Source organism: Mariniflexile ostreae, from assembly GCF_042427585.1.
In the GTDB taxonomy this organism is placed as follows: Bacteria; Bacteroidota; Bacteroidia; order Flavobacteriales; family Flavobacteriaceae; genus Pseudalgibacter; species Pseudalgibacter ostreae.
The window spans coordinates 1-57,054 of sequence record NZ_JBHMFC010000066.1; the positions used below are offsets into that span (position 1 = coordinate 1).

At 36.1% G+C, this 57,054-nt stretch carries 43 protein-coding genes and 1 tRNA gene; 25 read left to right on the forward strand and 19 right to left on the reverse strand.

Annotated elements, in window-relative coordinates; translation table 11 throughout:
• The 9 genes from ACFFU9_RS10815 to ACFFU9_RS10855 all read left to right on the forward strand — a co-directional run.
• On the forward strand, positions 1 to 963 hold a 963-nt coding region (locus ACFFU9_RS10815; RefSeq protein ID WP_379861453.1), incomplete at its 5' end, for a phage baseplate assembly protein V.
• A gap of 386 nt (positions 964 to 1,349) precedes the next feature.
• On the forward strand, positions 1,350 to 2,837 hold the full coding sequence (locus ACFFU9_RS10820; RefSeq protein WP_379861454.1) for a DUF2931 family protein: 1,488 nt from the start codon (positions 1,350 to 1,352) through the stop codon (positions 2,835 to 2,837).
• 3 nt (positions 2,838 to 2,840) lie between these two features.
• The gene (locus ACFFU9_RS10825; RefSeq protein ID WP_379861455.1) at positions 2,841 to 4,925 is read left to right on the forward strand and encodes a phospholipase effector Tle1 domain-containing protein; all 2,085 of its coding nucleotides are present in this window, start codon (positions 2,841 to 2,843) and stop codon (positions 4,923 to 4,925) included.
• A 19-nt stretch (positions 4,926 to 4,944) separates the two neighbouring features.
• Positions 4,945 to 5,679 carry a hypothetical protein gene (locus ACFFU9_RS10830; RefSeq protein WP_379861456.1) on the forward strand — a complete coding sequence of 245 codons (735 nt, stop codon included), beginning with the start codon at positions 4,945 to 4,947 and terminating at the stop codon, positions 5,677 to 5,679.
• Between the two features lie 91 nt (positions 5,680 to 5,770).
• The gene (locus ACFFU9_RS10835; RefSeq protein WP_379861457.1) at positions 5,771 to 6,991 is read left to right on the forward strand and encodes a DUF4280 domain-containing protein; all 1,221 of its coding nucleotides are present in this window, start codon (positions 5,771 to 5,773) and stop codon (positions 6,989 to 6,991) included.
• A 97-nt stretch (positions 6,992 to 7,088) separates the two neighbouring features.
• Complete coding sequence (locus ACFFU9_RS10840; RefSeq protein ID WP_379861458.1) at positions 7,089 to 7,292, forward strand: hypothetical protein; 204 nt, start codon at positions 7,089 to 7,091, stop codon at positions 7,290 to 7,292.
• Positions 7,270 to 8,205 carry a hypothetical protein gene (locus ACFFU9_RS10845; RefSeq protein WP_379861459.1) on the forward strand — a complete coding sequence of 312 codons (936 nt, stop codon included), beginning with the start codon at positions 7,270 to 7,272 and terminating at the stop codon, positions 8,203 to 8,205. The genes ACFFU9_RS10840 and ACFFU9_RS10845 overlap by 23 nt, the downstream gene beginning before the upstream one ends.
• 425 nt (positions 8,206 to 8,630) lie before the next feature.
• Positions 8,631 to 10,286 carry an alkaline phosphatase PafA gene (pafA, locus tag ACFFU9_RS10850; RefSeq protein ID WP_379861460.1) on the forward strand — a complete coding sequence of 552 codons (1,656 nt, stop codon included), beginning with the start codon at positions 8,631 to 8,633 and terminating at the stop codon, positions 10,284 to 10,286.
• On the forward strand, positions 10,286 to 11,095 hold the full coding sequence (locus ACFFU9_RS10855) for a DNA/RNA non-specific endonuclease (protein WP_379861461.1): 810 nt from the start codon (positions 10,286 to 10,288) through the stop codon (positions 11,093 to 11,095). Before pafA ends, ACFFU9_RS10855 begins: the two co-directional genes overlap by 1 nt.
• 30 nt (positions 11,096 to 11,125) lie before the next feature.
• Here ACFFU9_RS10855 and ACFFU9_RS10860 read toward each other — a convergent pair whose 3' ends face one another.
• Positions 11,126 to 11,983 carry a glycosyltransferase family 2 protein gene (locus ACFFU9_RS10860; protein ID WP_379861462.1) on the reverse strand — a complete coding sequence of 286 codons (858 nt, stop codon included), beginning with the start codon at positions 11,981 to 11,983 and terminating at the stop codon, positions 11,126 to 11,128.
• 55 nt (positions 11,984 to 12,038) lie between these two features.
• Here ACFFU9_RS10860 and ACFFU9_RS10865 point away from each other — a divergent pair, with 55 nt between their 5' ends.
• Both ACFFU9_RS10865 and ACFFU9_RS10870 read left to right on the forward strand, forming a co-directional pair.
• On the forward strand, positions 12,039 to 12,911 hold the full coding sequence (locus tag ACFFU9_RS10865) for a glycosyltransferase family 2 protein (protein WP_379861463.1): 873 nt from the start codon (positions 12,039 to 12,041) through the stop codon (positions 12,909 to 12,911).
• Complete coding sequence (locus ACFFU9_RS10870) at positions 12,911 to 14,371, forward strand: lipopolysaccharide biosynthesis protein (RefSeq protein ID WP_379861464.1); 1,461 nt, start codon at positions 12,911 to 12,913, stop codon at positions 14,369 to 14,371. Before ACFFU9_RS10865 ends, ACFFU9_RS10870 begins: the two co-directional genes overlap by 1 nt.
• Before the next feature lie 7 nt (positions 14,372 to 14,378).
• Here ACFFU9_RS10870 and ACFFU9_RS10875 read toward each other — a convergent pair whose 3' ends face one another.
• Both ACFFU9_RS10875 and gcvP read right to left on the reverse strand, forming a co-directional pair.
• The gene (locus tag ACFFU9_RS10875; RefSeq protein ID WP_379861465.1) at positions 14,379 to 15,437 is read right to left on the reverse strand and encodes a 3-oxoacyl-ACP synthase III family protein; all 1,059 of its coding nucleotides are present in this window, start codon (positions 15,435 to 15,437) and stop codon (positions 14,379 to 14,381) included.
• Between the two features lie 103 nt (positions 15,438 to 15,540).
• A complete protein-coding gene (gene gcvP, locus ACFFU9_RS10880) occupies positions 15,541 to 18,390 on the reverse strand; it encodes an aminomethyl-transferring glycine dehydrogenase (protein ID WP_379861466.1) in 2,850 nt (949 codons plus the stop codon).
• A 119-nt stretch (positions 18,391 to 18,509) separates the two neighbouring features.
• Between gcvP and ACFFU9_RS10885 the strand changes: the two genes are divergently transcribed.
• On the forward strand, positions 18,510 to 19,343 hold the full coding sequence (locus ACFFU9_RS10885; protein ID WP_379861467.1) for a UbiA prenyltransferase family protein: 834 nt from the start codon (positions 18,510 to 18,512) through the stop codon (positions 19,341 to 19,343).
• On the opposite strand, the gene ACFFU9_RS10890 is transcribed toward ACFFU9_RS10885, so the two are convergent.
• The 5 genes from ACFFU9_RS10890 to ACFFU9_RS10910 all read right to left on the reverse strand — a co-directional run bounded on the left by ACFFU9_RS10890 (position 19,340) and on the right by ACFFU9_RS10910 (position 24,140).
• On the reverse strand, positions 19,340 to 19,603 hold the full coding sequence (locus ACFFU9_RS10890) for a hypothetical protein (RefSeq protein ID WP_379861468.1): 264 nt from the start codon (positions 19,601 to 19,603) through the stop codon (positions 19,340 to 19,342). The two genes, ACFFU9_RS10885 and ACFFU9_RS10890, sit on opposite strands and share 4 nt — an antisense overlap.
• A 2-nt stretch (positions 19,604 to 19,605) precedes the next feature.
• A complete protein-coding gene (locus tag ACFFU9_RS10895; protein ID WP_379861469.1) occupies positions 19,606 to 20,160 on the reverse strand; it encodes a sigma-70 family RNA polymerase sigma factor in 555 nt (184 codons plus the stop codon).
• Positions 20,161 to 20,253: 93 nt separating this feature from the next.
• Complete coding sequence (locus ACFFU9_RS10900; RefSeq protein WP_379861470.1) at positions 20,254 to 22,302, reverse strand: M3 family metallopeptidase; 2,049 nt, start codon at positions 22,300 to 22,302, stop codon at positions 20,254 to 20,256.
• Between the two features lie 109 nt (positions 22,303 to 22,411).
• Positions 22,412 to 22,894 carry a 5-(carboxyamino)imidazole ribonucleotide mutase gene (purE, locus tag ACFFU9_RS10905; RefSeq protein ID WP_379861471.1) on the reverse strand — a complete coding sequence of 161 codons (483 nt, stop codon included), beginning with the start codon at positions 22,892 to 22,894 and terminating at the stop codon, positions 22,412 to 22,414.
• Positions 22,895 to 22,985: 91 nt separating this feature from the next.
• On the reverse strand, positions 22,986 to 24,140 hold the full coding sequence (locus tag ACFFU9_RS10910; RefSeq protein WP_379861496.1) for a 5-(carboxyamino)imidazole ribonucleotide synthase: 1,155 nt from the start codon (positions 24,138 to 24,140) through the stop codon (positions 22,986 to 22,988).
• A gap of 140 nt (positions 24,141 to 24,280) precedes the next feature.
• Between ACFFU9_RS10910 and ACFFU9_RS10915 the strand changes: the two genes are divergently transcribed.
• The 5 genes from ACFFU9_RS10915 to ACFFU9_RS10935 all read left to right on the forward strand — a co-directional run bounded on the left by ACFFU9_RS10915 (position 24,281) and on the right by ACFFU9_RS10935 (position 28,792).
• Entirely contained in the window at positions 24,281 to 25,390 is a 1,110-nt protein-coding gene (locus ACFFU9_RS10915) for an adenylate kinase (RefSeq protein WP_379861472.1), read from the forward strand.
• Between the two features lie 185 nt (positions 25,391 to 25,575).
• Positions 25,576 to 26,574, forward strand: coding sequence for a GTPase ObgE (obgE, locus tag ACFFU9_RS10920; protein WP_379861474.1), 999 nt, complete (start codon positions 25,576 to 25,578; stop codon positions 26,572 to 26,574).
• A gap of 65 nt (positions 26,575 to 26,639) precedes the next feature.
• Entirely contained in the window at positions 26,640 to 27,356 is a 717-nt protein-coding gene (locus ACFFU9_RS10925) for an ion transporter (RefSeq protein ID WP_379861475.1), read from the forward strand.
• A gap of 104 nt (positions 27,357 to 27,460) precedes the next feature.
• Complete coding sequence (locus ACFFU9_RS10930) at positions 27,461 to 27,982, forward strand: DUF4136 domain-containing protein (protein ID WP_379861476.1); 522 nt, start codon at positions 27,461 to 27,463, stop codon at positions 27,980 to 27,982.
• A gap of 84 nt (positions 27,983 to 28,066) precedes the next feature.
• The gene (locus tag ACFFU9_RS10935) at positions 28,067 to 28,792 is read left to right on the forward strand and encodes an SDR family oxidoreductase (RefSeq protein ID WP_379861477.1); all 726 of its coding nucleotides are present in this window, start codon (positions 28,067 to 28,069) and stop codon (positions 28,790 to 28,792) included.
• A 6-nt stretch (positions 28,793 to 28,798) separates the two neighbouring features.
• Here ACFFU9_RS10935 and ACFFU9_RS10940 read toward each other — a convergent pair whose 3' ends face one another.
• The 3 genes from ACFFU9_RS10940 to ACFFU9_RS10950 form a co-directional block, all read right to left on the reverse strand.
• Positions 28,799 to 30,232 carry a T9SS type A sorting domain-containing protein gene (locus ACFFU9_RS10940; RefSeq protein WP_379861478.1) on the reverse strand — a complete coding sequence of 478 codons (1,434 nt, stop codon included), beginning with the start codon at positions 30,230 to 30,232 and terminating at the stop codon, positions 28,799 to 28,801.
• Complete coding sequence (locus ACFFU9_RS10945) at positions 30,233 to 30,763, reverse strand: hypothetical protein (RefSeq protein WP_379861479.1); 531 nt, start codon at positions 30,761 to 30,763, stop codon at positions 30,233 to 30,235.
• A gap of 105 nt (positions 30,764 to 30,868) precedes the next feature.
• Positions 30,869 to 36,964 carry an alpha-2-macroglobulin family protein gene (locus ACFFU9_RS10950; protein WP_379861480.1) on the reverse strand — a complete coding sequence of 2,032 codons (6,096 nt, stop codon included), beginning with the start codon at positions 36,962 to 36,964 and terminating at the stop codon, positions 30,869 to 30,871.
• A gap of 240 nt (positions 36,965 to 37,204) precedes the next feature.
• On the opposite strand from ACFFU9_RS10950, the gene ACFFU9_RS10955 reads away from it, so the two are divergent.
• Positions 37,205 to 38,161 (forward strand): tetratricopeptide repeat protein, encoded by a 957-nt coding sequence (locus tag ACFFU9_RS10955; RefSeq protein WP_379861481.1) that lies wholly within the window; start codon positions 37,205 to 37,207, stop codon positions 38,159 to 38,161.
• 267 nt (positions 38,162 to 38,428) lie between these two features.
• Entirely contained in the window at positions 38,429 to 39,784 is a 1,356-nt protein-coding gene (locus ACFFU9_RS10960) for a UDP-N-acetylmuramate--L-alanine ligase (protein ID WP_379861482.1), read from the forward strand.
• Positions 39,785 to 40,117: 333 nt separating this feature from the next.
• Here the strand turns inward: ACFFU9_RS10960 and ACFFU9_RS10965 are convergent, their stop codons facing one another.
• From ACFFU9_RS10965 to argE, 4 genes are all read right to left on the reverse strand, one after another.
• On the reverse strand, positions 40,118 to 40,600 hold the full coding sequence (locus tag ACFFU9_RS10965) for a CIA30 family protein (RefSeq protein WP_379861483.1): 483 nt from the start codon (positions 40,598 to 40,600) through the stop codon (positions 40,118 to 40,120).
• Positions 40,601 to 40,633: 33 nt separating this feature from the next.
• On the reverse strand, positions 40,634 to 41,443 hold the full coding sequence (locus ACFFU9_RS10970) for an amidohydrolase family protein (RefSeq protein WP_379861484.1): 810 nt from the start codon (positions 41,441 to 41,443) through the stop codon (positions 40,634 to 40,636).
• 69 nt (positions 41,444 to 41,512) lie between these two features.
• A complete protein-coding gene (locus tag ACFFU9_RS10975) occupies positions 41,513 to 42,685 on the reverse strand; it encodes an LETM1-related biofilm-associated protein (protein ID WP_379861485.1) in 1,173 nt (390 codons plus the stop codon).
• A gap of 39 nt (positions 42,686 to 42,724) precedes the next feature.
• Positions 42,725 to 43,900: an acetylornithine deacetylase gene (argE, locus tag ACFFU9_RS10980; RefSeq protein ID WP_379861486.1), complete on the reverse strand. Its 1,176-nt coding sequence runs from the start codon at positions 43,898 to 43,900 to the stop codon at positions 42,725 to 42,727.
• A 490-nt stretch (positions 43,901 to 44,390) separates the two neighbouring features.
• On the opposite strand from argE, the gene ACFFU9_RS10985 reads away from it, so the two are divergent.
• From ACFFU9_RS10985 to ACFFU9_RS10995, 3 genes are all read left to right on the forward strand, one after another.
• Positions 44,391 to 45,128, forward strand: a complete 738-nt coding sequence (locus tag ACFFU9_RS10985; protein ID WP_379861487.1) for an energy transducer TonB — start codon at positions 44,391 to 44,393, stop codon at positions 45,126 to 45,128.
• Between the two features lie 490 nt (positions 45,129 to 45,618).
• Positions 45,619 to 47,601, forward strand: coding sequence for a protein-disulfide reductase DsbD family protein (locus tag ACFFU9_RS10990; RefSeq protein ID WP_379861488.1), 1,983 nt, complete (start codon positions 45,619 to 45,621; stop codon positions 47,599 to 47,601).
• A 14-nt stretch (positions 47,602 to 47,615) separates the two neighbouring features.
• On the forward strand, positions 47,616 to 48,620 hold the full coding sequence (locus ACFFU9_RS10995; protein ID WP_379861489.1) for a TlpA family protein disulfide reductase: 1,005 nt from the start codon (positions 47,616 to 47,618) through the stop codon (positions 48,618 to 48,620).
• A gap of 539 nt (positions 48,621 to 49,159) precedes the next feature.
• On the opposite strand, the gene cysS is transcribed toward ACFFU9_RS10995, so the two are convergent.
• The 4 genes from cysS to ACFFU9_RS11015 all read right to left on the reverse strand — a co-directional run bounded on the left by cysS (position 49,160) and on the right by ACFFU9_RS11015 (position 54,515).
• Entirely contained in the window at positions 49,160 to 50,641 is a 1,482-nt protein-coding gene (gene cysS / locus ACFFU9_RS11000) for a cysteine--tRNA ligase (protein ID WP_379861490.1), read from the reverse strand.
• A gap of 238 nt (positions 50,642 to 50,879) precedes the next feature.
• A complete protein-coding gene (gene folE, locus ACFFU9_RS11005) occupies positions 50,880 to 51,551 on the reverse strand; it encodes a GTP cyclohydrolase I FolE (protein WP_379861491.1) in 672 nt (223 codons plus the stop codon).
• A 279-nt stretch (positions 51,552 to 51,830) separates the two neighbouring features.
• Positions 51,831 to 53,336: an OmpP1/FadL family transporter gene (locus ACFFU9_RS11010; RefSeq protein WP_379861492.1), complete on the reverse strand. Its 1,506-nt coding sequence runs from the start codon at positions 53,334 to 53,336 to the stop codon at positions 51,831 to 51,833.
• Positions 53,337 to 53,363: 27 nt separating this feature from the next.
• A complete protein-coding gene (locus ACFFU9_RS11015) occupies positions 53,364 to 54,515 on the reverse strand; it encodes a hypothetical protein (RefSeq protein WP_379861493.1) in 1,152 nt (383 codons plus the stop codon).
• Positions 54,516 to 54,588: 73 nt separating this feature from the next.
• On the opposite strand from ACFFU9_RS11015, the gene proS reads away from it, so the two are divergent.
• The 3 genes from proS (at position 54,589) to rpsT (ending at position 56,730) form a co-directional block, all read left to right on the forward strand.
• Entirely contained in the window at positions 54,589 to 56,067 is a 1,479-nt protein-coding gene (proS, locus tag ACFFU9_RS11020; RefSeq protein ID WP_379861494.1) for a proline--tRNA ligase, read from the forward strand.
• A gap of 309 nt (positions 56,068 to 56,376) precedes the next feature.
• Positions 56,377 to 56,448, forward strand: a tRNA-Glu gene (locus tag ACFFU9_RS11025).
• 27 nt (positions 56,449 to 56,475) lie between these two features.
• Positions 56,476 to 56,730 carry a 30S ribosomal protein S20 gene (rpsT, locus tag ACFFU9_RS11030; RefSeq protein WP_379861495.1) on the forward strand — a complete coding sequence of 85 codons (255 nt, stop codon included), beginning with the start codon at positions 56,476 to 56,478 and terminating at the stop codon, positions 56,728 to 56,730.
• The last annotated feature ends 324 nt before the right edge of the window (positions 56,731 to 57,054 follow it).

Sequence of the window (57,054 nt, forward strand, 5' to 3'; positions counted from 1 at the left end):
AGAGGCCTGTCCGTAGGCAGCGTTATCGATATAGAGACCGCCGTACTGGACGGCATGGCCCGTTTTGCCACCAAAAAGCATGGCAAATATATAATTACCGAGATTACGCATTATGCCAAAGAGGCCCATTATTACACCAACAGCTTTGTGGCCTTACCTGCAGACATTGGATCCTTGCCAGAGCCCGAGGTTGCACTGCCCATCGCCCATACCCAAATGGCAAGGGTGCTGAGCAACGAAGACCCCCAACAAAAAGGCCGCGTGCAGGTACAGATGAACTGGCAATCGGGCGAGATGAAAACCGCATGGATCCGTGTGCTAACACCCGATGGCGGAAGTAGCGACCAAATAAGCACCAACAGGGGCTTTGTGTTTATTCCCGAAAAGGACGACCAGGTACTGCTGGGCTTTAGGTTTAACGACCCTAACAGGCCCTTTGTGCTGGGAAGCTTATTTAATGGGCAGACGGGAGCTGGTGGCAATATAAATAACAATATAAAAAGTATTTATACACGAACTGGTAGTACCATAACGTTTGATGAAGGCGCGTCGAGCATTCTCGTAAAAGATCCCTCTGGTAATACTTGGTTTATGGATGGGAAAGGAAACATTCAAGTTACAGCCCCAAAAAATATGACGATGAATGTTGGAGAAGACTTGGAGATTAGCGTTGGAAAAAACATGAATATTAATGTTGGCAAGAACATGATAACAAGAATTGATAATAATAATGAAATTGCAGTTGGTTCTAACAATACGATGAAAATAGAAAACCTTCATAAACTAACAACAAAAAATTACAAACAAACAGTTACTGAAGACAAAACAGTTGCTATTACAGGCGATCTTAAAGAAAATACAGGAACTACAACACATAAAGCTGAACAAGGGGATATTTTATTTAAAAGTGCAGGTGTTGCAAAAGTTATTGGTGCTATCGATGCTAAAGTAAATAAAGGATAGCTAATGAAAAGTGCTTTGATTACAACCATACTTACTGTCGCTTTAACTATTATGCTGCTCGATACAAGTGGTATTAATGGATTATATTTTTTAATTTTTATCCTTCCGTTAGTAGCTGTACACGTATTTGTAAAGTTATTCGTTTGGGGGATTTTGTTAAATAAATTAGTGTCAGAAATTAATTTGATGAAAAAGCTGTTTTCGGTTATATCACTTTTTGTGACAGCTGTTTGTTATAGAACTAGCTTTTGGTTGGATAGAAGATTTAAGTTAAAGGTATAGTATTTCGATATGGAATATAAAAGTTATGATGTTTACAACACGGGGGCTGCACAAGACGATGAGCCAATAGATATACTAGACTTTAATAAAGACCATATAAACCTATGACACGAGCAAGACATTTACTGGCCCTTTTATTTTTGATTGCACAGTTGATTTCGTGCCAGCAAAATAAGCGGGTAGAAACCCTAACAGCAAACAACACAGCACACATGAAAACAGTTTTTAAATGGCAGGAAGGTATCAACGCCCCATTGGGATACCCTGTCGAAGTCTATAGGGGCGGCCTTGAGGCAGCCGACGGCTATACCAGTCTGTCCATTGGCGTTACCAGTGGGGCATGGGGGGCCGAAGGCTCTGGTATGAGCAATAGTGTAAAGTCCATACCCAAGCGCATACACTGCATATGGGTGGCCTATGCCGAAGACTGTATGTATGAGGTGGACAGTGATATCGACTACGATAAAATGCTGCATTTTTTTAACGAAGGCTTCCCCGTGCTGCGCCGTAGTGGCATTGAAAAGGACACGTACAGCATGATCGTTACGGGCTTTGCCCCTGGCGGCGTGGTGGTTATTTGGCTATATGGCGGCGGCAAGCAGGTTGAAGTGGGCAGGTACCAAGGTAAAAAGACGACGGTACCGGTCAGCGAGATCGACAGGCTGGATAACCATGAGCGATTGCTGTTCGATCCTGTAAATCGTAAACTTATGATGGAAAACGACCGGTTAATACCCGTGGAGGTACAGGCGGCCAATAAAAACAGACCGATTCCCTTTGGCCTGTGGGACAGCTACCGTAAAAAATACTGTTGGCGGCCTACTTTTATAATGCCCGAAGGGGGGAAAGTTAGAGATGCTACAGGTTTTCATATGTACAATGGAGAAAGTGAAACAATGATTGGCGATGTCTTTACAGAAAACAATTATAAAGAAAGAGCGATACCAGATGCCATTAGTATAGGTTGGTGGGACAAATATGGACAAGGCTATGGCGGTGGTGTGAAATTTGATGAACAGGAAATTTTCGCTGCCTTTGCAGAGGTTTTTAAAGACAGTCCTCAAGGCACTGCCGAGATAGAGATTAGAGTAAACCAGGCCAATACCTTGCTCATGGTTACCTTAAAGGGAAATGGCAAGTCAATACCCTTATCTAAAATTAAAATAAAAGCAATAGAATCACGCTCGCTTACAGAAGAGTATAAGTACAATTGGCGCCCTGTTTTTATATTTCCAGAGGGTGGAGAAATACCAGATGAGATTAATTTTAAAACAGAAACTTGGGGAAAGCTTCTTACGAACATTGAATTTATAAAGATGCCTTTTCAACAAAATGCAACAGCACATCGTATAAGTTTTTATTTCTATTTAAATAGCAGTAAAACGCTACGAAAAGGTACTGGTTTAAAATTTGAACAAAAGGAGATAGCCCAAACGTTTCAAAGTATAGAACAGCTCAGTCCTGGCAGCCCGATAGAAATGGAAATAAAAATAGGCAAGGGCTACCATACTTTTACCGTGACCCTTAAAGGCAATGGCAAGGAACTCCCCGTAAAATTTAAAACTTTCGACTTCGACGATACAAAACAATAAACTATGGGAAAATCATTTGTTTACAACACCGGGGCTGCACAAGACGATGAGCCAATAGATAGAATAGACTTAGTATATGGCGTGTTTATAGATGGGACACTTAATAATAAAGACAATACCGATTTACGTAATAAATATGGTCCTGGTTCAGTAGAACCTACCACGGAAACAGAAATAGAAGAAAAAAGAAAATATTTAGAAGCCAGCAAACGCAGCTTTATAGACCGGCAAGGTACAGACAATAGCTATAGTAACGACTATACTAATGTAGCAAGAATGTGGGAGCACACCAATGATGACTACAGTATTTATGTGGAAGGCATGGGGACCCAGAAATCGGAAAGAGATCGTCAGGACGGTTTTGCCTTTGGCTCAGGACAAACCGGCGTTAGAAGCAGAGTACGCAGTGCTTGTGAATTAGTGGCTGAAAAAGCAAAGGGAGAAATAAATGCTATTGACGAGAATGAGATTGGTAAAAAAACCATTAACATCACTCTCGATGTTTTTGGATTTAGCCGTGGGGCAGCCGCAGCGCGTAATTTTGTGTATGAGGTAAAAAAAGCGGAAGGGTATGCCACTGCACGGCAAATTACTAACATGCCCAATGGCCGCTACATGCCAGAACCTGTTCCTTATGGGGGGTACCCAGTTCCCGTTCAACGCTATAGAGAAGCATGGGTAGATGTCGATAATTATGAAATTAACAGAGAATTATTATTAGAAGATAACAGTTTACCCGCCATGGGGCATTTAGGCTATAGTTTATTAGAAAAAACAAATTTAGAGTTCGAAGATTTAGAGCATGTATCCATAAAAGTACGTTTTGTTGGTATTTACGACACCGTATCGTCTTATTACGAAAAAGGGGGTGTTTCAGATCATTATGACGTAGAGGGCAAAGAAAAAGATGAAGGTACCGTAGCTAAGCTTGCAAGTCAAGCCGCTCGTCAAAAATTAAACAAATCCCATTTTAAAAATAATGTAGCCGACCTACAACTTAATAGTATAATTTGCGAAAAATTGGTACACTTTACCGCCAAAGACGAGCACCGACGCAATTTCGCCTTAACCCGTATTATACAAAAACCTGGTAAGGCGATAGAAAAAAACTTTCCTGGTGTGCATTGCGATATTGGTGGTGCTTATTTAACAGATGTAGAAGTGGTAGATGAAATTGAGACCGAGTTTCTTGCAAAAAATTTACTAAAAAGAATGGCCAATATTTCATTGCCGTTATACTTAGAAACAAGTCCGTTAAATAAATTTAAAAAACAGCTAATAAGTGAGTATTGGTATAAAGAAAATGAACTAAAAATTAATTTAGAGGAAATATCTGCAGCTTTCATAGTACGTTACTTAAAGTTAACAGGTACACGCCATGTTAAAAAAGAATACAGTTATATTTTCTTGCATTTTATGGAAGAGTTTGCACGAACTACCGGCATGGATGCTTATTTTAAGAACAAATTAGAGCAACAATACCCTTTAATAAGCACGACACAAGAACCAGATTGGAATAGAATGCTTACAGAACGTCCTCCAAAACGGGATACTTTAGAAAAAATCACGTCATTGCCAACCATTACCGTAACCAACGATTTTCTGGCTAAAGTAAAAGACTATTTAACCCCTTACGTATTTGATGAAGATCATGCTGTAAAAGAATGGGAGTTTATTAGTGATGAGGCTCTAGAAGAACAAAGACAAGAACGCATTAATAAAGAAAAAGCAAAACGCTCACAAGAAAAAATTAGAAAGGAAATAGAGGAAGGCACTTTTTTAAAAGAAGCGCAAACCGTTACACAAGACAACCTCAGAGCAAACCAATATAGGCCGTCTTTAATTATTAAAATGTACGACGATGTAACCCCTCAAAAACAGGAAGAAGATAAACCGTCTCATTTAAAACCTGAAAAAATCGATAAAATTGACGACCCCTATACTATAGTCCTTGATGAAGTGGAAATAACCGGCCATAACTCACAAAAAATGCTGCGCACATTGCGCAGCAACTACTTACATTGGTCATCAAATAGAGATTGGTTTGGTATGGAACCAAACGATGGGAGAAAAAGAGAGATTCTGTAATACATCATGAGCTTATAACATGCAGCATATAAATAAAGCCTATCATTTTCAATTTAATACAAAAATAACAGAGGCATCACATGTTAGAAAAATAAAAACAATACACTTTTTTAGGGACGTAAGCATTACGCTTTTTGCAAACGATGAATTGTTTTTACGGTATCAACTGTTTACTTCAAAAATAACAATAAACAGCAACTATGCATTGCCAAATTGTTACTTGATAAGACAAATGGGATATGTCTTTGATGAAATAGAAATTGGAGTCAATAGACAGAGCGGTTTAATAAAAAAAGTATATAACTTAAAAAAAATACAAGAACGATGGGCCATTATAAAAGCAAAATTAGAGATAGATAATATAGGCGCAATAGTTGAGGCTATGTTTTTAACAATAACGAACGTATTACATAACGAAAAAGAGCTCATTGCTTTTCTTTCAGACTATAAAATGTTTGGGTTGTATTTTTCAAGTATTACAGATGATAGAAGCTTGTTAGAAAAACCTATTAATCAACCCAAAATACTCTCAGATTTCGATAACCATACCATTACCGAGCTTTTTCTGCCTAAAAAAGACAAACCCAATGCCTTTGGTATTTCAGAAAAAATAATCGAAGACAATAAGGTGTTTTTTTTTGACAGGTATTCAGGAGAATTGGAGTATGAAAACAACCAGGTCTATCAAGCTTATTTAGAAGTGAAAAAAGAAAAAACACATATACTTTACTGTGTCAATAGGATAGAGAAGTAGAAAAGACCAGCATAATAGAAACAGATGCCGATTTTGGGTTTAACCCATTTTAAAAGGATTGTAAAATAAAGATAATAAAAACTATAGTTTTATGGGAAGGATAAATAATTGGTTAGAAAATTTATTAATGGGGAGTGATCTAGTTTACACACCACCATCACATGATCAACCGCCTGTAAGTAAGGAATATGAAATAAGCAAGCAACAAAATGAAGAAGCCCGTAAAGAACGTGAAAAGGAAGAACAAGCCGAGGATGACCTAAAAATGGTGATACAGGGCGCTAAACTCCAATGCGCTATGTGTGTAACACCGATAGGCGATTTAATGGTAAATCTTGATACCCCGAGCATACAAGACAAAAAAACAGCCACCATACTAGAAAAAGACATGACCAGTCTTATTTTTAAGGGCAATTGCAAAAAAAGTCCCTATAGCTCTAGCCCATGTGCGAGCGTAATGCAGCTAGGCGACTGGAAACACGTGGGGACTTCGCTAGTGCAAGACCAACCACCTTTACTGCTTAAAAGCACCATTAAATGTAACTATGGCGGTGTGGATATAAAAATAACCGACTGCGGGCAACGCAACGAGCCCGAGGAAATTAATGTGGTGGGGGCACCAGTGCCTGTGTCTGAAATAATTTATGTCAATGGTCATTTTTACAACGAAGACGGTACTTTTGAAGGGAAAGTTGATGAAGAAAAAGGTTCTGGAAGCGTAAGCGATATATATACCTGTACAAAGAAAGAGGCTAAAAAGGATGAAAATGGAATAGAAGTTATTACCTATAAAGATTTTGAAATATTAAAAGAAGAAAGCAATAGGATAACGCATAGTGATTTTTGTTACATAGCTTATATTGTAAGACATGAGGCTGGTAACAATGATTTGAAAGAACTTAAATGCATTGCATTTACAAGTTACAATAGAGCTTTAAAGAAAAAGTCAACTTGGAAAAAATTATTAGCAACTTCATACTCTTCAGTTCCTAATAAAAAAGAGTTGTCTGAAAACAGTAATACTGAAAAAGATAAATTAACGAGAAAAGCACTTTTCTCTGTATTAAATGGAGAAGATGATATCACTAATGGCGCTGAGTATTGGGATGGCACAGATTTTCTTGCTTGGGGAAATTCAGAAACAAATCCATATAATAAATTAGGTCAAAATAAGTTTGATGAATATAAGTTTATTGAAATTCCTAAGGATATATATGATGATTTTGTAGCTGCAAATGGATCTTCCGCGCGATATTCTGATCGAGATAATCATCCAAAGACCGAAGACAAAGGCACACAAACATCAAACTAAAACAAAAAAAGAGGAAATTCTTGATGAAAACGGGAAGTCGGTTTTAGGTGAAGATGGCAAACCAACCTATAGGGAGACAGAAGTTCCAAATAAAATTATGTACTCAATTCCTGCGACAGATTTTACAGATAAAGACAATTGGACTACTGGAAGCTTTTATTATGATACAGGTGTTTCTACTACTTATGGTATTTCAGGAACAGTAACTGCTGGTAAAAGTATTTTTTGGAAACTAACATCAAAGAGACTAACAAGTGATAAAATAATAAGGGAAACAGATGATACTGAACATAACGAATAAAACAAATATTTTTACTTTAGTTTTTTTAGCTTTGATTTCTTCATGCTTAAGCCAAACACAAAACCAGTATACCATTGTTAATGTTGCATCTGTTTATACTGAGAGTGTTATAAATAATGACAGCGTTTCTTCAATTGATAAAATAAAGAGCGTAGAAAATGTAGTTGCGGTGTTTTCTAAAAAAAAAGATACAGTTACAACATATGTTTACGATTCAGAGCATTATCAAGGATCAATAGGCATAAGAAAATTTACTTCGATAAAAACTAATAAAAATAATCGATTTTTTATTTCTGAATTTTTTCGAGATACTGTAAAAGTGTCTTTCGAAGAAGCTAGCAGAATAGGTGTAAATAAAGATATTTACACCGTTAGCAAGCCATACTATTCGTTTCTAAAAGAAAAAATATTAAAAGAAGGTTCAATACTCCATTTTGTAAGTTTAATTAAAGACGGCTATGGCGATTATTGTGCGCTATTTAGCCCCTTGATTGATTACCGTTGGACTAAAACCAGAACTGACGTAGCTTATAAAATTTTACAGGTTTTAGTAACCAATGAAGATTTTCAATCTTCTGATGGCAGATTAAACACTTGGAAAATAGTATATAAAAATGATGCTGCAAAAGGAAAGTATTTTGAGAAATGCTTTTTAGAAGAAAATAAAAAATATAAGGTATATAAAACAGAATATGATAATGAAAGATTTCATGTATCGACAACTGTTTTTAGCAATACAAAAACATTATTAGACTCTGTTTCTGCTTCATGGGAATCTTATGGACAAAATATGGAAAAATATCAAATTGATTATCAGAAAAAACAAACAAAATTAGACTTACTAAAAACACATGAAAACCCGAAAAATTTAAATGAAATTATTAAAATATTAGGAGAAATCAAGACAGACTAATGGATCTTAAAATAGCTTACAGTGCAAACTCCACAATTATTTTATAAAAATCTGTTTCATAATTTTCAAGTCCAATGGAGAGGTTTACGAAGTTTTTGTAAATGCATTTAATGAAACCAATGCAGAAATAAGTTTAGATGACGTGCCATTAATTTACAATACCAATAAGCCTTGGTCTCGTTCGGGAAATACTGGTGGCAGTTATTCCAACAATAATCTTGATGACGCGATTATGGGAATGTGGCCCAATGGACTCGTTCAGCGGATCTGAGACAGGTTGTAAATCATAAAGATAAAAACAAGTTGTTTTGGTTTTATCGAACAACAATAGCTTTATTCATAAGCAACATAACCTATAGTTAATACTATTTATTAATAATCCTGTTCTAATTTATGTATTTTTGAAACATATTAAAATAGCACTCATGAAGACATTAGTTTTAGGTTTATTGGTTTTAGTAACAAGTATATCTTGTAAAGCGCAACAAGATACTTCAGTAGAAATTCTAAATCAGGATAATGAACGTCCTAAATTGGTAGTTGGTATTGTTGTCGATCAAATGCGATACGATTATTTAACGCGTTTTTATAATAAGTTTGGAGATAATGGTTTTAAAAGAATGATGCGCGAAGGTTTTAATTGTAAAAACAATCATTTTAATTATATTCCAACGTATACGGGGCCAGGGCACGCTTCCGTTTATACTGGTACAACGCCAAAATATCACGGCATTATAGGGAATGATTGGTACGACAAAGAGATAAAGGAGATGGTGTATTGTGCAGGTGATGATCATGTGTTACCTATTGGCACAGAAAGCGATGCTGGAAAAATGTCGCCACATAGAATGCTTACTACTACCTTTGCAGACGAAAATCGATTGTTTACACAAATGCAAGGCAAGACCATTGGGGTTTCTTTAAAAGACAGAGGTTCTATATTGCCAGCTGGTCATACGGCAAATGCAGCCTATTGGTTTAATGGTGGTAATGAAGGACGCTGGATTTCGAGTTCATTTTATATGGATAAATTGCCTAAATGGGTGCAGGATTTTAATGGTTCCAAAACCGTTGAATCTTATTTTAAAACATGGGACACCTTTTATGATATCGACACCTATATAGAGAGCGGTAGTGATTTAAATGCGTTTGAAGGTGGATTTAAAGGAAAGGAATCGGCAACATTTCCTTATAATTTGGCCGAATTAAAAGAAAAAAATGGCAACTATAGTATTTTAAGTGCGACTCCTTACGGCAATAGTATAACAGCAGATTTTGCACTAGCTGCACTTGATGGAGAACAATTAGGGCAAGATCATATTACAGACGTGCTTGCTATTAGTTTTTCAAGTACAGACTATGTGGGACATAATTTTGGTGTAAATTCTAAAGAAATAGAAGATGTGTACATCCGTTTGGATAAAGAGCTAGAGCGTTTATTCGATGCTTTTGATGCTAAAGTTGGAAAAGGGAACTACACCGTGTTTTTAACATCCGATCATGCTGCTATAGATGTGCCTGCTTACTTGCAAAGTGTAAAGATTCCTGCAGGATATGTCGATAATAAGGAACGGAAATTGGCATTCCATACTTTTATGTCTAAAAAATATGGAACTACAGATTTGGTTGAAAACATAAGTAACAATCAAATATTTTTAAATCGAGAGACCTTAAAAGCCTTGAATTTGGATTTGGAAACCGTTCAAAAAGCTATTTTAAATGAGCAATTAACTTACGATAAGATATATAAAGCCTATACGGCAACTACTATGGCAACTTCTGAATTTACTATAGGGATTGAGGCTTTAATTCAAAAGGGATTTAACCAAAAACGTTCTGGTGATGTAATTGTGGTAGATCAACCTGGGTTTATTTCATACGGAAAAACGGGTTCTACCCATGGTTCTGGTTTAAATTATGATACCCATGCCCCATTACTGTTCTTTGGTAAAGGGATTAAACATGGCGAAACCTATAAAAAAACAGAAATTACAGATATTGCCCCCACCATGTCGGCGCTTTTAGGGATTAGCTTCCCTAATGGGGCAACAGGACAACCCTTAGAATTTGTTTTAGACTAATGATGAAGCGGTTTTTATATTCTATTATGGCCATTACAATAGGGTTAGTTGTTTATGGTTATGAGTATTTTTTGGATGAAAAGGAAAGAACAAGTGGTGTTGAGGTTGGAAAACAAACTAAAAAATACACCAATACGTTCTTACTTCCTATAAGTACAACGAATCAAATGATCCACCATGAAAATTATTCGCTATCATATAGTGAACCTCATGAACAGGCAGAGTGGGTGGCATACGAATTGAAAAAAGAACATTTAACTAAAACGCGTTTTAATCGCCCTTATTTTGAAGTTGATGAAGCGGTTAAAACTGGAGCAGCACACTGGCGAAATTATAAAAAATCGGGTTATGATCGTGGACATTTATGCCCTGCTGGAGACAGAACATTTAGTAAAGCGGCTTATAATGAAACATTTTTAACTAGTAATATCAGTCCGCAAAGGCATGATTTTAACTCAGGTATTTGGAATACATTAGAACAGAAAGTGCGTTATTGGGCTCATAAATACGATGGTGTTTTTGTTGTAACTGGAGGCGTATTAAAAGGAGAGATGAAAACTATTGGTACGGAAAAAGTTGCTGTGCCCAATCAGTTTTATAAAATCTTAATAGACAATAACACTGATAAAATAAAAATGATTGCATTTCTCTTTCCTCATGAAAACTCTAAAAAACCTTTACATGAGTTTGTGGTTTCTGTTGATAGTATTGAAAAATTAACAGGAATCGATTTCTTTCCACAGTTGGAAGATACTTTAGAAAACAGGTTGGAAGCATCGAGTAATTATAAAGCATGGCGTTTTAATTGATAAAAGATACCATTTAATTTTTAGAAATGCTTATTTGCTTTTTTTTAATTTATTTAACATCCCACGCCATCGTAAATTTCGGATAAATTGCCCCTCCTTTTTAGAGACCAGAAAGGCAACAGCCGCTTTCTTAGCTTTAAAATAACCCGTAAGATAATCTTGAAATAAGCTAAAGCTTTTCTTTTTATAGGCTAGTTTCAAAGCAGAAATGAAAGTGATGGTAAAGCCGTAGCGCATTTTATACATGGCTTCTCCTTGTAGGTGTTTTGAAGCTTTATTATAGCTAATACCTGTGGGTTTTAGATGTTTTACATGTAAAGTTTCATCAGTTAAAACCTCCCAACCATAATACTTGGCCAACAACTCATCTACCGTGTCCCAGCCCATAGATGGTTTGAGTTTACCTATTTGGATAAAGCAAGACTTTCGGTATGCTTTTAAAGCACCTCGAATGTGGTCTTTTCTGGTTAGGTTTTCCAGAATCCATTGGTTGTTTTTTTTAATATAGCAAAAGCCGCTCGCCATGCCAATATGGTTGTTTGCATTAAAATGAATGGCTAGTTGCTCTAAGTAATGGTTAGGGAAAATCAAATCAGCATCAAACTTGCACATTACGTCATAATCATCATCTAAGGTTTTAAAACCTTTATAAAACGCCTGGATAATTTTAGATCCAGGTAAATGTTGGTCTGAAGATTGTGTGTTTATTAAAGAAATCCAAGCATACTTTTCGGCGTATGCCTGAACAATGTTAGGGGTACTGTCAGTAGAATGATCATTAACTACAACCACCTGTTTTGGTATATGGGTTTGGTTTATCAAAGAATCTAAAGTAAGCCCAATAGTGTCTGCTTCGTTATGTGCTGGAATAATTATATAAAACTTCATATTCTGGTTAATAGACGTGCAAATATCTTTATTTTTGTTTGTTAATCTGTATATTTTGCATAAAAACGTTTTTATTATTATTGTTTCCTATAATGGAGAGCCATGGCTTCGGAAAAATTTGGAAAGTATTAGAGTATCCCATTATCCTGTTAAAGTTTTAATGGTTGATAATGCGTCTTCAGATCGCTCCATAGCTATCGTTAAATCTTTTCCAGAAGTTGTGCTTATAGAATCTAAGACGAATTTAGGGTTTGGAAAGGCGAATAATATAGGGATTCAAGAAGCCTTAAAACAAGGTGCAGATTATGTGTTTCTCTTAAACCAAGACACATGGATATTCCCAAATACTATTGAAGAGTTGCTTTCCGCTGTAACATACAGTCGAGACTTTGGTATAGTGAGCCCTCTTCATTTTTCAAGTGATGCGACAATTTTAGATGAAAGCTTTAATACGTATTGGAAGAGAAAAACAATTAGCATCTCCGAAAACTTGGACCAAGTACCTTTTGTTAATGCTGCTGCATGGTTCATGCCACGGTCTGTTGTAGAAAAAGTAGGCTATTTCGAACCCTTGTTCCAACATTATGGCGAAGACCGAAACTATATTAATCGCGTCATATATCATCAATATAAAATCATAATCGCTAAAAATGCAAAAATCTGTCATGATAGAACGATTGTTAGAAATTTTAAAAAAGATTGTATTCAAGGGAGATTTCAAATTTTAAACGCTATTTTAAATATAAATGATACCTTGATATTGGGGTATTGGAAAGGTTTTGTTTCTGTGTTTGGGCTTCCTAAGTACTTTTTTAAATCCTATCCATTTTCAAAAAATGTAAGCTTGTATTTTAATTTGTTGGGTTATTTTTTTAAACAGAAATTTAATGTTTTTTTAATTCTTAAAAAAAGGGCATACTATAAATAATGAAAAGTAGCAACGAACAAAAACAAGTGTTTTGGTTTACCCTTATTAATTATTTGGGTATCTTAATTGGCATTGGATCTACGATATTCATTTATCCAAATGATAAAGAGTTTCTAGGGATGGTTCGTTATGTAGATGCTATCGCGCAGTTAATGTTCCCTATACTGTTATTTGGAGCGGGGCAGTCTCTTATTTACTTTTACCCGTTGGTTAATGAAGAGAACCAAAAAAAACTGTTTAAATACGCGATTAAAAGTATACTTGTAATAAGTGTTAGCCTTGCGTTACTTTTAATTTTGGGAAATTACATAGTGGTATTAGAGAATTATCATTTTGTTTTTTATGCTTTTCCTTTAGCGTTAATTATCGCGTTGATAGAGCTGTTTAAGCGTCAAGCCATAAACTTACAAAAATTATCTGTTCCTACTCTATTAGAGAAAATAATTCCTAAAATAAGCTTCCCTATTATATTTTTAATGTTTTTAGCAGGGTACCTAAACGTCATAGATGGGCTAAAGCTTTTTATTGCATCCTATTTTATAATTATTGTGTTATTGGCGCTTTATGTGTTTAAATATTATAAAGTAAATTCAGATTTTAATTTTAAATCACTCTTTACGCAAATTGATAAAAAAGAATATTATAGATACAGCTTCTATGCGTTTTTAGGAAGTTTTGGGTCTTTTTTAGCGTTTCGATTGGATGTTTTGATGATTCCCGAGTTTCTTTCGTTCGAAGCAAATGGCACCTATAGTATTGGAGTGGCTTTAGTATCTGTTATCGGTATTCCTGCACTGGGCTTGTTCTCGATATATGCACCAATGATTTCAGAACACTTAAAAAACAATGCTATTAATGAATTGGGAAAAAAATATATCGAAACGGCTAAGCTTTTATTTTTTGTAGGTGCTATTTTATATGGTGCTATTGTTTTGGGTATTGATTCTTTATTTATGTTACTGCCAACGTATGATAAATTGGTAGAAACCATTCCGGTTATTATGATATTGGGCGCTAATGTGTTATTTAATATGGGAACTGGTTTTAGCTCTGAGATTATCTCGTATTCCAAATATTATCGTGTTAATATTATGTTGTTATTTGTATTGGTGTTTTTAAATATCTTCCTTAATTTATATGTTTTAACCCAAACCGATTATGGTATTGAAGGGGTCGCTTGGGCATCATTAATTGCTATGGTGCTATTTAATACTATTAAGCTCTATTTTATTCAAAAGAAATTTAAAATCCTCCCTTTTGATAAAGGGTATTTGAAGTTGTTTTGGATTGTTTTTGTAGTAGGCTTAGGACTTTATTTTCTGCCAAAAACGCAAAACAGTCTTATAGACCTTATTTTAAAGTCTGGACTGTTTTGCGTTTTGAACGTTTTTATAGTTTATAAATTTAAACTCATTTATAGCTTGAACTATTGGATAGAGAAGGTGTTAAGAATGAAATAAACACATTCTAGTACCTATAAACAATGGCATTTACATGCATGCCAGCTCCAACACTTGCAAACATAATAACATCGCCCTTAGAAAGGGAATGGCCTTCTAGTTTATTGTTTCGAACCAAATCAAAAAGCGTTGGAACGGTAGCTACAGAACTGTTTCCTAATTTCTGAATGCTCATGGGCATAATGTTCTCTGGAATGTCACAGTCGTAAAGTTTATAAAAGCGTTTTAAAATAGCTTCGTCCATTTTCTCATTGGCTTGATGTACAAATATTTTCTTCACATCCTGAATATCAACACCGCTTTGGTCTAATGCAGATTTCATGGCTTTTGGAACCGTATTAAGTGCGAATTCATAAATTTTACGCCCTTCCATTTTGATATAGCGCGTATCACTGTCCAGTTCTTGGTTGTTTGATTTTCCGAAGTATAAGTAATAGGCCTCATCATAAGTGTAACTACCGGTTTCATGAGATAGAATACCACTACCATCATCTGTCGCTTCAATAATAGCCGCGCCTGCACCATCAGAAAAAATCATGGCATCTCTGTCGTGTTGGTCTACAACTCTAGAAAGGGTTTCGGTACCAACAACTAAACAACGTTTTGCCATGCCCGATTGTATAAAGGCTTTCGCCTGAATAACGCCTTGTATCCAGCCAGGGCAGCCAAATAAAATATCGAATACAACACATTTAGGGTTTTGGATCCGTAAATTATGTTTAATTCGTGTAGCTAAACTAGGTAACATATCACTTTGGACAGTGTTATGTTTTACGTCGCCGAAGTTATGCGCTACAATAATGAAATCTAAAGTTTCAGGATCTATTTTAGCATCGGCAATAGCTTTTTCGGCAGCAAAGAAACCTAAGTCAGATGAGTTTAAGTCATGCTTCGCATACCGACGTTCAGCAATACCCGTAATGGCTTGAAATTTTTTAACAATAACGTTATTAGGGTGGTTTATGGCAGAGCCATCAGTGTTTAGAAATCGATGTTGATAAAAGTTTTCGTTTTTTTCAACTTCAGTAGGGATGTAGCTTCCCGTACCTGTAATCTTTATATTCATAAAACAAAAATGCTATTGGTTATTTTAACTATTCAAATATACTGGCAAATGGATTAATGCGTTTATTTCTTTTAGAACTTTTACGATGCCCAACACCTATTGGTTAGGCTTCCATGTACGCCTCTATAGGCGCACAAGTACACATTAAATTTCTATCGCCATAGGCATCATTCACACGTCTTACGGTAGGCCAAAACTTATTGTCCTTTAAGTAATCTAATGGAAATGCAGCAGTTTCTCGCGAATACGGGAAGTGCCACTCATCTGCAGTAAGCATGCTCATGGTATGTGGTGCGTTTTTAAGTACATTATTGGGGGCGTCAAGTGATGTGCGGTCTATTTCTTTTTTTATAGAAATGAGAGCGTCACAAAAACGATCTATTTCTGCTTTGTTTTCACTCTCGGTAGGTTCTATCATTAAGGTTCCAGCCACAGGGAAAGATACAGTGGGGGCATGAAAACCGTAATCTATGAGTCGTTTAGCAATGTCGCTTACCTCAATACCATGGGCTTTAAAAGGGCGGCAATCTACAATCATTTCATGGGCAGCACGGCCACGCTCGCCCGAATATAAGGTCTCAAAGGAGCCTTGTAATCGTGTTTTAATATAATTTGCATTTAAAATTGCAGTTCTGGTACACTCCGTTAAGCCTTCTGTGCCAAGCATTTTGATGTATCCATAAGAGATGAGGCAAGCCAGAGCAGAACCGAAAGGAGCGGCAGAAATTGCCGTAATCGCTTTTTGGCCTCCTGTTTTTTTAACGGGATTTCCAGGTAAAAAGGGTGCTAATTGTTTGGCAACACATATGGGGCCAACACCAGGACCGCCACCGCCATGCGGGATTGCAAAGGTTTTATGCAGATTTAAATGGCACACATCTGCTCCAATACTTCCTGGATTTGTTAATCCTACTTGTGCGTTCATATTGGCGCCATCCATGTAAACTTGTCCGCCATTATCGTGGATAATCTTAGTGATTTCCTTAATGGCCGATTCGTATACTCCATGCGTAGAGGGGTAAGTAACCATTATGCAGGATAAATTTTCTTTATGTAATATTGCTTTTTCGCGTAAATCTTCAACATCAATATTGCCTTCATCTGTAGATTTTGTAACAACAACCTTCATGCCGGCCATTACGGCGCTGGCAGGATTGGTGCCATGGGCAGAAGCCGGTATTAAGCATATGTTTCTATGGGCTTCATTACGAGATTCATGGTAGGCTTTAATCACCATAAGACCTGCATATTCGCCTTGAGCACCAGAATTTGGTTGTAAGGATGTGGCGGCAAAACCAGTGATCTCTGATAATTGATCTTCAAGTGCTTTTAAAACGGTTAAATAGCCTTGGGCTTGTTTATTTGGAGCAAAAGGATGGATGTTACCCCATTTAAACCAACTTAAAGGCATCATTTCTGCTGCTGCATTTAACTTCATGGTGCAAGAGCCTAAAGAAATCATGGATTGATTTAATGATAAATCCTTACGTTCAAGCGATTTAATATAACGCATTAAACCCGTTTCAGAGTGGTGTGAGTTAAAAACCTCCATGCTTAAAAATTTTGAATGGCGTTGTAAAGACTCAGGAATATTATGATGTTCGGCAATGGAGTTCAAGGTGATGGTGTCTTTTCCAGCAGCTTCTGCAAATACGGTAATTAAATAATTGATATCTCGAATACCCGTTGTTTCATTAATAGAAATAGTAACGGTTTCTTTGTCTGGATATCGTAAATTAACTTTTTTCTCTTTCGCTATCCTCTTGATTTTTTTAGAGTCTGTTTTTATTTGAAGCGTGTCAAAAAACGAAGTGTTCACTTGATTAAATCCTAATTTCGCTATAGCTTTTGCTAATTCTGACGTTTTATTATGAATTTTATCTGCTATAAACTGTAAGCCTTTAGGGCCATGATATACTGCATAAGTGCCTGCCATAACAGCTAATAATACTTGTGCCGTACAAATGTTTGAAGTGGCTTTGTCTCGTTTGATATGTTGTTCTCGGGTTTGGAGAGCCATACGGAGTGCTCTTTTGCCATCCATATCTTTCGTAACGCCAATAATACGTCCGGGTAAATCACGTTTATAAGCCTCTTTAGTAGCGAAAAAAGCAGCATGAGGCCCGCCATATCCCATGGGGATACCAAAACGTTGGGTGGTACCCACAACCACATGGGCACCGAATTTCCCAGGAGATTCCAGTTTTACCAAACTTAAAATGTCTGCCGCAACAGCTACCTTAATGTTTGCGGTTATGCCTTTACTTATAAAGGTCTTAATATCTGTTATCTGACCATTTTTTCCAGGGTATTGTAATAAAGCTCCAAAAAAGTCAGATGAAAAATCAAAGCGATCTTCTTTGCCAATAACCAGTTCTACACCAATAGGTGTCGCTCTCGTTTGAAGTACAGATAAGGTTTGTGGCAATATATTTTCAGACACAAAAAACTTGTTGATGTTATTTTTTTTCTGACTGCGATCGCGAACTGCAAATAATAAGCCCATGGCCTCGGCTGCCGCAGTACTTTCATCCAATAAAGAGGCGTTTGCAATTTCCATACCTGTAAGATCGGTAACCATAGTTTGGAAATTTAAGAGCGCTTCCAGTCTGCCTTGAGCTATTTCAGCTTGATAGGGCGTATATGCGGTATACCAACCTGGGTTTTCAAGAATGTTGCGTTGAATTACCGCAGGTAAAATAGTAGGGTGATAACCTAAACCAATGTAAGTTTTATAGGCTTTGTTTTTTTTAGATAAATCGTGGATATGAAGAAGGTATTCATGCTCCGTCATCGGGGCATCTAAATTCAATTCTTTTTTTAAACGAATATCATCTGGCAGGGTTTCAGAAATTAGTTGCTCTAAGGATGCTACCCCTATGGTGTCCAACATTTGTTTTTTGTCTTCTTCATTTGGGCCAATATGACGCAGTGCGAAAGCATTTGTATTCATTGAAATATAGGATTGAATTAGTCTGCAAAATTAAATAATTATAAAGGTTTTAGAGGTCTGGGAATTGAAAGTTTTTAACCTTTTGAAAACCTTATCAACAGTTTAACTATTTTTGTTAAATGAAGTTTTTGAAACCTCTGCTCAATTTTTATATAAACAGCAGTATTCATGTAGCGTTTGCTGTGTTTTCGCTAAGCTGGCTAACGCTTATTCAGTTTGGTCTCGCTTACGATGGCATTGTGCTTCCTTTTGTGTTTTTTGCAACTATTACTGGATATAATTTTGTGAAATACTACGCAATGGCCAAATTTCATCATCGCAATCTTCCTGTTTGGCTTAAGTGGATACAAGTCTGGTCTTTTATTTGTTTTACTTTAGTGTGCTATTATGGTGTGCAACTTCAAGGGGAAACCCTGTGTTGGATCGCGACCTGTGGTTTGGCTACGTTCTTTTATGCGATGCCGTTTTTTTCAAAGCGCTTGGCTACAGAAGCACAACAAAATTTAAGGAACGTAAAGGGGCTTAAAATTTATATAATTGCACTTAGTTGGGTGGGAGTTACTGTGTTTTTGCCTTTAGCGGAAAGCCATCGAGTTATTCGGTTAGATGTGGTCTTGGTGGCTGTACAGCGGGTGCTTTTTGTTATGGTTTTAATGTTGCCTTTTGAAATTAGGGATTTAAAATACGATAGCCCTAAGCTGAATACTATTCCTCAAAAATTAGGGTTAAAAAAAACAAAAACATTAGGAGCTTTTTTGTTGATGATTATATTGGTGCTCGAAGCGCTAAGGAATGAAGTGTCCTTTAATGATAAAGGTATTCTACTAGTGGTCGTGCTTGTTACTTTTCTGTTTTTAATGTTTTCAAACAAAGAGCAAAATCGGTATTACTGTTCATTATGGGTAGAAAGTGTGTCTATTTTATGGTTGGTTCTAATGGTTCTGCTTTCTTAATTTGAATAGTCTTTTAAAGCCTTTTCAAAATCTTTTTTCATAGCGGCCTTGTCCTTTCTATCCAAGCACTGTATCTGAGATTCTTTTATTTTGTCTGTTAACTTCGTGTTGTTTTTGGTGTATTTTCTGCAGATTTTACAAAAGGCCAAATGCGTAATAAGTTTGGCTTTTTCCCATAGCGAAGCCTCTCTATATTGCGCTTTGTCACAAACAATATGTGCCTTATCACAGGGGATGAAAAATTTAAATGTCTTGCTCATTATTAAAACCAATTTTTTTCGAGGCAACTAGCCATCGCTGTTCTTGCTCGATGAATGATGACCCAAAGGTTAGACGCTGTAATGTTCAATTCATTACAGATTACCTCCGTTTCATAGCCTAAAATAGTTTTCATTTTAAAGGCTTCGGCTTGTTTTTTAGGTAGTTTTTCTAAACATTGGTATATAGCATCTCCCAGCTCGGTGTTCTCCATAATGTGCTCCGCCGTTCTATCAAAGGGGTCTGAGACGCGCTCTTCAAGCCAGTCGCCTTCAGACTCTGTATCACTATTATAATTTATACGAACTTCAGCTTTTCCTTTGTTTGAATTTATTTTGCGATAATGATCAATGATTTTACGTTTTAAAATAGAAATGAGCCAAGTGCGTTCACTGGCTTCTCCTTTAAAATTTTTCATGGATTTTAAACCAGCAAAAAAAGTATCCTGAACCAAATCTTGCGCAATTATCTTGTCGTTTATACGCGATATGGTATAATTGTAAAGATAATCCGAGTATAAGTCAATCCACTTATTCGCATCAATTTGGTGTATAGGCATTATAGCTTCATTTTTTTCCAATTCAAAAATAATATAAAAAATCGGATATTTTTTTTACTGATTTGTTTTTACTACCATATGTGTTTCCAAAAGTTAGTTTTTAGTTGGCACCAACCCCGCTCGTCTCAATAATGCTTCTGGTTGAGGTTCTTGCCCTCTAAAGCGTTTATACAGCGTCATAGGGTTTTCTGTGCCGCCTTGGGACAATATGTTGTCTTTAAACTTTAAGGCTATTTCTTTATTGAAAATCCCTTCTTCTTTAAAATACTCAAAGGCATCTGCATCTAAAACCTCTGCCCATTTATAGCTGTAATAGCCCGAAGAGTAGCCGCCCTGAAAAATATGGGAAAAAGCAGTACTCATACAATTTTCTGCAACATCAGGATACAAAGTGGTATTTTTAAAAGCGTCTGTTTCATGGGCTTTTACACTTTTAATGGTTTCTGGCGATGTTATAGCGTGCCAGCTCATATCCAATAAACCAAAGCTAAGTTGTCGTAACGTTTGCATACCTTCATGAAAGGTGGCCGAGGTTTTAATTTTTTCAATCAAATCCATAGGGATGAGTTCGCCGGTTTGGTAATGTGTGGCAAACAATTCTAAAGCTTCTTTTTCATAACACCAATTTTCCATAATCTGACTTGGCAGTTCTACAAAATCCCAATAGACGCTAGTTCCCGAGAGACTAGGGTAGGTGGTGTTCGCTAACATGCCGTGTAGTGCATGGCCAAATTCGTGAAACAAAGTGGTAACCTCATTAAAGGTTAAAAGAGAAGGTTTTGTTTTTGTTGGTTTGGTAAAATTACAAACAATAGAGATGTGTGGCCTGCTGTTTTCGCCGTCTTTTATATATTGTGGTTTATAAACTGTCATCCATGCGCCATTTCGTTTTCCTGGTCGTGGAAAATAATCAGCATAAAAAATAGCAATAAAATCCCCTTTCGTGTTGGTAACTTTATAGGTTAAAACGTCTGGATGGTATTTGTCAATTGTATTTATTTCTTCAAAGTGTAAGTCGAATAACGTATTGGCAACTATAAATGCCCCGTTTATTACGTTTTCCAATTTAAAATAAGGCTTCAGTTTCTCATCATCAAGATTAAACAGCTTTTGTTTAAGCTTTTCAGAATAATAAGCACCATCCCATTTTTGAAGTGTATCAATACCATCTAGTTCTTTAGCAAAATCTTCTAGATTTTTAAATTCGCGTTCTGCTGCAGGCTTTGCTTTTTCTAATAAATCCTTTAAAAAAATAGCTACCTGTTCTGGCGTTTCTGCCATACGTTCTTCAAGTACAAAGTGTGCATGGGTTTTATAGCCTAGTAGGTTAGCGCGTTCGTGCCGTAATGTTACTATTTCTAAAACAATCTCTTGGTTGTCTAAATGGTCGTTATGAAACCCTTTTTTTCCAGCTGCCAAGGTTAGGGTTTTGCGTCTTTCACGATTATCGGCATACGTTACAAATGGAATATAACTAGGATAATCTAAAGTGAAAAGCCAGCCCTCTTTTTCCTTAGATTCTGCTAATTGCTTTGCTGCTTCAATAGTGCCTTCGGGTAGGCCCGATAAGTCGTCTTCATCCGTAATTAACATTTCAAACCTGTTAGTTTCGGCTAGTGTGTTTTCTCCAAATTTAAGTTTTAACTGACTTAATTTTTTATCAATAGCCCTCAGCCTCTGTTTTTTGTTCTCGGGTAAATTGGCACCGTTTCTAGAGAAGCCTTTATATTTCTTATCTAAGAGCATTTGCTGCTCGGTGGTTAAATTTAACTCTGTCTTAGCATCATATACCGTTTTTACTCTTTTAAATAGAGCTTCATTTAAGGTAATGTCGTTACTGAAATCAGATAACAAAGGCGAAACATCTTGTGCAACCTTCTGTAATGTATCATTGGTTTCTGCAGAATTTAAGTTAAAAAAGATACTGGATACCCGATCTAATTGTTCGCCCGAAAACTCTAAAGCTTCAATAGTGTTTTCAAAAGTGGGGGCGTCTGGATTATTGGTAATGGCATCAATTTCCAGTCTGGTTTTTTCAATACAAGTTTTAAAAACAGGTAAGAAATCGTTATCATCTATGTTGGAAAATGGTGCGGTAGTATATTTCGTTTGAAAAGGGCTCGTTAGAATATGTTCTGGCATGGTATTGAAATATGTTAAAGGTTTGATTGTTATTAAGCTCTTTTAAAGCGTGTGTTGCTCATCGATAAGAGTCAATAAAATAATGGGGTTAAATCCCAACATAGTTTTTTTATTTTAAATCTTTTGCAGATTGAATAACCAGGGCTTTAAGGCCTTCTTTGTATTCTGATATGGTATGTTGGACTTCTGCATGGCTTGTGCCTATAATTTGTGCTGCTAATATACCCGCGTTTTTGGCGCCGTTTAAAGCGACTGTTGCTACGGGAACACCTCCAGGCATTTGGAGAATGGATAAAATAGAGTCCCAGCCATCAATAGAGTTACTGCTTTTTACGGGCACACCAATAACAGGGAGTGGCGATAAGGCTGCAATCATACCAGGTAAATGCGCTGCGCCGCCAGCACCAGCAATAATTACAGAAAAGCCACGGGTATGGGCATGTTTTCCATAATCGAACAGTTTTTCTGGGGTGCGGTGTGCAGAGACAATATCCACTTCTACAGCGATATTGAAGCTTTTTAAGATGTCTATAGCATCTTGCATAACTGGGAGGTCGCTTTTGCTTCCCATTATAATTCCTACTTTACTCATAAAATTTTAAATTTTAAATTCAAATTCCAAATTTATGAAGGCGGATCGCAATTTTTGTATAAATTGGAATTTGGGGGTTTTGTGTTGTAATTTATTCTGAAATCACTTTAATAGTTAATTTTACGGCTTCTGCAATTCGTCGCGCCTCGTTTACATCTTCATTTACTATAGTAACATGGCCCATTTTTCTAAATGGACGGGTTTGTTTTTTACCATAAATATGTGGGGTTACGCCTTCCATGCCCATAATGTTTTCTATATTTTTATAAATAACATTGCCACTATAGCCTTCGGCGCCTACCAAGTTTACCATCACACCACTTACTTTGCTGTCGGTACGCCCTAGAGGTAAGTTTAAAATTGCTCTTAAATGTTGCTCAAATTGAGAGGTGTAACTAGCTTCAATGGTTTGATGTCCAGAATTATGGGGTCTTGGGGCTACTTCATTGATTAGGATGTTGTTATCTTGTGTTAAAAACATTTCTACCGCCAATAAGCCTACATGGTTAAAGGCTTGAGATGTTTTTAAAGCGATTTCGGTCGCTTTTTTCGCTATTTTTTTATCAATTCTTGCAGGACAAATTACATATTCTACTTGGTTGGCTTCGGGATGGAACTCCATTTCTACCACGGGGAATGTCTTGGTTTCTCCTGATGCATTTCTAATAACAATTACAGCTAGTTCATTTTTAAAAGGCACTAAATTTTCAGCAATACATTCTACATTAGGTAGCCCTTCTAAATCTTGAATTGTTTTCACGATTTTTACGCCCGTACCATCATAACCAAATTGTGCTGCTTTCCAGACAAAAGGAAGTGATAAGCCTCCATTGTCAATCGTGTCCTGTATTTGAGACGTATAAGCGAAACGTGAAAATGCTGCTGTTGGAAGATTGTGGTCCACATAAAACAATTTTTGCGTGGCTTTATTTTGGATGGTACGTAAGGTTTTAGAGGATGGATATACTTTAATTCCTTCTTTTTCAAGAGCCTCTAGTGCGTCAACATTTACATTTTCAATCTCAATAGTCAATACATCTACCTGTTTTCCAAAATTATAAACGGCATCAAAATCCATTAAATCACCTATATGAAATTCATTGCTGGCTATTTTGCATGGTGCTTCGGTGCTGGCGTCTAAAACACATGTGTAAATATCAAATTTCCGAGTATCATTAAGTAGCATTTTACCTAATTGGCCACCGCCTAGAATGCCGAGTTTGAAATTTGAGGAGAAATAATTCATGTTGTTCGCTTTGCTAATAATTTGTTCTATATTATGCAAAAATACGTTTTAATATCAAATTACTTTCGAAATCATAAATCAAAAAATCGGTAATCGGCAATCTATTGATTATCTTTGTCTCTTTTAAAAATCGAAAAATAGTGATAAAACTTCACGATAAATACTTTAAGCCTTTTATTTCTGCGGAAGAAATCGATACGGCCATCGCTTTAATGGTGGAAGAGATTTCTAATGCACTTGGCGATGAAATTCCTGTTTTTATTGGTATTTTAAACGGTTCGTTTATGTTTGTAAGCGACTTTGTAAAGAAATATCCAAAACCTTGTGAAGTTACATTTATTAAACTGGCTTCATATGAGGGCGTAAAATCATCTGAAGATATCCAGCGTTTAATAGGGCTTACCCAAGACTTAACAGGGCGTACCGTCATTATTCTCGAAGATATTATCGATTCTGGAAAAACACTCGCAGAAGTGCATAGGATCTTTCAAAATGAAAAAGTGAAATCCTTGCAAATTGCGACCTTGTTTTACAAGCCAGAAGCTTACAAAAAAGATTTTAAACTACATTATATCGGTATTGAAATTCCAGATAAATTTATAGTGGGGTACGGACTGGACTATGATAATCTAGGAAGAGATTTGCCGGAAATTTATCAAATTAAAGAAACGCAACACATGACAAACTTAGTGCTATTTGGTCCTCCGGGAGCAGGAAAAGGAACGCAGGCAGATTTTTTAAAAGACAAATACAATTTAGTACATATCTCTACAGGCGATGTGTTTAGGTATAACATTAAAAACAAAACAGCTTTAGGCATGTTGGCAAAGTCCTTTATAGATAAAGGCGCTTTGGTTCCCGATCAAGTAACGATAGATATGTTGAATGCCGAGGTTGAAAAGAACGCTGCTGCCAATGGCTTTATATTTGATGGTTTTCCGCGCACGAATGCTCAAGCTAAAGCTTTAGATCAATTAATGGACAGTAAAGATTCGCAAATTAACGCCATGATTGCCCTGGAGGTAGATGATGAGGTTTTGGTAAAGCGTTTGTTACAAAGAGGTGAAACTAGTGGGCGTGCCGATGATGCCGATGAGTCTATAATAAGAAACAGAATAAAAGTGTATTATAACGAAACGGCAATACTAAAAGATTACTATACCGACCAGAATAAATATTTTGGTGTAGATGGTGTTGGGAGCATTGAAGCTATTACCGAGCGCTTAAATTCGGTAATAGATACCCTTTAATAGGGTGGGTCTCGAAAAACTTCAACACCATAAAGGCCTAAGCATTACATTATAATTTCGATGGTTATGGTTCTTTTGTGTTAATGATAGGAAGTCACCGAGAAATTGAAATTAAAAGAAGAACATTTAGTAGCTACTAGATGTTCTTCAAGATATAAATTAATGAATATTGAAATTGAACAAAAATGACAGAGGGTAACTTCGTTGATTACGTAAAAATGTTTGTAAGCTCTGGTAACGGAGGTAAAGGGTCTTCACATTTACACCGTGAAAAATTTATTACCAAAGGGGGGCCTGATGGTGGTGATGGTGGTCGTGGGGGGCATGTTATTTTACGTGGAAACTCAAACCTCTGGACATTATTGCATTTAAAGTTTAAGAAACATATTCGAGCAGGACATGGTGGGCACGGTGCAAAGAGCAGAAGCTTTGGCTCTGATGGTACAGACGAGTACGTGGATGTTCCCTTAGGGACAGTTGTGAGGGATAGCGAAACCAATGATATCATTTTTGAAATTACCGAAGAAGGTGAAGAGAAAGTTATAGCGCAAGGTGGAAAAGGTGGTCTTGGAAACTGGCACTTTAGATCGTCTACCAACCAAACCCCGCGTTATGCACAACCAGGGATGCCTCTTGAGGAAAAACACATTACCTTAGAGCTTAAGATTCTTGCCGATGTAGGATTGGTGGGTTTTCCTAATGCAGGAAAATCAACGTTATTGTCGGTTATGACCTCTGCAAAGCCGAAAATTGCCGATTATGAGTTTACTACATTAAAACCCAATTTGGGCATTGTAGAATATCGAGATTTCCAAACTTTTGTTATGGCAGACATACCTGGAATTATTGAAGGGGCTGCAGAAGGAAAGGGACTTGGTCATTATTTTTTACGCCATATTGAGCGAAATTCGATTTTGCTTTTTTTAATACCTGCCGATGCAGAAGACATCAGAAAGCAATATGACATTCTGTTGGACGAACTTCGTAGATATAATCCAGAAATGTTGGACAAAGACCGTATTGTCGCTATATCCAAAAGCGATATGCTGGACGACGAGCTTAAAGCAGAGCTAAAAGAAGAACTCGATAACGAATTGCCCGTACCATATTTGTTTATTTCTTCTATTGCTCAACAAGGTATTATGGAACTTAAGGATACCTTATGGAAAATGTTGAATAACTAGATTTTTAAATTTTATTTAAACTGGTTTTTTTTCATTTTTTTTAACACCATTATGTTATTAAAAAAATGAAGCAATATATTAAAAGCATTGTAGAAATTAATAACAATAGGAAAAGTAGATGTTTTGCTTTTTTTATACAGGCGCTTATTTTAATTTCTATTGTTACATTTTCGGTGGAAACCATTCCAAACTTGGAACCAAAAACCAAGCTTATACTTCGGGCTATAGAATGGTTTAGTGTGGTTGTTTTTACTATTGAGTACTTCTTGAGAATTTATGTTGCCGATAATAAACGTAAATTTATATTTAGTTTTTTTGGTGTTATTGATCTTTTGGCCATTCTGCCGTTTTACCTGTCTTTTGGTGTCGATTTAAGGTCTTTAAGAACATTGCGCTTTTTACGATTATTTAGGATATTGAAATTGGTTCGCTATAATCGGGCTTTAAACCATTTTACACGAGCTATAAAATCAGCTAAAGAAGAAATCCTTTTATTTATATTTATTACATTAATATTAATTTATTTTTCAGCAGTAGGTATTTATTATTTCGAGAGCGAGGCACAACCTGAGCATTTTGCTTCTATTTTTGATAGTTTATGGTGGGCCATTATAACGCTTACTACAGTGGGGTATGGCGATGTTTATCCTATTACTGTAGGCGGGAAGGTTTTTACTTTTTTTATTCTAATGATTGGTTTGGGTATAGTGGCCATACCTACGGGTATTATTTCTTCTGCTTTAACGAAATCTGTAGACCCTCACGACGAAGAAGAGGTTTAAAATGGTTGCTAGAAAACATGTGGAATATTTTTTGATTAATTTTGATTAATTTCGTGAGACATTCATTAAGGTGAGCATCTTTTCTAATACTTAAAAATTAAGCTATGCGATTTCTAATACTTCTTTTTACAGCATTTTTTTTAAACGCTTGTGCGCCCATACACGTAAACTACGACTTTGATAAAGCTGTTAACTTTAATAATTATAAGACTTATAATTATTATGCCGATATGGAAACCGGCTTAAGCGAATTGGATACTAGGCGTTTTTTAGAGGCTCTAGATGCCAAGTTGAAGGCCAAAGGGCTGGTGTTAGCCGATACCCCCGATTTTTTTATCGATATTAAAAGTCGTGAATATCAAGAGGTTGCACATAACAATGTAGGTGTAGGCTTAGGAGGCTCTGGACGTAATATGGGTGGCGGGCTCTCTATTGGTATTCCCGTAGGACAATCTAAAGTAAACCGGCGTATAACAATTGATTTTGTAGACCATTCTAAAAATCAATTGTTTTGGCAAGCAGTAAGTGATTATGGCTTTAATCCTAATGCACAACCCGAGCAACGTGAAGCTAAATTTAGTGCAGTTGCAGAAAAAATACTCTCTAAATATCCTCCTAAACCCTAATATTAAAAATTTATAATTATCCTAACATAATATACTCTATGATTGTTTGCATGTTTTGTAGCTTTACATAAAAGCAAAAATATTATGGAATTATTAAAGAACAAAGTCGCTCTTATTACGGGAGGCTCTAAAGGTATAGGTTACGGAATAGCACAATCGCTTATTAATATGGGGGTTCATGTGGCAGTAACGAGTAGAACCGAGGCTTCTGCAGTGAATGCTGCCAACATCCTAACGTCGGGTATAGAATCTGATGTAAAAGCAATAGGGATTGAAGCCGATGTTAGAGATTTTGAAAGTCAGCAAAAAGCCGTAGCAACCGTTTTAAGTCAATTTGGTCAATTGGATATTGTAATTGCCAATGCAGGTTTAGGGCATTATGGAAATATAGAGGATATATCTATTCAGCAATGGCAAGAAACCATAGATACGAATTTAACAGGAGCTTTTTATACGATTAAAGCAAGTTTAGAGGCTTTAAAAAAATCACAAGGCTATTACATTACAATTTCTAGTTTAGCTGGTACCAATTTCTTTGCCAATGGGTCTGCTTATAATGCGAGTAAATTTGGACTTACAGGATTTACACAAGCAGTAATGCTGGATTTAAGAAAATATGGTATTAAAGTGAGCACTATTATGCCGGGGTCGGTTTCTACTTATTTTAATGGAAACATCCCAAACCCAGAGGATGCATGGAAAATTCAAATTGAAGATATTGGCGAATTAGTGGTAGATGTTCTTAAAATGAACCCGAGAACCTTACCTAGTAAAATTGAAGTTCGACCATCTACACCTCCAGGTAACTAATCTGTTTTAATTTTTTATTAGTTTTTTACTAGCAATTAAAACGTGGTTGGCATAAAAATTAACGATATAAATGCCTGGGCTCCATAAACTCATGTCTATTTGTGAGGCATTAGAGTTTAATGCTATTTGCGATTCTATCTTTTTGCCATCCATGCTTATAATATCTAAATATAACGGTGTATTTGTAGTGTTTTGGTATTTAAAATTAATAACCCCACTTGATGGATTTGGGAAAATAGAAATATTAAACGTATCGTCTTCACTTGTAATACGATCTACTGCTAAGGTTGCATAATGGATGGTCCAAGTTACTGTATAAAGATGTAAGGTTTCGTGATGGTCTACTCTAAGTAGTGCAGTAGTATCATCGATAACGGCAGTTAATGTGTTGCTTCCTGCTTCTAAATCGGTTTCCAACAATGAGATGGCGTCTGCTACATGTGTTAATTCTAAACCATTAAAGAACCACTTGTTTTTCAAACTATTTGTTGTGGTTTGAATCAAATTCAGTTTAAAATTTAAGGGGAAAGTGGGGGCATCTATAGTAGTATTGTTTGGTAAGTAAGACTCAATAGGGGATACTAAATCGTGTATTTTTTCGATAATTCCTTCTTTGCAAACAGGACAAAAAGCCTTTTCTATAGAGCGCATTTTACAGTTTTGATGAGGTCTATACCATGGCTTAGGAAGATTGTTAGCATCAAAGTGTTGATAAACCCCCACATCATTAAAATTCAGCCAGTTTCGCCACTTTACCACATTTGGGTCTGTTTCTTGTGTCATATTAATCCCTTCTACCGCCAAAGCATCGTCTATAGGGTAATATTCATCGATCAGGTTAAATAGGGAGTGGCCTAATTCATGTACCACGACATCGGTGGCATAATATCCAGAATAGGCCATAGGGTATTTGCCACCACTACCACCATATTCATTAGAGTTTACAAGAATAATTGCGCTATCATAATTGGGAAAATTTTGAGCTAATACTTGGGCTATTTTTAATTCCGTATGGTTCGCATAGGCCCCATCGCTTTCGTAAAATAAGAGCCTATGAAAACCAAAAGCATCATAGGTTGCATTAAAATATGTGTCTACCGTTTTAATTGGAACAACTGGGGTTATTGTAGATTCTAAAGGGTCAGTACTAGTTCCAGGGTGATCGGCGCCACTTTCGTTGGAAGGTACTTTTATGGCAACTACATTAAAATAGTTAACATATTCTGAAAAGGGAGAATAACCGAACATTTTATTGGTAAGAGTCGTGGCGTCTGTTATAAATTTCGGAAATTCATGAGTTTGATAGCCCTCACTTAAAATCACCAGATTAATCCGCTTATTGGGGGCTCCAGAATTTTTTAGAAACTCCATTTCAAACTGTTGTCCGAATACAAACGAGGAGTTCATTATAATTAAAAAAAAGAGTAGAGTCTGTTTCATTTATTTAATTCTGGTTTTTATTAAGGCTTTCTTTTGGTTATCTGATACATTAGAGTCGAAAACAACTATATATTGGGCTTTTGGGTTTAGCTGGAGGCGTATGGAAAATTTTGTACTATCCAGATGAATTTGTTTTTTCTGAAAAGAATGGGATTTATCTACATACTCTAGCATTTTGATAAGAGGATTTTTGATGGTGTTACGTTGTAAAACCTTTGATTTTTTATCAAGTTGTAAGCATACTAAATCTCCAGAGCTCCCTGTTTCTTTAGGTGGTGTGTCTTTTAATTGGCCATCTACAACTATTTTATCCAAAAACAGCAGATGGGGGCTGCCGTCTGCTGTTTTTTTTATGCTATAATTTAAAAAAATAATTTTTGGATTTTTTGCAACTCGAGATGATGGTGCCGAAGGGGCTTTTATACTTCCGCAAGAGCAAAACATAAACGCTAATATAAATATGAGACGAAATGAAGCAGTGTTTTCCACAACAGTAAAAGGGATATCGGTAAGTTCGTTAATACGCAACAAAGTTAAGGATTAAACATGCTAACTATGATGTTTAACAAGAAGATTAAAAGAAAACAAAATCCCCTGTTTTTACCAAAATACCGGAAACAACAGGGGGAAGAGAAATTAGTTTACATGTAGTCTTACACCTTCGCTATAACTACTAAACTCTGGAGCGTACATGCTTTGTATGGTAGTAATTCCATTGCTCATGTTACCGGCATGGTTTACACGCAAATCATATTCAAATACGTAAATTCCTTTTGGAAGATAGTCAAAAAAGAAATTGGTGCTGGCATCTTTAGTGCTTTCATAATACCCAAGGCCGTCTTGCCATTTATAGGTAGAAATTACGTTTACAGGCTCTAGGCCAGCTGCTCGCATATCTTTCATATGAAGAAACTCCATAGCTCTATCACTACGCAATTCAATACGTACTCTAACTAAGTCGCCCACCTTCAAGTGGGTATTATCTTTAATTTCAGAAATTACTTCACCGGTATCTGTATTGGTTTTTAGAAACAGTTTCTTTTTAAGGGAAAGCGGTGTTTCTGCAGAAGTAATGTGATCTAAATCCTCGAAATATTGCCAGTATAGTGCGCCCCAAGCAATGCCTTTGCCTTTTTTGTTAAGGGTTACACTCCCCATTTCTGGTTTAATTTCCGAACCGTTCCAAGAGGTTTTGTAATAGCCGGTACCAGCTTCTACTTTTACCGCTTCAAGCTTTGATGGCTCAATTTTCTGATTGCCAATAACAACATCTACCATTTCGGTAACACTCAGCCAGTCGCTACCTTGTAGCAATAAAGCATATACCGCTTCGGTAGTAGCTTTAGTCGTTTTCCAACGGTTAGTCTGTTTATTTTTAAGAAGCCATATTTTTAAATTATCAATGGTTTCAAGATTCTTTACTTCACTTTGAATGGCTGTGCCAGCCTCCGAAAAAGCTTCAATCAACAAAGCTTGGGTTTCAATGGGGGCTTGGTACCAAAACCAAGAGCTGGTGTTCGATTTCCAGTACATGCCCAATTCTTCAGAAGTAATACTGGTTTCTTTTAAAGAATTAAGAATTTTAGACGCCGTTTTTACATCTTTATTTCTATGTGATATTAGCGCCATCATGCCTTTTGCATACACAGAACGGTTTAACCAATAGGCTTCAATTTGTGTGCGATAATAGGCTATAATCGTTTCGACTTCTTTTGATTTTTTGATTTCAGGGAAGAAGCTTCTCATATATAAATAATGCAATTGGGTATAACTTAAATGGTCTGTGCTTAAATCTACCTTCGCATTATATTTTCTTAGGTCATTGTATTCTTTTATAAATTCCAGATCTAAATAATGGATTGCATTTTGAATCATGGACTCTTCGCTATCGTTCTGAACGACATTGAGGTGTTTTAAATGTCCGAAACCGGTGATAATATGCTGGGTAATGTATCGATTTTCGTAACCCCCATTAAACCATGCCCAGCCCCCTGAAGGCATTTGGTTGTTTTTTAGTTTTCGAAAAGCAGATTGCAGCTCGTTATTCATTTTGTTTAAATCGAATAACAAAGCGATGCGTTTTTTCTGTTCGGTTTCACTTTGAGCATCTCGTAGCCATGGTGTTTCTTGTATAAGAATAGATTTTAATGCGTCGTTTTTTTCTAGGTTAGAAAGTAAAGTCCCTGTATTTCTCCATTGATTGAACACCTCTTGGATTCTAGGATTGGCATGGGCTATATGGCTAGCCAATGCATTTGCGTAATAGCGCGAAAAGGTTTGTTCATTACAGTCATAGGGATATTCCATTAAGTAAGGAAGGGCCTGTACGGCGTACCACGCAGGATTGGATGTTATTTCCAAGGTTAGCTTATGGTTTTTAAGTGTGGTAGAAGCATTTGTTTTTAGCTTATTTAAAGTAAATGTTTTGGTTTGATTGCTCTTAATCCACATGGGTAAGGTTTCGGTTACCAACATTCGATTGGATAGCACAGGCATTACATTTTGTTCCCCATCACTAAAATCACCAGATTGGGCCATGATTTTATATTGAATAGCATGTATGTCCTCAGGAATTTCTAATTCCCAAGACACTTGCGTGTTGCCTTTAGGAGAGACCGTGAATTCTTTCTCTAATCCTCCTAAAGCAGAGGCGTTTGTTTGTTTTTGGATAAGCTTATCACTAATGTCTTTTCCCGAAACCGCATCGATTAAAATTAATTTTGCCTGCCCGGAAAGACCGTTTTCTGTTAAATTAGCAATTTTGGTACTAATGGTCATTTGGTCGCCTTCACGTAAAAATCTTGGAGTATTTGGAATAACCATTAACTCCTTTTGTGTGATTGTTGTTAAGGTTTTGGTTGTGCTTTCCAAAGTTTTAGTGTGTGCTAAAAGCTGTAATTTCCATTGGGTCAAAGCTTCCGGCGTGGTAAAACTGAAGCTGATATGTCCTGCTTCATCGGTTTCTAGCTGCGGAAAGAAAAAAGCAGTCTCTTGAAGGTTTTTCCTTATTTGGATGCCGTCGAAGGAGGATTCGTCTTTTTTAATGTCTTTATTTTCTGTTTGCGTTTCCAGTTCTTTTTTCTGTGTGTTATAACCCACTACTACCGTTTCTTCTAAAGCGTTGGTTTCGGATTCCATGACTAAAGCATCCTCTATAACCATTTTGTTTTCAGAAATTTGAATTCCAGCAGCATTGTTCCTTAAGTTTCTAGCTAAAACATGGCGAGGATTGCCAAAATAGAACCCAAACCAATTCCATTGATCGTAGGATTGTGGCGTGTAGTTTGAATAAGAACGGTCTTGGTAAACTCTAAAACGATTTGTGCCAAAACTTTGATTGCCCCGGTTATAAATTTGTGCGTAATAAGCAGGGTTTTGAAGTGGGCTGAAACTCCAGATATGCGATTTAAATTGGTCTAAAGACGCATCGTACATACTGGCCAATAACTCGGTGCTTACCTTTTCGCCTTGTGCCCCTTTAATTTTAAAACTCCAAGTTTCATCTGTCCCTGGTTGTAATTTATCTCTAAAGGTTACGGTTTCAACCTCTAGAGTAGTGTTGGGGTAAGGTACGGAAACCGTTTGTGTGCCTGCATGATAACTATTAAAGGCGGCGAAACTATAATGTACTACAAACCCACCCAAATCGTCTTTGGTGACTGGAATCTTAATGGTTTTTTTAGTGTTGTTTAACTGAATAATTTCTTTTTGAATTATTTTTTTGTCTTTTTCAACAGATAGTGTTATCGAAATGTTTTCTGCAGCAGATGCTACTGTAACCCATGCAGTTTCTCCAATAGTATAGAAGGGTTTATCGGTAGTAATACTGAATAACTCATGGTCTGCTAAGGTTTTATCGTTATCACTAAAAAGCGTGGTTTTAACTTCATCTTTTACAAATTGCCCGAATTTGTCTTTGCTTTCTAAAATGATAATGTATTTTCCAGAGTCCCATTTTTTTATGTTACCCAGTTGTAGGCTTTTGGATTTTTCGGTATCGAATTTTTTTTCAAAAACCAACGCACCTTTTTTCCAGTTTTCTGGCACCTGTTCATCCTGATAAGCATCATGTGGGAATAGGTTTTTAAAACGTTCTTCTGTAAATTTTTGATAATCTGGGGCAGCCCAAGGTCGTGGTCTTAAAACGGTTTGGGGAGCGATTAGTTTGTAAATTTTAACAGATCCTTTTGCGGCAACAAACGAAGCATTTAAATTTCTGGTGTCAATTTTAATCTCGTGGTCTTTCTTGGTTTTATCTAGAGTGCTTTCTATACTCATGGTGGCCAACAAGCTGTGGTAGCCCACATTTACTAATGTTGTAGCACTTCGGGTTTCGCCGTTTAAATCGGTGATGTCTGCCGTAATTTCATAATTAAAAATGGGCAAACTGCTTTTTTCGACGCTGTTGTCGGGAATGGCTTTAAACGTGATTTCAAACTCACCTTTGTCGTTGGTAATCCTTTCTCCATGGCTAATCTCTTGAGGTTCGCTGTTAAACCATGGTCTGTGCCAAAAATACCAACGAGGATATTGCACATTTCTATGCACTCGATATACCACTTTGGCATCCGTAATATTACTACCTGCATAAGCTAAAGCAGTGCCTTTTACAGTAATAGAGTCGTTTATCTTAAAGGTCTCGGTTATGGGGGAGAATTTAACTTCAAATTTCGGACGTTTATATTCTTCAACAGAAAAATGGGTTGTACTTTCAAAATCGATATGTCCAGAATCGGCATCAAATTCAATATAAAAATCACCTGTTAAGCCATCACTTGGTAGGATAAATTCTCCTGCAACGGAGCCAAATGTATTGGTTTTTAATTTTAAGGTTTTTACTTCTTCATCATTTACATTATACAACGAGACATAGACGTCTTGATCTACTAAAACTTCAGATTTTCGATCTGAAGTTTTCATAGCGATACCTTTAAAATAAAGGGTTTGTCCTGGTCTGTAAATACTTCGGTCTGTAAATAAAAAAGAGGTGTAATGGACATCTTCTTTTGCTTCTTTAAAATGTTGATTGAGGTAATAGTCTCCAAAATAGGCGGTATCCTCTTGTTTTATCACTTTTAGTTTAACATTTCTGTACCATTCATTATTTTTTTCAATTTTAATTTCTCCTAAATCATCAGTAGTAAGTGTTTTGTGTATGCTTCGATTGTTTCTAGAGTCGTAAGTTATTTCCGCTTTAGCGTTAGCAATGGGGGCGCCGTTTTGTCTGTCAATAATCTGAAATATTTTATGTTGGGAGGTTTCGGTTTCAACCAAAGCCATATTAGTGACTTGCACCGTAGCAAATGCAAAAGTGTTGGAATCACTTTCAATGGAGGCAACCAGTAAATAATTGCCGTTATGTAGTTTTGGTATTAAGATTTCTGTGCTATGGGTTTGGTAATCTTGTTCATTTTTTAACTTGCTGTTCCATGTATTACTGGCGTTCAGTTTATTTATAAACGCGAGCTGCTCTTCTTTTTTATAGATTTTGTTGAATGTCTTTAATTCTGTTGCATAAAGTTTATATGCGTTGAATGCCAGTGTGTTTAGGTTTTTGTAACGTAATAACAAACGCCCGTTTTTTTGAATAGGCAAAAAGGTTTCTGTAGTAATTTCCAGAGATTGTTGTTCAATCTGCGACTTTAAAGCGTTACATTTCTCAGAGGCTTTGCTTTTTGGGAATTTAGCAATAACGTTTTGGCACAAATCTAGCGCTTCTTTTGCTTTCCATCGGTTTGTGTCATCCGCGGTACTATATAATGTGCTTTGTTGATAATATATAGTAGCTATTTCAAAATCATATAAGCCAGATGCTTCTTGTGCCTTTAAGTGTGCCTTTTCAGTTTTAAAGGCTTCTAATAATAATGCTTCCTTATCGGTGAAAGTAGCATGTTGTTTTACAAATTTTAAACGTTCAATATTGATGTCGGTCAAGGCAAGAGGAGAGGCATCTTTTAAATGAAAGCGAATTAAGTTTTTATAGATATTTAAAGCGTTTAGCTGTAATGATATAGAATCTTTTGATGCTATGTTTAAAGTTGAAAACGCTTCAGCATCTGCTAAAAACTTCGGATTATCAATTTCGAATTTATAGGCGGGTTTGCTAATATGTGTTTCGTTGGTTTTGTAAAATTCTAAAGCAGCATGATTTAAAAAATCAAATAATGTAGGTCTATATAATTTTGAGTCTTTTTGTTCCTGTAGCAAAATACGATAATCTTCTAAACGTTCCTGTTGAAGCATTAGTCCGTTTTGAAGCGAATTTTGATAATGGATATGGACCTCGTTAAAAAGAGTTTGTAAATCCCAAGTTCTAAAGTCGGCGGCATCTATTTTTTCTGAAGTTTTCGTTCGATTATAAAACTGCCATCTGTTCTGGTTAAAATATTGCCAATATAGATGGGCTAACATGTTCTCTAAAATGTTTTTTATAGGGAATGGGCTCTGCGCAATCTGGCTTTTAAAAGCGTTGATGATATGAAGTTGTGCCTCCTCTTCTAGTACCATGGCATATTTACTTTTAAATATCATGCTTTTTACTAGTTGCGGATGGTTTTTATGCTTTTCAGCTTGTTTTGCGATATCTTCTACAATTTTCAAGGCCGATTTAGGTAGACCTTTTTTTTCAAATTCAGTAACTTTTTCCCATAGGTTTTTATAATCTTGGCTCTGTTGTGCAGTGGTGAAATTCGCAAAAAATATAATGATTAGTAGGGGTGATAAGTATCTCATGTATGCTAATTTATGTTGTATGTGTCTTGTTGTCTATGATTGTACTCAAAAGTTATTCCAAAAAAGTATAAACCTCTGAAAGATTTCGTAGAAGAAGTGAAGTTATGGTTTTTTTAAGTTAATTTATAAAGTCCTACAAATTAAAAATGGTCTCATTTTTGATTAATATAATTAATACCTTGTTAAAAGATATAAACCAATTAAATGAAAGTTTAAATTTGTGTAATGCTTAACTAAATTATGAGACAATTTCTTTTCTTATTCTTGCTATACTCCTTAGGAGCTTTCGCTCAAGTGAGCACAGACAGTACGGATTATTATTTCAAGGCAAAACAGTTTGATAAGGCTGAAATGAAGTTGTTAGAGTATCTAAAAACTCATCCCAATGATTTAAAAGCTCTCGAATTATATGGAGATGCTTGTGGGCATCAGAAAAAATGGGACGAAGCTATTGCTAGTTATAAAATCTTGGTGGGTAAACATGAAAATGTTGCCAATTATCAATATAAATATGGTGGTGCTTTAGGAATGAAAGCTCTTTCGGTAAATAAATTTGAAGCTTTAGGTTTGATTAAAGATATTGAAAAAGCATTTTTAAAAGCAGCTAAATTAGATCCTCAACATGTTAATACCCGCTGGGCATTAGTGGAGTACTATATGCAATTGCCAGGAATTGTGGGTGGTAGTAAAAGTAAAGCTCTAGGATATGCAGAAGAACTTCAAAAGCTTTCTAAAGTAGATGGTTTTCTTGCAAAAGGCTATATTTATGAATATGATGAAGACGTGGTATTGGCTGAGAAATTTTATAAAATGGCCATAAATGAAGGTGGTTCTTTGTGGTGTTATGATAAACTGACTTCTTTTTATGAAAAACAGAAACAGCCTGATAAAGCATTAAGCAATCTTCAAGAAGCGACCACTAAACATAAACGTAATGCGCTGCACTATCAAATGGGTAAAATTTCGGCACAATATAATATCGAACTTCATAAGGGTGAAACCTGTTTAAATACGTATATACAGAATTACTCACCTTCAGATGAGGTGCCTAAAGCATGGGCATATTATAGATTGGCACAGATTTTTTTACATAAAAAAAATAAAAATGCCGCATTAAAGTATATTGACCTAGCCATTTCTGAACTTCCGAAAACTAAATATTTTAAGGAGGAGAGGTTGAAAATTATGAGGTTATAGGCTTAAGGGGTGTCCTGATTATAGAGTTTCTGTTTTATTGCAAGCGATTTAAAAACGATTATATTCCATCATAATCGTTTGTTTTTCGGTTTCCATAAGCTATAAATTATGGGTTTTGGAAAACTCTGTTTTTCAATGGGGCGTACACGTGCGTATTTGTAAAAAACAAAACCTATTGATTTTTCATAAGAAATTGTAATTTCAACCCAAATCATTCGAAAATTAATAGCGAAAAAACTATATTTGAGCATCTTCAAAACAAGATTCATGAACGTACATTTTATCGCTATTGGCGGCGCAGCCATGCACAATTTAGCCCTAGCATTACATCATAAAGGATACCAAGTTACTGGAAGTGACGATGACATTTTTGAGCCTTCAAGATCGAGGTTAAAAGCCAAAAACTTATTGCCAGAAGAGTTTGGATGGTTTCCCGATAAAATTCATGCTCATATCGATGCGATTGTGCTAGGCATGCATGCAAAGGCCGATAATCCAGAGTTGCTTAAAGCGCAAGCACTCGGACTCAAAATTTACAGTTATCCAGAGTTTTTGTATGAGCAGTCTAAATACAAAACGCGTGTGGTTATTGGGGGTAGTCATGGAAAAACCACAATAACGTCCATGATTCTACATGTAATGCATTACTATGATAAAGATGTGGATTATATGGTGGGTGCTCAATTGGACGGATTTGATGTGATGGTGAAACTTACAGAAACGAATGATTTTATAGTTCTAGAAGGTGATGAGTACTTAAGTTCTCCTATAGACCGGCGTCCAAAATTCCATTTATATAAACCTAATATAGCTTTATTGAGCGGTATTGCTTGGGATCATATTAACGTGTTTCCTACTTACGAAAACTATGTGGAGCAGTTTAGCCTTTTTGTGGATTCTATTGTGAGCGGCGGAAACATCAATTATAATGAAGAAGATCCAGAAGTAACGCGTGTGGTGGAAGCCAGTAACAATACCATTAGAAAAATTGCATACCGCACGCCAGAATATACTGTTGAAAACGGACAAACCTTACTGGAAACTCCAGAGGGGCCTTTGCCTATTGAGATTTTTGGAAAGCATAATTTAAATAACCTCGCCGGTGCTAAGTGGATTTGTCAACATATGGGGATTGATGAAGACGATTTTTACGAAGCCATTGCTACTTTTAAAGGGGCTAGTAAGCGCCTAGAAAAAATAGCAGAAAGTAATACTAGCGTGGCGTATAAAGACTTTGCTCATTCGCCCAGTAAAGTGGAAGCAACCACGAATGCGCTAAAGGAACAATACCCGAAGCGCAGTTTAGTGGCCTGTTTGGAACTTCATACGTATAGCAGTTTAAATGCCGAATTTTTAAAAGAATACAAGAGAACACTTGATGCTGCCGATGTTGCTGTAGTGTTTTACTCGCCTCATGCCGTAGAAATAAAAAAACTGAAAAAAGTAAGTCAAGAACAGATTGCGAACGCTTTTAAACGCGACGATTTGATTATTTATACCAACCCAGACGATTTTAAAGATTTTATCTTCTCTCAGAATTTTGATAATAAAACCCTTTTACTGATGAGTTCTGGTAATTATGGAGGATTGAATTTTGATGCCTTGAGGGAGGCGATTGAGTAATTGATTATCTCTAGGTTTTAATGTTATTTAGGACAAACGAAAGGAAGTAGTGTCTTTTTATATGTATGTTTTTAAAAACGTTATTGAAAAGCAATAGTTCTAACTTAATTTAAGTATTAACATTAAGGGAGTATAAACGTTTTGTCTTTTCATGCATCGTTGTTAGAGTTATAAACAAAATAAGAGAGTGTTTTTTAGAGCTATAAAACTATATGTCTATATAACCAGCACAACAGAAAAAATAAAATATTCTATAATTATTAATGGCGAATGCTAACGACTATCTCGTAAAACAAGCCCATTGTTTGGAAACTTAAAAACAGGAAGGCTTAACTATTCTAAAACAATATAATCGATCTCTAGTTTAAAAACCTCTGCCTTTTTATTGCCAATTAAAAACCCAATGGTTTCCAACTGTTTTCCAGGATAATTCTCGGTATTTAATCTTTTGCCTCTAAAAGCAGGGTATAGGGTGTTAAACGGAATTTCTAAGGTTTGCCAATCGCCTGTTGTTTGAACTAATGCATTATAAGAATGGGGGTCGTTACGATTGGTTTTTATTCTAAATTGATAGGGTTTGCCATCCCCCTTAAGTTTAATGCGTACTTGAGAAAAGGTAACGGCTAGAATGGTATTGAATTTATACTGTAACAAAGAAAAACCGCCGTTATTTTCTAAAGAAACTTGGCCTTCAAAAACGCCGCAGCCAGCTGGATTTATGTAAAATTCACCTTTAGAGCAACCACCCATCACGGCATCGTTAATGATGTTCCACTTGGTAATGTTGCTATTGGAATTAAAATCGAATAGTATCAAAGTATTATGTTTTAAGTATTACTGTAAGATATTTTAAAATTTCGAAGTGTCTATTTTAAAAAGCTCAGAAGCATTTTTCCAAAGGATCAATTCTTTTTTTTCATGGGGCAAGTCTAATTGACCCATAAAATTTAAATAGGATCTCATATTGGATATAGGCCAATCTGTGCCATATAATAAATACTTTGGGTCTCCAGCATAAGTGATCATTTCTTCGATTTCCTTTTTCATATAACGTTCAAATTTATCGGAGAAATCGCCTAAAACTAAGCCAGAAATATCAGCATGTACGTTTTTGTTTTTGTAAACCACTTCCATGCAGTCTTTGATCCAAGGGTTTCCAACATGGCAAATCACAATTTTTAAATCTGGATAATCTACTGCTAAATCATCAATATGTATGGGGTGGGAAAATTTTATTTTACCTGTGGGGGCATAGGTGTCGCCAGAGTGAAACATAACGGGTACATCATACTCTATTGCCATGTCGTACACTATTTTTAAACGAATATCGTTGGGGTAGAAGGGCTCGTAGCCAGGGTAGAACTTTAAACCTTTAATAAGGCCACTTTCCAGGTATTCACCAATCTCTCTTAAATCCCTATGGTTATAATGGAGATAGCTAATACCGGCCACCACACCAAGGTTATCCCTACCACTTATGGCTTCTACTACTTGTTTTGTGCTGGGTCGGTGTTCATTTACTTTATATGAAGACAAAACCAATGCGTAGTCCACATGGTTGTCTTGCATGGTGCCTGTAAGTCGGTTGAGGCAATCTTCTAATGAGACCACGCGTTCTTCATGATAATTGTTAATGTGGGTATGCACGTCTATAATCATCTTTGCGCTATCGTGTTATAAGTTTGTTAACGAAGATAGGGCATTTTGAGTATATAGAGAGCATGAGATTTAATCGTCTATGCGGTTATCATCAAAAGCAGAAGGTAATAGTTTAGGGATAAACTTAATGACCAAGGGCAATAATAAGGCACCACCAGGTAGCATAAAAATAGCCAGACTGGGAATGGATTTAAAAATATCCAATAATTGTTCTTGTACCTTTTTAGATTCTTCGGGGGTTAAATCGCGCACAGTGGAATGGGTTAAGAGTACCATCAATTCTTTGCTGTCCAACAGTTCCTGATACAAACGCTTACTGTTTCTGGAGATTAATTTCATTACCATCTTACTGGAATTGTTATAAAAAGTCTTCACCATATTTTTAGAACTTAGCAAAGCAATGCTGTCTTTATAAGTGGCATAAAAGGTGTTTATGGTAATAATAGACTGTTGTACTCTAAAAGGTTCCAGATTTAAGTCATTACAGAGTTTAGTTAAAAAACTTTGTTCGTTGGGGTCTATAATACGGTCGCTCCAGGTCGCCATGCATGCCAAATCTAAAATATAATATTTCTCTTGATTCGTGTTTATATGTTTAATGGCGTTATTAAAAGTGAGGTCTTCATGGTCGTTAAACCGTACGGACGATTCAAAAAGTTTAATTAAACTCATATCGTATTTGTTCTTATCTGTTTTTGAGTTTAATACACGAAGCGATATAGACAGTATGGAAGCTTCTAGTGTTTTGATATAAACATCGGAAATGGTTTGGTGTTTTAAGAATTGTTGATACGCCAGAACATCTACAAACAGTAAAGCATTTGTAATAAAATAGCTAAAGTTTTTAGTTAAAACGTTAGGGTCTATTTGAATGCGTTTATGTATGATGCTTTCAAGTAATTCGTTAGATTTTTTAACCCCCATAAAGCCGTGGAAAAAGGAGGTTTTTATAGCGCTAATTTCAGAATAAAAGGCAATGGCGCTGTCGATGAAAGGTGTCTTGGTTTCAGCGTAACTGTGCATATAAAGTAAAGCCACGCAAAGGTTTACTTTGCAGATTTCTTCTTCTGTAAGATCTAGTTTTTTTACAGCATCTGCAACAGGAACGGCATTGCTTCCATAAATAAACCCGCTGGTGCGTAAGGCGTTATAAAACGCTTCTACGTCTAGATTTAAAAAAGTATGATTTTTTTTAAGCTCTACAAGTAATTTTTTAATCCAGCCATTAGCCGATGGATTCATGATAACCTTATTTTTAAAACAAAATTAATTCTAAATTTTCTAATTTAAAGCAGAATCTTTAGAATGTTCAATAAGCGCTTCAATCATAATGACGCCTTGCTGTAGTTGTGTTTTGGAAATAAACTCGTTAGCCCGATGGGCTTGCTCAATAGAGCCTGGGCCGCAAATAATACTTTGGAAACCTGCATTTGCAAATTGCCCTGCTTCTGAGGCATAAGATACCGTATGCCATTCTTGATGCCCTGTTATCTTTTTTATGAGCGCGACCACTTCTGCATTTTCATCGGTATTTAAAGCGGGGACTAAGGGATGGTTTTCTTTGATATTGATTTTGAAACCTGGAAAAACAACTTTTAGTTCTGCTTCCTTTTCTTTGCAATGGTTAATAAAATCTTGGTAAATATCATGACCGCTATCTGAGGGTATTGCACGGATATCCATGGAAAACATAGCTTTGTCGGCAATAATGTTAGGGGCAATACCACCTTGGATGCGACCAACATGTAAAGAGGAGTGTGGTGGATTAAAACGATTATCGATAGGTCCAGACTTAATAAGCGTATCCATTTTTTGTTCTGCCCATAAAACCAACCTTGCGGCTTCATGAACAGCACTAACTTCTTGCTTGATGCGGCTACTGTGCCCTGCAGAACCATTCACGTAAACATCTAATATATGGATGCTTTTTTGCCCGATAATGGGTTTTAACATAGAAGGTTCTCCTATAATAGCGAACTTAGGGTTTTCTTTATATGTCGCTTTTATATGCGTAATAAGTGCTGGAGCTGCTAGGCAACCAATCTCTTCGTCGTAGGAAAATGCAAAATATATGGGAGTTTTAAGTGATGCTTTTGTTAATTTGGGTAATGCTGCCAAGCAACAGGCCAAAAAGCCTTTCATATCGCAGCTGCCACGGCCATATAGATTGCCATCGGCCTTATCGATAAGCTTAAAAGGGTCTGTTAGCCAATCCTGTCCTTTAACCGGTACCACATCGGTGTGCCCAGAAAGGATGGTGCCTCCATCTGTTTCAGGACCAATTCGGCAATGTAGTGATGCTTTGGTGTTTTCTGTATTGGGGACTAGGTATGTTTTAACACCATACTGTTCAATATAATTTTGAATCCAATAGATAATTTCTAAGTTGCTTTCACCACCTAAAACAGGGAATGCTACAAGCTCTTTTAATATGTTTTCTGCGCTCATCGATTTCATGTTTTTATTTTTTAGTATAACGCTATATTGCAAGGCTTGTAAAGATATGAAATGCGCTGTGTTTTAATTTAATAAAAACGAAGCTTGTCATTCTTGTTTGCTAAATTAAAGGTTGAATATCTAAAGTTTTGTAGTAGTGTCTTCATTTTATATCTCTTTTTTGACGCCCTATCATTTATCAAAATAGAATTTAGTGTGTTCATCGCCTTTAAGAGTCGTGCTAAATATCAGGCTAAACGTTTGGCAAGAGCTCAAAAGTTTTAGGTTGTTCATTACAAAAAAGAATTGTTTTTGGAGTGGTGCGTTTCGGCAATAATGTTTTTTTTTGAAAATTTAGTGGATTTTGGGAAAGTAAGTTAGGAGAGTTAATGTGGGTTGGGAATAGTGTAATATTTTAATTGCCATGCTGTTAAGTTGGTTTTAGACTGATAAATATCATATTTAAATATAGCAAATTTCAATAACTTTAAGGGAGTAAATACGAGATGTCATGATAACAAAAAAGAACCCAGAAATCGAGATCGGCAGGAATAGCGGTCTTTATTTTGCCATTGGACTTAATGTGATGTTATTTCTTTCATGGCAATTGTTAGAGTTTAAAACATACGATAAAGACGATGTGGATATTGGTGTTTTAAAAATGGAAAATGTAATAGAGGAAGATATTCCTATTATTAATATCAATACGCCACCCCCACCGCCACCGCCACCACCTGTTGCAAGCATTGAGAATATTAAGGTGGTTGAAAATGTAATTGAAATTGAAGAAACATTTATAGCGAGTACAGAAACTAATCAAGAAGAAAGAATAAAAGATTATGTTCCTGTTAGCGTTACTGATGTTAAAGTGGAAGTTGTAGAAGAAGATGTAGAAGTCCCTTTTGCTGTGATTGAAGACGTTCCTGTTTTTCCTGGTTGTGAAGGCGGTAGTAAAGCTGAAATTAAGGCCTGTTTTCAAAAAAAGATGCAAGAACATATCAGTAAGCATTTTCGATATCCACAAGCAGCTTTAGACTTAGCAATTCAGGGTAGGGTAAACGTGATATTTGTTATTGATGCCAAAGGCTTTGTTACAGGCATTCGTTCTCGAGGACCAGATAAAATACTAGAAAACGAAGCAGAGCGCATTATGAAAGAGCTGCCACAAATGCAACCAGGAAAACAACGCGGAAAACCCGTGAAAGTGCCTTATAGTGTTCCTATTGTGTTTAAAATGCAAATAGATTGAATTTTAAAAACTATTTTAATAGTTAACAAAGGCTCTCACGTCGTGTGAGGGCTTTTTTTTTGAAAAAAATGGTTTTTATTATATAAACAGGCTTTTTGCGTTAAAAATTACCATTCATTAACATTTTAAACTTCTATTTTTAATTAGTTTAGCAGTTTGTATCTAGTTTTTTTTATAAAATAAAAGGTATAAGAAGTAAATATGTTTAAGCTTTAATGTGTTGTTGCATAGGTTTTTATAAAGGTGTGTAGCTTATCGTGCGTTTTAATGCTTTTGGGTTGGCAACGAAAAAACAAATCAAATGAATATATTTCCATGATGCGAATATTTACATTTAAAACTTTAACATATTATTAATAAGGATGACGGCTCTTTTTTTTGTCTTGTCCTACCATCATTTTATATACGGTCTTGTTAAGGATAGTAAAGTAAAGTATAGAAATGATTGGCAGCCTTACATGGGGCTTTTTTTTAATATAAATTATAGAATATGAGGCAATTAGTTTTATTTTTAGCGCTTATCACTTTCGGTATTGGCCAAGCACAGATTTTAGACCCTGTAAAATGGACTGCTTCTGTAGAGAAAATTTCAGATACCGAGTATGTGTTGGTTTCGAAAGCGTCTATAGAACCTGGTTGGCACTTATATTCCCAAGAGGTTCCAGAGGATGGCCCCATTCCTACCACTTTTGTATACCATAATAATCCAGATAATTATAAAATTATTGGAAAGACACTAGAAGAAGAGGGCTATGTTGTAGATGATGCTGTATTTGGGATGAAAATAAAACTGTTTGGAAAAAGCGCTGTTTTTAAACAAAAGATTGAACTTATCAATAACGTGCCTACTGTAAAGGGCTTTGTGGAGTTTATGGTGTGCGATGACACCAGGTGCCTTCCACCAACGGAGATCGATTTAGTATTCAATTTGTCTAATACCACAGCGGTATCTAGTTCTGAAGTTGTAGCCACGAATCAGCAGGTTACAACAAGCGACCCAACAGAATGGACATCGGCTGTGAAAAAAGAATCTGAAAAAGGCTTGTGGATGATTTTTGTTTTAGGTCTTGGGGCTGGCCTTATTGCATTGTTTACGCCATGTGTTTTCCCATTGATTCCTATGACGGTAAGCTTCTTTACCAAACAAAGTAAAAGTAAAGCAGATGGTATAAAAAATGCTGTTATCTATGGTCTTTCTATTGTGGTGATATATGTGGTTTTGGGAACAGCGGTAGTTGCCCTTTTTGGGGCAAGTGCCATAAATGAGTTTTCAACAAGTGTTGTGTTTAATTTAGTGTTTTTTGCTATACTTATTATTTTTGCGGTATCGTTTTTAGGAGCTTTTGAAATAATGTTACCTAATTCTTGGGCAAATAGGATTGATAAAAAAGCAAATAGCGGTGGCTATGTCGGAATTTTCTTCATGGCACTAGCATTAGCTATTGTGTCTTTTTCATGTACAGGGCCTTTTGTTGGGAATATTATTGTTCTTTCTGCATCAGAGGGAGGGTTTGCTCCGTTAATCGGCATGCTAGGCTTTTCTTTATCGATAGCCATGCCTTTTGCATTATTTGCGGCATTCCCTGGTTGGTTAAACTCTTTGCCAAAGTCTGGAGGTTGGTTAAATACGGTAAAAGTTGTTTTAGGGTTTTTAGAATTGGCCTTAGCCTTTAAGTTTTTATCACAAGCCGACTTGGTAATGCAAACCCATTTTCTAGAAAGAGAGGTCTTTATAGCCATCTGGATTGCAGTATTTGGCGCTTTAGCTTTTTATCTGTTCGGAAAAATAAAATTGCCACATGACTCGCCTATGACTCATATTTCGGTTGGAAGATTGAGTTTAGGACTTATTGTGCTATCTTTTACGATTTACATGATTCCTGGTTTATGGGGCGCACCATTAAATTTAATTAGCGCTTTTCCACCCCCATTAGAATACAGTGAATCTCCTTATGGCGTCGGGTATTCTAAAGTAGGAACGGCATCTGCTTTACAAAATAACGAGACATTACCCGATGGTGCACATTTATTAGCACCACATGATATATTGGCTTTTAATGATTATGATAAAGGGATGGCTTATGCCAAACAAGTTGGTAAACCTGCAATGATCGATTTTACAGGTTGGGCCTGTGTAAACTGTAGAAAGATGGAGCAGAATGTATGGCCCAAACCAGAAATTTTAAACCTACTTAAAAATGAAATTGTACTTATTTCTTTATATGTGGACGATAAACGAAAATTAGCAGACGACGAAATTGTAGAATCTAAATTGAAACCCGGTAAAAAATTGAAATATATCGGTCAGAAATGGAGTGAATTACAAACCCTAAAGTTTAAAGCGAATTCACAACCTTTTTATGCATTGATAGACCATAATGAAGCTAATATTTTAGAGCCTGTGGGCTACACACCAGATGCAGAAGCGTATCATCATTGGTTAACAACCGGAATAGAAAACTTTAAAAAATAATTTAAATAATAAACATGAAAAAAATAATTTATATAGTAGCTATCGCTTTCGTATTTATATCCTGTAAAGAAGAAGCTCCAAAAGATTATGTTACGCTTTCTGGAACTATTGCAAATCAGAATTCAGATTCATTAATTGTGGCGCAACAGCAAATCATTAAAACCATAAAAGTGAAACCTGATGGTACGTTCTCCGACACCTTAAAAGTAGAAGCAGGAACCTATGTAATTTTCGATGGAAAAGAACAAACAGCAGTCTATTTAAAAAACGGTTATGATTTAAAAGTGGATATTGATACCGAAAATTTTGATAAAAGTTTGAAATACACAGGCCATGGTGCCGAAGCCAATAATTATTTGGCTAAAAAAGCATTAATGCTGGAAGCGTTATTTGATTTTGATACCTTGATGGGCTTAGAAAAAACAGCCTTCCACGAGCGCATTGAAAAGGCTAAGAACTCGTTAAAATCTTTATTGGATAGTACCGAAGGTTTAGATGCGTCTTTTATTGCCAGTCAGGAGAATGAAACCGAAATGATTTCAAACCAGCTAAGCATGATGTACGAAGAAAGTCAGAAGTTGGTTTCCTTAAAAGGAGAAGCGTCGCCAAAATTTGTAGATTATGAAAACTATAAAGGAGGTTCTGTATCGTTAGATGACTTAAAAGGAAAGTATGTTTATATCGACTTGTGGGCCACATGGTGTGCGCCATGCAAAGTTGAAATTCCCTTCTTAAAAGAGGTGGAAAAACAATTTCATGGTAAAAACATAACCTTTGTGAGTATTTCTGTGGATAGAGAGACCGCTTATGATAAATGGCGAACTATGGTTGCAGATATGGAGCTTCCTGGATTGCAATTATATGCAAAAGAAGACCAATCGTTTATGGAGGCTTTCCAGGTTTCTGGAATTCCTAGATTTATTCTTATCGATCCTAAAGGAAACGTTGTGGATCCCGATGCACCAAGACCATCTAGCGGAGAGGTGTTAACAGGTTTATTTACGCAGTTGGGCATATAATAAAATCGTTTAAGGTAAGTCTAGGAGTTCGGTTTTAGAAGCTAAAGCGCGAATTAAAACCTGACTTTATCTTGAGCGGTTTTGAAATGGCACACTAGGTATCGTGTTTTAACAAAGCGTTTTGGTGAAAAAGTATTGCTAAAACAACGGTGATGCCCTCCTTAGAAGAGGGCTTTTTTTGCGAATAGAGTTAGGTTAAGTTGTAGTAACACTATAACTTGTTGCGAATAGCGTATATAAGTAATTAGAAGTGCTAATGATAAATGGGTTCTCAAAAAATAACATGAAGGAGCTGGCATTCCTGAAATTTTGTTTGGAAATCTGTTTACTCATCCAATTGAAACACTCACGAGCCTCGGCCTAATCAATAGGAAACATAGGTTTTAAGTACTTTTGTATTAATATGGTGAAAAAGTAACGCAACCCAATAATGTCAAGCTCGAATAAAGTATGTTTTATAGCTTAAAAACATCCCAATATGAGAGTTTTAAATACACTATTATTTACTAGGTCTTAAAACAGTTTTAAGAACACTTTATTTAACTTACAGAAAACGTAGTGCCTTCTTTGCCATCTTTTAATTGGATGCCAACTTCGGCCAATTCATCACGTATTTTATCAGAAAGGGCAAAATCTTTATTAGCTCTAGCGTCTTGTCTTAATTTTATTAAAATATCTACCGCTCCAGATAATTTATCCATTCCCGCTTCTTTTTTAGTAAGGTTTTCGAGACCTAAAATTTCAAAAGCAAAGGTGTGAATCGTATCTTTTAAAAGCTTTAAATCTTCTGCGTTTATAGTGCTTTTGCCTTCTTTAATCTGATTGATATATTTAATCGCCTCAAATAGGTGTGCAATTAGAATGGGCGTGTTGAAATCGTCATTCATAGCATTATAGCAAGCCTGTTTCCATGTCTCCACATCAATAGAAGAGGTATCGGAAACCTTTAAGCTGTCTAGCATGTGTATTCCCTCCATCAAACGAAAAAAGCCTTTTTCACTCGCCAATAAGCCATCATCCGTAAGGTCTAAAACACTTCTGTACGAAGATTGTGCAATAAAAAAGCGAATTACACTAGGCGAGTAAGCTTTACTAAATATGCTATTGTTTCCAGACAATAACTCGTCTGGATTAATAATATTGCCTGTAGTTTTGGACATACGCTGCCCGTTTAATTCTAGCATATTGGCATGCATCCAATAGTTTACTGGAGATTTTCCTTTAGCCGCTTCATTTTGTGCTATTTCACATTCATGATGAGGAAATTTTAAATCCATGCCACCACCATGAATATCAAAATGGTCGCCCAAATACTTAGTGCTCATTGCAGTGCACTCTAAGTGCCATCCAGGAAATCCATCGCTCCAAGGAGAAGGCCAACGCATAATATGTTGAGGTTCTGCCTTTTTCCAAAGTGCAAAATCTTGTGGATTTCTTTTATCCGTTTGACCATCTAATTCACGGGTATTATGAATTAAATCTTCAAGTTTTCGTTTGCTTAACTTTCCATATTCGTGGGTTTCATTAAACTTGTAAACGTCAAAATACACGGAGCCATTAACTTCATAAGCAAATCCATTTTGAATGATGGTATTGATCAATTCAATTTGCTCAATAATATGTCCAGTTGCTGTAGGTTCAATACTGGGCGGTAAAAAATTAAAAGTGTTGAGGATGTTATGGAAATCGACCGTATAGCGCTGCACCACTTCCATAGGTTCAATTTGTTCTAAACGTGCTTTTTTAGTTATTTTATCCTCACCTGCATCTGCATCATTCTCCAAATGCCCAGCGTCTGTAATATTTCTAACATAACGAACTTTGTACCCCAAATGCCTTAAATAACGAAATACCATATCAAAAGACATAAAGGTTCTCACATTCCCTAGGTGAACATGGCTATACACAGTAGGGCCACAAACATACATACCTATATGGCCTTCACTTATAGGTTTAAATTGTTCTTTTTTACCTGTTAAGGAATTGTGGATTTTAATCTGATTCGATTCGTATAGCTGCATGTTGGTTCGCGTTGTTTGTTATGGTCTTATTCGATTAGCTTTTAAGGAGTGCTATTGTTTTTTTTTTTTGGATTATAAGAATGGTTTTAGTTTTGGCCATTTGGTCTTATTAAGTTCCCTATTAAGAACGAATTTATTTTGTAAATGAACCTGTTCTATCTACTCCGTTCTTATAATGAATCTAGAACCCCTTAAAGGAAGATTGTTTTTCAGTAAAGAAAAAGAATTAATCAAAAAATTAAAACTTAGTATCTAATTTTATATAATCTAAAAATTCACGACGTGTTTCAATGTCTTGGAACTTTCCGCCAAATTCAGAAGTAACCGTACTGCTTTCTATATCTCTAATACCCCTTGAGTTTACACATAAGTGCTTGGCATCCATAACGCAGGCCACGTCTTTTGTATTTAAAACCTCTTGAAGTTCCCGTACAATCTGAATTGTTAAGCGTTCCTGTACCTGTGGGCGTTTTGCAAAATAATCTACAATACGGTTCATTTTAGATAAGCCTACTACAGTGCCATTGGAAATATATGCAATATGGGCTTTTCCAACAATGGGCAATAAATGGTGTTCGCATGTTGAATAAACAGTAATGTTTTTTTCAACTAGCATTTCGCCATATTTATATTTATTATCGAAAGTTGAAGCGTTTGGTTTCTTCTTGGGGTCTAACCCTCCAAAAATTTCCTTTACAAACATTTTGGCCACTCTGTTAGGTGTTCCTTTTAAGCTATCATCGGTTAGATCAAGCCCTAGGGTTTCCATAATATGACGTACATCATCCTTAATGATGTCTATTTTTTCTTCAGAGGAAAGTTTGAAAGCATCGTGGCGCATTGGTGTATCTTCGGAAGTCCCAATATGCTCATCGCCAAAAGATTCAATTTTTTCTAAGTTATTATCCATTTTTATGTGTTAAAAAGAGTAACGGTTTTTAGTCTGCAAATATAAGCAAAACACTTTTGTTATGTTTTGTATTAAGAAACATTTAATGCTTTAGCAATTTCAGAGCCTTTTAGAGTGGAAACTGAAATGTATAGGCTTGCTTTTATGCTTAAAAAGCAATTTGGTAAGTGCTCGTATAGTAATGGTCTGGTTTTTGTTAAATTCATTACAGTACCAATAAAAAAAGCCTGAATTTTTATAAAAATTCAGGCTTTTTAAAAATATATTGAGATTTGATACTTAAATGTTAAAGCTTAAAGATAAGGTTACATTTGAGTTTTTATTATCTATAGATGCACTATCTGTAAGACCCACACTATATAAAGGTGTATTGTAATCACGTTTATACTGGTCGTAAGTAACATCCAATCTTGTGTTTCCAAAATTATAGCCAAGTCCAACAGAATACCCGTTCAAATCGCCAATGGTTACACCGTCTTTATATGGGCTTTCTTCAAAACGATACCCGCCTCTAAAACTAAACTGCTGTATTTTATATTCGCCACCAACTCTATAGGTGGAAGCCGCTTGAAGTTTATCATTCATATTTGTATTCTGAAGTTGAAAATCAGGATCTGAAGTCGGTTTTAATTTTGTAGCACTATAATCTTTATGTGAATAATCAAAACTGATTAAACCTTGGGTTCCGAAAATATATGCTAAACTTCCTGTTATTTTACTAGGGGTTTGCAATTTGTATTTCGGATAGACATTTATAATATTAGGAATATACCCCATATCAGAATCAGACAAATTAGATTTTATAAATTGAGACGTCTCTTCTTCAATAGAATACCAAATAGGGGAGTCGTAAGTGATACCAGCTCTCAACTCATTGGTTATTTTTACGATGCCTCCTAGTTGAAAAGAAAATCCAGAACCTCGTGTGGCCAAATTGTTTTCAAATTCTATAAAACTAATGGTACCGCCATTTGAATTGCGTTCAACCAAATTGGTAGATTTGTCGTAATTTATAAAATGAGAGTTCAAATTTAATCCTAAGTAAAGGTTTTCGTCGTACTGTGTAGCAAAGTTAAAGGCAATTTTGCCATTATAGCCTGTAGATGCGTATATGTAATCATGGTCAAAACTACCATTTGCTAAGTTGGAAAAATAGGTTGTATTGTTGTCGTTGTCGGCGTCAGGTTCGATAATATATGCCTGATAGCCCAAAAAAGCTTGTTGATGAGCGTAGCCAAAAACATTTCCAATATCTCTATAAGCATCTTCTACAAGTTCATTTGTTAGTAACGAAATGTCGCCTAATTTAACACCATTTGCATAGTCTAAAAAATACATGTCTACAGATTGATTATTAGTGTTGGTGCCTGTAGCGTACCAATTGTCATCATAATTATTGGTTCTTTCATAAGCCACGCCCATGGAGAATTTTTTCCATCTAGATTTATTACTGGTAAAAACAAAAGCAGCACCACCTTGATTGATATCAAAATTAGAGTCAGACGAACTTCCCATGCCGTTAAAGTAGCGCGTATTATTATCGGTGTTTGAAAATACACCCGAAAAAGATGCGTGACTTTGGGTAAATATGGCAGAACTTGCAGGGTTTGCGCTAACGGCACTCATGTCGCCACCTAGCGCGCCAAAAGCACCACTTAATGCTCTATAACGTGCTGTTCCTTGAATTTCGTTTTGAGAATACCTTAAGGCATCGGTGATATTTTGTGCATTCAAAAAAGACACAGATAATAGGCCTGTTATGAATAGTAGATTTAACTTTTTCATACAATTTTTTTTAGGGTTCTTTAATTTTTATCGACGTCTTCCACCACTACTTGAGCTAGAACTAGAACTTCTACTGCTAGAACCGCTTGATGATCTTGTACTGGATCCTGAGGAGCTTGACGAACTTGGTGTACTGTAGCTAGAAGATCTTGAAGTCGACGTACTAGGGGTTTGATAGCTAGAGCTTCGTCTTGTATTATAACTATTGCTTGATGGTGTTGAAGTGCTAGAAGAGCTTCTCCTTACTGTAGAAGACCGTGTTGTAGAGTTTGAAGCTGGTGCAGAAACACTACTACTTCTTCTTACGGTGCCAGAAGTTACTCCAGAATTTGATGTTGAAGGGGTGCCGTTGCTCACTCTATTAGACGTGTTAGTTGATGTGCTGCTTCGTCTGGTAGTCGTATTGTACCTAGAGGTTGTGTTAGAGCTTCTGCCGTTAACATTTGTTCCCCTGCTTAAACTAGAGCTTCCAGTAGCTAAGCTACCACGTCTTGTCGCACTTTGAGATACGTTGGCATTATAATATCGGCTGCCATAATATCTGTTATTGTACCCGTAATACGATGAGCCATAATAGCGATTATAATAAGGAGCGCCGTAATAGCCATGAGAAAACGGGCTGTAATATGACCAACTGTTATAATACCCACCATAGCCATAATAGCCTCTGTTCCAGTATGGCGCATGGTATCCCCAAGAGTTCCAGCCATAGTTAAAACGGTTGTAATGGGGGTAGTTCCAGCCATAGTTATGATATCCAAAACCAGAATGTAAGTTTATAACCACTTGGCTATTGTCTTGCCCCCAACCAGCATAACCTTGGTAATGGTCTTGGTCTTGGTAATTGTTGTTTATAGCGTCCTGATCATCATAGTTTTCACCTTCATAAGTGTCTATGTCTGTAAAAATGGCACCATTATCCGTATAGTTGTCGTACTGAATGGATTTTTCTCTGAAATAGTTTTTGTAATAATTGTTTTTATTACCATCGTTTTGTGATTCCACAACAACAGCCTCTGTATTTGAGGATCCATAAATACCATCATTGTCTACTCCTACATATTGGTAAGAACCACATGATGAAAGCGCCGTTAATAGCGCAAGTATGGCTACAAAGGGCATTTTTCGTTTTAAGTAGTGAATATATTGCATATCTTCTAGAATTTTATTGTTGAACATAACAAAAATAGTTAGTTTTGCCAACTATTCTTTTTATTTAACATAAGGGCAATTTTTATGCCAAAACCCATATATGAGCAAAAAACTTACTAGTAGAACGGAGGATTATTCAAAATGGTATAATGAATTGGTTGTGAAAGCTGATTTAGCTGAAAACTCAGCAGTTAGAGGGTGTATGGTAATTAAACCCTACGGCTATGCCATCTGGGAGAAAATGCAGGCCGAGCTGGACAAAATGTTTAAGGAGACTGGACATCAAAATGCATATTTTCCATTATTTGTTCCTAAAAGCTTGTTTGAGGCAGAGGAAAAGAATGCAGAAGGTTTTGCTAAAGAATGTGCCATTGTTACGCATTATAGATTGCAGAACGACCCGGATAGACCAGGGAAATTACGGGTAGATCCTGATGCTAAATTAGAAGAGGAGTTAATTGTAAGGCCTACTTCTGAAGCTATTATTTGGAACACTTATAAAGGCTGGATTCAGTCTTACAGAGATTTGCCTTTATTGATTAACCAATGGGCGAATGTGGTGCGATGGGAAATGCGTACCCGCCTTTTTTTACGCACGGCAGAATTTTTATGGCAAGAAGGCCATACCGCTCATGCCACCAAAGCGGAAGCCTTAGTAGAAGCAAAATTGATGAACAGCGTATATGCCACATTTGCTGAAAAGTTTATGGCCATACCTGTTATACAAGGTGTAAAAACTGAAAGTGAGCGTTTTGCTGGAGCTGATGAGACGTATTGTATTGAAGCCCTAATGCAGGATGGAAAAGCTTTACAGGCAGGAACCTCACATTTCTTGGGTCAGAATTTTGCAAAAGCTTTTGATGTTAAATTTGCAAATAAAGAAGGGAAACAAGACTATGTTTGGGCGACTTCATGGGGTGTTTCTACACGTTTGATGGGGGCTTTAATCATGACCCATAGTGACGATAAAGGTTTGGTGTTGCCGCCAAGTTTGGCACCCAATCAAGTGGTTATTGTTCCTATATATAAAAGTGAAGACGAATTGGAAGCCGTTTCTAGAGTAGCCCATGCGATTATGGGAGATTTGAGAAGCAAAAATATTTCTGTTAAGTATGATAATAGGGATACACAGCGTCCGGGAGCAAAATTTGCGCTTTACGAATTGCAAGGGGTGCCTTTACGAATTGCTATTGGAGCAAGAGATTTAGAGAATGGTACAGTCGAACTTGCACGTCGTGACACCCTAACTAAGGAAGTTGTTGCTTTAGAGGGTTTAAATGATAGAGTAGAAAGCCTATTGGTAGACATCCAGAGTTCTTTATATAATAAGGCGCTGCATTTTAGAGATAGCCATATCACAGAAGTAGATACATTTGAAGACTTTAAAACCGTATTAGAAACCAAAACAGGATTTATCTCGGCACATTGGGATGGTACGCCAGAAACTGAGGAAAAGATTAAAGAATTGACAAAAGCGACCATAAGATGTATTCCTTTAGAAGGAAATGTAGAGTCAGGAGTATGCGTTTATACAGGGAAACCATCAAAACAGCGTGTGTTATTTGCGAAAGCTTATTAGTTTTAAAAAAAAGAAGTTTTAAAACGAAATTCTTTTTTTAGGGCCTATGGGCTCGGTAACCCATTTGAAAAGCTTAAATGGTTTTGGTTTTGAGCGCATTAGGATCAAGGTATATGTGGTTATATAGAAGGGGTTTTTATAGTAAAAAAACAGAGATATAAAATATTTTAAAAAATTTTCAAATTACTATTGTAGCATTTAAAATAAAGTGTATTTTTGCAACCGCAATGGAAACATTGAAAGTTATTTTGAAAACAAATTTGCAAGTTTAAATTAAATGATTTATATTTGCACACTCAAAACCAAAATGGCCCGTTCGTCTATCGGTTAGGACGCCAGGTTTTCATCCTGGTAAGAGGGGTTCGATTCCCCTACGGGCTACAATATTTATAATAATAAAAATAAAAAATGGCAAATCATAAGTCAGCATTAAAAAGAGTAAGAAGCGGTGAAGCTAAGCGCTTGGTTAATAGATACAAACATAAGACAACTCGTAGTGCAATTAAAAAGCTACGTGATTTAACTGACAAGAAAGATGCAGAAGCCATGTTTCCTGATGTGTCTTCTATGATAGACAAGTTAGCTAAGAAAAACATCATTCATGACAATAAGGCTTCTAACCTTAAGTCTGGTTTAGCTAAGCATATTGCTTCATTAAACTAGTGTTAAAACAAAATATAAAAAAAGCCTCTCAATACGAGAGGCTTTTTTTATGCTTAAAATAATATTTTGTTCTTCAGTTAAGGAAATGGATGTTAATTGCAGATAAGATTAATGTAGTAACTTAATAAAGGAAGGGGTTTGTATTTTTTACGCTTCTAAATTGAATTCTAAAACGTTTGATCAGCTTTATATAGGTTTAGGGTATAAACAAAAAAAGAGTGGATCAAGTCCAAAAGTTGTGGGATTTTAAGATTATGCATAAATTGTTGTAAGTCTATATAGGAAGAACTCTACGTTTCTAACCCCTCTGAACTGCGCTCTAAA

Coding starts and splice junctions, on each gene's coding strand:
- ACFFU9_RS10820 (WP_379861454.1), top strand. CDS start 1,350: ATGACACGAGCAAGACATTTACTGGCCCTTTTATTTTTGATTGCACAG.
- ACFFU9_RS10825 (WP_379861455.1), top strand. CDS start 2,841: ATGGGAAAATCATTTGTTTACAACACCGGGGCTGCACAAGACGATGAG.
- ACFFU9_RS10830 (WP_379861456.1), top strand. CDS start 4,945: ATGCAGCATATAAATAAAGCCTATCATTTTCAATTTAATACAAAAATA.
- ACFFU9_RS10835 (WP_379861457.1), top strand. CDS start 5,771: ATGGGAAGGATAAATAATTGGTTAGAAAATTTATTAATGGGGAGTGAT.
- ACFFU9_RS10840 (WP_379861458.1), top strand. CDS start 7,089: ATGTACTCAATTCCTGCGACAGATTTTACAGATAAAGACAATTGGACT.
- ACFFU9_RS10845 (WP_379861459.1), top strand. CDS start 7,270: ATGATACTGAACATAACGAATAAAACAAATATTTTTACTTTAGTTTTT.
- pafA (WP_379861460.1), top strand. CDS start 8,631: ATGAAGACATTAGTTTTAGGTTTATTGGTTTTAGTAACAAGTATATCT.
- ACFFU9_RS10855 (WP_379861461.1), top strand. CDS start 10,286: ATGATGAAGCGGTTTTTATATTCTATTATGGCCATTACAATAGGGTTA.
- ACFFU9_RS10860 (WP_379861462.1), bottom strand. CDS start 11,983: ATGAAGTTTTATATAATTATTCCAGCACATAACGAAGCAGACACTATT.
- ACFFU9_RS10870 (WP_379861464.1), top strand. CDS start 12,911: ATGAAAAGTAGCAACGAACAAAAACAAGTGTTTTGGTTTACCCTTATT.
- ACFFU9_RS10875 (WP_379861465.1), bottom strand. CDS start 15,437: ATGAATATAAAGATTACAGGTACGGGAAGCTACATCCCTACTGAAGTT.
- gcvP (WP_379861466.1), bottom strand. CDS start 18,390: ATGAATACAAATGCTTTCGCACTGCGTCATATTGGCCCAAATGAAGAA.
- ACFFU9_RS10885 (WP_379861467.1), top strand. CDS start 18,510: ATGAAGTTTTTGAAACCTCTGCTCAATTTTTATATAAACAGCAGTATT.
- ACFFU9_RS10890 (WP_379861468.1), bottom strand. CDS start 19,603: ATGAGCAAGACATTTAAATTTTTCATCCCCTGTGATAAGGCACATATT.
- ACFFU9_RS10895 (WP_379861469.1), bottom strand. CDS start 20,160: ATGCCTATACACCAAATTGATGCGAATAAGTGGATTGACTTATACTCG.
- ACFFU9_RS10900 (WP_379861470.1), bottom strand. CDS start 22,302: ATGCCAGAACATATTCTAACGAGCCCTTTTCAAACGAAATATACTACC.
- purE (WP_379861471.1), bottom strand. CDS start 22,894: ATGAGTAAAGTAGGAATTATAATGGGAAGCAAAAGCGACCTCCCAGTT.
- ACFFU9_RS10910 (WP_379861496.1), bottom strand. CDS start 24,140: ATGAATTATTTCTCCTCAAATTTCAAACTCGGCATTCTAGGCGGTGGC.
- obgE (WP_379861474.1), top strand. CDS start 25,576: ATGACAGAGGGTAACTTCGTTGATTACGTAAAAATGTTTGTAAGCTCT.
- ACFFU9_RS10925 (WP_379861475.1), top strand. CDS start 26,640: ATGAAGCAATATATTAAAAGCATTGTAGAAATTAATAACAATAGGAAA.
- ACFFU9_RS10930 (WP_379861476.1), top strand. CDS start 27,461: ATGCGATTTCTAATACTTCTTTTTACAGCATTTTTTTTAAACGCTTGT.
- ACFFU9_RS10935 (WP_379861477.1), top strand. CDS start 28,067: ATGGAATTATTAAAGAACAAAGTCGCTCTTATTACGGGAGGCTCTAAA.
- ACFFU9_RS10940 (WP_379861478.1), bottom strand. CDS start 30,232: ATGAAACAGACTCTACTCTTTTTTTTAATTATAATGAACTCCTCGTTT.
- ACFFU9_RS10950 (WP_379861480.1), bottom strand. CDS start 36,964: ATGAGATACTTATCACCCCTACTAATCATTATATTTTTTGCGAATTTC.
- ACFFU9_RS10955 (WP_379861481.1), top strand. CDS start 37,205: ATGAGACAATTTCTTTTCTTATTCTTGCTATACTCCTTAGGAGCTTTC.
- ACFFU9_RS10960 (WP_379861482.1), top strand. CDS start 38,429: ATGAACGTACATTTTATCGCTATTGGCGGCGCAGCCATGCACAATTTA.
- ACFFU9_RS10970 (WP_379861484.1), bottom strand. CDS start 41,443: ATGATTATAGACGTGCATACCCACATTAACAATTATCATGAAGAACGC.
- ACFFU9_RS10975 (WP_379861485.1), bottom strand. CDS start 42,685: ATGAATCCATCGGCTAATGGCTGGATTAAAAAATTACTTGTAGAGCTT.
- argE (WP_379861486.1), bottom strand. CDS start 43,900: ATGAAATCGATGAGCGCAGAAAACATATTAAAAGAGCTTGTAGCATTC.
- ACFFU9_RS10985 (WP_379861487.1), top strand. CDS start 44,391: ATGATAACAAAAAAGAACCCAGAAATCGAGATCGGCAGGAATAGCGGT.
- ACFFU9_RS10990 (WP_379861488.1), top strand. CDS start 45,619: ATGAGGCAATTAGTTTTATTTTTAGCGCTTATCACTTTCGGTATTGGC.
- ACFFU9_RS10995 (WP_379861489.1), top strand. CDS start 47,616: ATGAAAAAAATAATTTATATAGTAGCTATCGCTTTCGTATTTATATCC.
- cysS (WP_379861490.1), bottom strand. CDS start 50,641: ATGCAGCTATACGAATCGAATCAGATTAAAATCCACAATTCCTTAACA.
- folE (WP_379861491.1), bottom strand. CDS start 51,551: ATGGATAATAACTTAGAAAAAATTGAATCTTTTGGCGATGAGCATATT.
- ACFFU9_RS11010 (WP_379861492.1), bottom strand. CDS start 53,336: ATGAAAAAGTTAAATCTACTATTCATAACAGGCCTATTATCTGTGTCT.
- ACFFU9_RS11015 (WP_379861493.1), bottom strand. CDS start 54,515: ATGTTCAACAATAAAATTCTAGAAGATATGCAATATATTCACTACTTA.
- proS (WP_379861494.1), top strand. CDS start 54,589: ATGAGCAAAAAACTTACTAGTAGAACGGAGGATTATTCAAAATGGTAT.
- rpsT (WP_379861495.1), top strand. CDS start 56,476: ATGGCAAATCATAAGTCAGCATTAAAAAGAGTAAGAAGCGGTGAAGCT.